52 protein-coding genes, 1 tRNA gene and 3 pseudogenes (1 of these 56 running past the window's edge) are annotated in these 55,416 nt (G+C 65.6%); 29 read left to right on the top strand and 27 right to left on the bottom strand.

The annotated features are described in order from the left end of the window. The 4 genes from bfr to pyrC all read right to left on the bottom strand — a co-directional run. Positions 1-294: the 5' portion of a bacterioferritin gene (bfr, locus tag PVZ72_RS20885; RefSeq protein ID WP_017640309.1), read on the bottom strand. 183 nt of this gene lie to the left of the window's left edge; 294 of the gene's 477 nt are visible here — the first part of the coding sequence; it begins with the start codon at positions 292-294; the stop codon falls past the left edge of the window. 192 nt (positions 295-486) lie between these two features. Beyond that, positions 487-702 carry a bacterioferritin-associated ferredoxin gene (locus PVZ72_RS20880; protein WP_007162750.1) on the bottom strand — a complete coding sequence of 72 codons (216 nt, stop codon included), beginning with the start codon at positions 700-702 and terminating at the stop codon, positions 487-489. Positions 703-812: 110 nt separating this feature from the next. Then, positions 813-1,484, bottom strand: coding sequence for a ribonuclease T (rnt, locus tag PVZ72_RS20875; RefSeq protein ID WP_273862925.1), 672 nt, complete (start codon positions 1,482-1,484; stop codon positions 813-815). 2 nt (positions 1,485-1,486) lie between these two features. Further along, entirely contained in the window at positions 1,487-2,530 is a 1,044-nt protein-coding gene (gene pyrC / locus PVZ72_RS20870) for a dihydroorotase (RefSeq protein WP_273862916.1), read from the bottom strand. Positions 2,531-2,671: 141 nt separating this feature from the next. On the opposite strand from pyrC, the gene PVZ72_RS20865 reads away from it, so the two are divergent. Together PVZ72_RS20865 and PVZ72_RS20860 are read left to right on the top strand one after the other, a co-directional pair. After that, complete coding sequence (locus PVZ72_RS20865) at positions 2,672-3,622, top strand: flagellar protein MotY (RefSeq protein ID WP_273862915.1); 951 nt, start codon at positions 2,672-2,674, stop codon at positions 3,620-3,622. Between the two features lie 117 nt (positions 3,623-3,739). Beyond that, the gene (locus tag PVZ72_RS20860; protein WP_133859418.1) at positions 3,740-4,957 is read left to right on the top strand and encodes an argininosuccinate synthase; all 1,218 of its coding nucleotides are present in this window, start codon (positions 3,740-3,742) and stop codon (positions 4,955-4,957) included. Positions 4,958-5,007: 50 nt separating this feature from the next. Here PVZ72_RS20860 and PVZ72_RS20855 read toward each other — a convergent pair whose 3' ends face one another. The 5 genes and pseudogenes from PVZ72_RS20855 to PVZ72_RS20835 form a co-directional block, all read right to left on the bottom strand. Next, a complete protein-coding gene (locus PVZ72_RS20855) occupies positions 5,008-5,190 on the bottom strand; it encodes a PA3496 family putative envelope integrity protein (RefSeq protein ID WP_064307213.1) in 183 nt (60 codons plus the stop codon). 141 nt (positions 5,191-5,331) lie between these two features. Next, positions 5,332-5,970 (bottom strand): endonuclease III, encoded by a 639-nt coding sequence (gene nth, locus PVZ72_RS20850; RefSeq protein WP_093249298.1) that lies wholly within the window; start codon positions 5,968-5,970, stop codon positions 5,332-5,334. Then, positions 5,967-6,962, bottom strand: a pseudogene (locus PVZ72_RS20845) (RnfABCDGE type electron transport complex subunit B); the annotation flags it as partial. The pseudogene PVZ72_RS20845 and the gene nth, both read right to left, overlap by 4 nt. 171 nt (positions 6,963-7,133) lie before the next feature. Then, a complete protein-coding gene (gene metG, locus PVZ72_RS20840) occupies positions 7,134-9,173 on the bottom strand; it encodes a methionine--tRNA ligase (protein WP_273862914.1) in 2,040 nt (679 codons plus the stop codon). Positions 9,174-9,271: 98 nt separating this feature from the next. Beyond that, positions 9,272-10,423: a M14 family metallopeptidase gene (locus PVZ72_RS20835; RefSeq protein ID WP_273862913.1), complete on the bottom strand. Its 1,152-nt coding sequence runs from the start codon at positions 10,421-10,423 to the stop codon at positions 9,272-9,274. A gap of 122 nt (positions 10,424-10,545) precedes the next feature. Between PVZ72_RS20835 and apbC the strand changes: the two genes are divergently transcribed. The 5 genes from apbC (at position 10,546) to PVZ72_RS20810 (ending at position 15,096) form a co-directional block, all read left to right on the top strand. Further along, the gene (apbC, locus tag PVZ72_RS20830) at positions 10,546-11,640 is read left to right on the top strand and encodes an iron-sulfur cluster carrier protein ApbC (RefSeq protein WP_273862912.1); all 1,095 of its coding nucleotides are present in this window, start codon (positions 10,546-10,548) and stop codon (positions 11,638-11,640) included. 80 nt (positions 11,641-11,720) lie between these two features. Beyond that, a complete protein-coding gene (gene dcd, locus PVZ72_RS20825; RefSeq protein WP_007162761.1) occupies positions 11,721-12,287 on the top strand; it encodes a dCTP deaminase in 567 nt (188 codons plus the stop codon). 116 nt (positions 12,288-12,403) lie between these two features. Beyond that, positions 12,404-13,333, top strand: a complete 930-nt coding sequence (locus PVZ72_RS20820; protein ID WP_273862911.1) for a chemotaxis protein CheV — start codon at positions 12,404-12,406, stop codon at positions 13,331-13,333. Between the two features lie 72 nt (positions 13,334-13,405). Next, positions 13,406-14,209 (top strand): MOSC domain-containing protein, encoded by an 804-nt coding sequence (locus PVZ72_RS20815; RefSeq protein WP_273862910.1) that lies wholly within the window; start codon positions 13,406-13,408, stop codon positions 14,207-14,209. Further along, a complete protein-coding gene (locus PVZ72_RS20810) occupies positions 14,206-15,096 on the top strand; it encodes a S66 peptidase family protein (protein ID WP_273862909.1) in 891 nt (296 codons plus the stop codon). Before PVZ72_RS20815 ends, PVZ72_RS20810 begins: the two co-directional genes overlap by 4 nt. A 22-nt stretch (positions 15,097-15,118) precedes the next feature. On the opposite strand, the gene PVZ72_RS20805 is transcribed toward PVZ72_RS20810, so the two are convergent. Then, on the bottom strand, positions 15,119-16,972 hold the full coding sequence (locus tag PVZ72_RS20805) for a pyruvate kinase (RefSeq protein ID WP_273862908.1): 1,854 nt from the start codon (positions 16,970-16,972) through the stop codon (positions 15,119-15,121). A 212-nt stretch (positions 16,973-17,184) separates the two neighbouring features. On the opposite strand from PVZ72_RS20805, the gene nadA reads away from it, so the two are divergent. Continuing rightward, on the top strand, positions 17,185-18,243 hold the full coding sequence (gene nadA / locus PVZ72_RS20800; RefSeq protein WP_158896537.1) for a quinolinate synthase NadA: 1,059 nt from the start codon (positions 17,185-17,187) through the stop codon (positions 18,241-18,243). Here nadA and PVZ72_RS20795 read toward each other — a convergent pair. Beyond that, complete coding sequence (locus tag PVZ72_RS20795; RefSeq protein ID WP_273862907.1) at positions 18,240-19,679, bottom strand: M48 family metalloprotease; 1,440 nt, start codon at positions 19,677-19,679, stop codon at positions 18,240-18,242. The genes nadA and PVZ72_RS20795 overlap by 4 nt on opposite strands. 96 nt (positions 19,680-19,775) lie before the next feature. Here PVZ72_RS20795 and PVZ72_RS20790 point away from each other — a divergent pair, with 96 nt between their 5' ends. Then, positions 19,776-20,030: a sulfurtransferase TusA family protein gene (locus tag PVZ72_RS20790; RefSeq protein ID WP_273862906.1), complete on the top strand. Its 255-nt coding sequence runs from the start codon at positions 19,776-19,778 to the stop codon at positions 20,028-20,030. Here the strand turns inward: PVZ72_RS20790 and PVZ72_RS20785 are convergent, their stop codons facing one another. Together PVZ72_RS20785 and PVZ72_RS20780 are read right to left on the bottom strand one after the other, a co-directional pair. Further along, positions 20,031-20,504: a redoxin domain-containing protein gene (locus PVZ72_RS20785; protein WP_133859407.1), complete on the bottom strand. Its 474-nt coding sequence runs from the start codon at positions 20,502-20,504 to the stop codon at positions 20,031-20,033. It lies immediately after the preceding gene. Between the two features lie 22 nt (positions 20,505-20,526). Then, a complete protein-coding gene (locus PVZ72_RS20780; protein ID WP_007162770.1) occupies positions 20,527-21,087 on the bottom strand; it encodes a glycine cleavage system protein R in 561 nt (186 codons plus the stop codon). A gap of 154 nt (positions 21,088-21,241) precedes the next feature. Here PVZ72_RS20780 and dapA point away from each other — a divergent pair, with 154 nt between their 5' ends. The 6 genes from dapA (at position 21,242) to PVZ72_RS20750 (ending at position 25,883) form a co-directional block, all read left to right on the top strand. Beyond that, positions 21,242-22,120, top strand: a complete 879-nt coding sequence (dapA, locus tag PVZ72_RS20775) for a 4-hydroxy-tetrahydrodipicolinate synthase (RefSeq protein ID WP_273862905.1) — start codon at positions 21,242-21,244, stop codon at positions 22,118-22,120. A gap of 14 nt (positions 22,121-22,134) precedes the next feature. Beyond that, positions 22,135-23,319: an outer membrane protein assembly factor BamC gene (bamC, locus tag PVZ72_RS20770; RefSeq protein WP_273862904.1), complete on the top strand. Its 1,185-nt coding sequence runs from the start codon at positions 22,135-22,137 to the stop codon at positions 23,317-23,319. Further along, positions 23,258-24,016, top strand: a complete 759-nt coding sequence (locus PVZ72_RS20765; RefSeq protein ID WP_187978990.1) for an MBL fold metallo-hydrolase — start codon at positions 23,258-23,260, stop codon at positions 24,014-24,016. The genes bamC and PVZ72_RS20765 overlap by 62 nt, the downstream gene beginning before the upstream one ends. Before the next feature lie 158 nt (positions 24,017-24,174). Beyond that, a complete protein-coding gene (purC, locus tag PVZ72_RS20760) occupies positions 24,175-24,885 on the top strand; it encodes a phosphoribosylaminoimidazolesuccinocarboxamide synthase (protein ID WP_007162774.1) in 711 nt (236 codons plus the stop codon). 80 nt (positions 24,886-24,965) lie between these two features. Further along, positions 24,966-25,055, top strand: a tRNA-Ser gene (locus PVZ72_RS20755). 357 nt (positions 25,056-25,412) lie between these two features. Continuing rightward, on the top strand, positions 25,413-25,883 hold the full coding sequence (locus PVZ72_RS20750; RefSeq protein ID WP_158896513.1) for a hypothetical protein: 471 nt from the start codon (positions 25,413-25,415) through the stop codon (positions 25,881-25,883). A 22-nt stretch (positions 25,884-25,905) separates the two neighbouring features. Here the strand turns inward: PVZ72_RS20750 and PVZ72_RS20745 are convergent, their stop codons facing one another. From PVZ72_RS20745 to PVZ72_RS20730, 4 genes are all read right to left on the bottom strand, one after another. After that, positions 25,906-26,112 (bottom strand): carbon storage regulator, encoded by a 207-nt coding sequence (locus PVZ72_RS20745; protein WP_178083868.1) that lies wholly within the window; start codon positions 26,110-26,112, stop codon positions 25,906-25,908. A 113-nt stretch (positions 26,113-26,225) separates the two neighbouring features. Then, positions 26,226-26,462, bottom strand: a complete 237-nt coding sequence (locus PVZ72_RS20740) for a hypothetical protein (RefSeq protein WP_187978992.1) — start codon at positions 26,460-26,462, stop codon at positions 26,226-26,228. Between the two features lie 439 nt (positions 26,463-26,901). Then, positions 26,902-27,837: a dTDP-4-dehydrorhamnose reductase gene (gene rfbD / locus PVZ72_RS20735; RefSeq protein WP_273862924.1), complete on the bottom strand. Its 936-nt coding sequence runs from the start codon at positions 27,835-27,837 to the stop codon at positions 26,902-26,904. Between the two features lie 202 nt (positions 27,838-28,039). Then, positions 28,040-28,885, bottom strand: a complete 846-nt coding sequence (locus PVZ72_RS20730) for a sigma-54-dependent transcriptional regulator (RefSeq protein ID WP_187978994.1) — start codon at positions 28,883-28,885, stop codon at positions 28,040-28,042. A gap of 224 nt (positions 28,886-29,109) precedes the next feature. Here PVZ72_RS20730 and PVZ72_RS20725 point away from each other — a divergent pair, with 224 nt between their 5' ends. After that, complete coding sequence (locus PVZ72_RS20725; protein WP_187978995.1) at positions 29,110-29,502, top strand: hypothetical protein; 393 nt, start codon at positions 29,110-29,112, stop codon at positions 29,500-29,502. A gap of 4 nt (positions 29,503-29,506) precedes the next feature. Here PVZ72_RS20725 and xth read toward each other — a convergent pair whose 3' ends face one another. Continuing rightward, entirely contained in the window at positions 29,507-30,295 is a 789-nt protein-coding gene (xth, locus tag PVZ72_RS20720) for an exodeoxyribonuclease III (protein WP_187978996.1), read from the bottom strand. A gap of 442 nt (positions 30,296-30,737) precedes the next feature. On the opposite strand from xth, the gene PVZ72_RS20715 reads away from it, so the two are divergent. After that, positions 30,738-33,416, top strand: a complete 2,679-nt coding sequence (locus PVZ72_RS20715; RefSeq protein ID WP_273862903.1) for a glycoside hydrolase family 5 protein — start codon at positions 30,738-30,740, stop codon at positions 33,414-33,416. A gap of 224 nt (positions 33,417-33,640) precedes the next feature. Then, positions 33,641-33,829 carry a hypothetical protein gene (locus PVZ72_RS20710; protein ID WP_187978998.1) on the top strand — a complete coding sequence of 63 codons (189 nt, stop codon included), beginning with the start codon at positions 33,641-33,643 and terminating at the stop codon, positions 33,827-33,829. Positions 33,830-33,842: 13 nt separating this feature from the next. Here the strand turns inward: PVZ72_RS20710 and PVZ72_RS20705 are convergent, their stop codons facing one another. The 4 genes and pseudogenes from PVZ72_RS20705 to PVZ72_RS20690 form a co-directional block, all read right to left on the bottom strand. Further along, on the bottom strand, positions 33,843-34,184 hold the full coding sequence (locus PVZ72_RS20705) for an FKBP-type peptidyl-prolyl cis-trans isomerase (RefSeq protein ID WP_273862902.1): 342 nt from the start codon (positions 34,182-34,184) through the stop codon (positions 33,843-33,845). A 55-nt stretch (positions 34,185-34,239) separates the two neighbouring features. Next, positions 34,240-35,100 (bottom strand): pirin family protein, encoded by an 861-nt coding sequence (locus PVZ72_RS20700; protein ID WP_187979000.1) that lies wholly within the window; start codon positions 35,098-35,100, stop codon positions 34,240-34,242. A 76-nt stretch (positions 35,101-35,176) separates the two neighbouring features. Next, a pseudogene (locus PVZ72_RS20695) lies at positions 35,177-36,261 on the bottom strand (sigma-54 interaction domain-containing protein). 10 nt (positions 36,262-36,271) lie between these two features. Next, positions 36,272-37,438: an acyl-CoA dehydrogenase family protein gene (locus PVZ72_RS20690; protein ID WP_273862901.1), complete on the bottom strand. Its 1,167-nt coding sequence runs from the start codon at positions 37,436-37,438 to the stop codon at positions 36,272-36,274. A 211-nt stretch (positions 37,439-37,649) separates the two neighbouring features. Between PVZ72_RS20690 and PVZ72_RS24390 the strand changes: the two are divergent. Together PVZ72_RS24390 and PVZ72_RS24385 are read left to right on the top strand one after the other, a co-directional pair. Further along, a pseudogene (locus PVZ72_RS24390) lies at positions 37,650-38,426 on the top strand (PAS domain-containing protein); the annotation flags it as partial. Between the two features lie 108 nt (positions 38,427-38,534). Further along, the gene (locus tag PVZ72_RS24385; protein WP_371099722.1) at positions 38,535-38,966 is read left to right on the top strand and encodes a methyl-accepting chemotaxis protein; all 432 of its coding nucleotides are present in this window, start codon (positions 38,535-38,537) and stop codon (positions 38,964-38,966) included. Between the two features lie 57 nt (positions 38,967-39,023). Here PVZ72_RS24385 and PVZ72_RS20680 read toward each other — a convergent pair whose 3' ends face one another. Next, positions 39,024-40,268 carry an acyl-CoA dehydrogenase family protein gene (locus PVZ72_RS20680; RefSeq protein ID WP_273862900.1) on the bottom strand — a complete coding sequence of 415 codons (1,245 nt, stop codon included), beginning with the start codon at positions 40,266-40,268 and terminating at the stop codon, positions 39,024-39,026. 186 nt (positions 40,269-40,454) lie between these two features. Here PVZ72_RS20680 and PVZ72_RS20675 point away from each other — a divergent pair, with 186 nt between their 5' ends. From PVZ72_RS20675 to PVZ72_RS20665, 3 genes are all read left to right on the top strand, one after another. Beyond that, complete coding sequence (locus tag PVZ72_RS20675; RefSeq protein ID WP_273862899.1) at positions 40,455-41,459, top strand: ribonuclease Z; 1,005 nt, start codon at positions 40,455-40,457, stop codon at positions 41,457-41,459. Between the two features lie 102 nt (positions 41,460-41,561). Beyond that, a complete protein-coding gene (locus PVZ72_RS20670; RefSeq protein ID WP_187979005.1) occupies positions 41,562-42,683 on the top strand; it encodes a YncE family protein in 1,122 nt (373 codons plus the stop codon). 108 nt (positions 42,684-42,791) lie between these two features. Next, a complete protein-coding gene (locus PVZ72_RS20665; RefSeq protein ID WP_187979006.1) occupies positions 42,792-43,262 on the top strand; it encodes an MEKHLA domain-containing protein in 471 nt (156 codons plus the stop codon). A gap of 168 nt (positions 43,263-43,430) precedes the next feature. On the opposite strand, the gene PVZ72_RS20660 is transcribed toward PVZ72_RS20665, so the two are convergent. From PVZ72_RS20660 to PVZ72_RS20645, 4 genes are all read right to left on the bottom strand, one after another. Further along, on the bottom strand, positions 43,431-44,099 hold the full coding sequence (locus PVZ72_RS20660; protein ID WP_273862898.1) for a LutC/YkgG family protein: 669 nt from the start codon (positions 44,097-44,099) through the stop codon (positions 43,431-43,433). Continuing rightward, positions 44,096-45,550, bottom strand: a complete 1,455-nt coding sequence (locus PVZ72_RS20655; RefSeq protein ID WP_187979008.1) for a LutB/LldF family L-lactate oxidation iron-sulfur protein — start codon at positions 45,548-45,550, stop codon at positions 44,096-44,098. Before PVZ72_RS20655 ends, PVZ72_RS20660 begins: the two co-directional genes overlap by 4 nt. After that, positions 45,547-46,371 (bottom strand): (Fe-S)-binding protein, encoded by an 825-nt coding sequence (locus tag PVZ72_RS20650; RefSeq protein WP_187979009.1) that lies wholly within the window; start codon positions 46,369-46,371, stop codon positions 45,547-45,549. Before PVZ72_RS20650 ends, PVZ72_RS20655 begins: the two co-directional genes overlap by 4 nt. Before the next feature lie 215 nt (positions 46,372-46,586). After that, the gene (locus PVZ72_RS20645; RefSeq protein ID WP_273862897.1) at positions 46,587-48,281 is read right to left on the bottom strand and encodes a lactate permease LctP family transporter; all 1,695 of its coding nucleotides are present in this window, start codon (positions 48,279-48,281) and stop codon (positions 46,587-46,589) included. 221 nt (positions 48,282-48,502) lie between these two features. Here PVZ72_RS20645 and PVZ72_RS20640 point away from each other — a divergent pair, with 221 nt between their 5' ends. The 6 genes from PVZ72_RS20640 to PVZ72_RS20615 form a co-directional block, all read left to right on the top strand. After that, a complete protein-coding gene (locus PVZ72_RS20640) occupies positions 48,503-49,270 on the top strand; it encodes an FCD domain-containing protein (RefSeq protein ID WP_187979011.1) in 768 nt (255 codons plus the stop codon). A gap of 565 nt (positions 49,271-49,835) precedes the next feature. Continuing rightward, positions 49,836-50,585 (top strand): methyl-accepting chemotaxis protein, encoded by a 750-nt coding sequence (locus tag PVZ72_RS24380; protein WP_252977305.1) that lies wholly within the window; start codon positions 49,836-49,838, stop codon positions 50,583-50,585. A gap of 11 nt (positions 50,586-50,596) precedes the next feature. Next, on the top strand, positions 50,597-50,968 hold the full coding sequence (locus PVZ72_RS20630; protein ID WP_133859381.1) for a response regulator: 372 nt from the start codon (positions 50,597-50,599) through the stop codon (positions 50,966-50,968). Positions 50,969-50,988: 20 nt separating this feature from the next. Continuing rightward, the gene (locus PVZ72_RS20625; RefSeq protein WP_187979012.1) at positions 50,989-51,294 is read left to right on the top strand and encodes an STAS domain-containing protein; all 306 of its coding nucleotides are present in this window, start codon (positions 50,989-50,991) and stop codon (positions 51,292-51,294) included. Next, entirely contained in the window at positions 51,291-53,462 is a 2,172-nt protein-coding gene (locus PVZ72_RS20620; RefSeq protein ID WP_273862895.1) for a chemotaxis protein CheA, read from the top strand. Before PVZ72_RS20625 ends, PVZ72_RS20620 begins: the two co-directional genes overlap by 4 nt. 44 nt (positions 53,463-53,506) lie before the next feature. Beyond that, positions 53,507-55,416, top strand: a 1,910-nt coding sequence (locus tag PVZ72_RS20615; protein ID WP_273862894.1) for an MCP four helix bundle domain-containing protein, incomplete at its 3' end; no start/stop codon positions are given.

Below are 55,416 nucleotides of genomic sequence, written 5' to 3'. Positions count from 1 at the left end.
CACGGCGCTGATTTCCAGGCGCAGGTCGCACTGGATCATCTCCTGGGTGTTCTCGCCGATCATCAGCTTGCCCAGGTCCTGCAGGTTGGGCAGGCCTTCCAGGAACAGGATGCGCTCGATCAGGCGATCGGCGTGCTTCATCTCGTCGATGGATTCCTTGTACTCGTGATGACCCAGCTTGCGGATACCCCAGTCGTTGTACATCCGCGAGTGCAGGAAATACTGGTTGATGGCCACCAGTTCGTTGCCGAGGATCTTGTTCAAATGCTGGATGACGGTGATATCGCCTTTCATGGCCGGACCTGCAAATCGGGTGGGATTGCCGGCAGTCTGAGCGTGGGAGGGCCCTTTGTCAAAAGCTTAAGTTGTTGAAAAATCGACGAAAATCGAACGGTAATCGAAAGCTTTTCCATCCTTTCCGTAAGCGTTTGATTAGACAATAAAAAAGCCGGACGCAAGGTCCGGCTTTTTTTGCAGGGGTATCGCTCAGGCGCGTGGGACGTCCAGCGCATAGGCGAGCTGCTGGGCGCCGTGCAGCTCACCGAGGGTTTCCTTGACCACCTGCTTGGCGAGGCAGGCGCACTTGCCGCACTGGGTGGCGCAACCCGTGCTTTCCCGGACTTCCCGATAACTGCAGCAGCCCTCATAGATGGCTTCGCGAATCTGCTTGTCGGTCACGCCACGGCAAAGACACACGTACATGGATCGCCTGCTGTATGAGTGGAGGTGCCGCCAAAGCTAATGACAATGAGAATGATTGTCAAAGTTGTAGGCGGCAAAATCTCATTAACGGCAGGGCGGGCGACGGACGGTCAGTCGAGATCGACCCAGCCGCCCATCTCCCGCCAGCGATTGACGATGCCGCAGAACAGCTCGGCGGTCTTCTCGGTGTCGTAGCGGGCCGAGTGGGCTTCGCGGTTATCGAACTCGATACCGGCGGCCTGGCAGGCCTTGGCCAGCACCGTCTGACCATAGGCCAGGCCGGCCAGGGTGGCGGTATCGAAGCTGGAGAAGGGGTGGAAGGGATTGCGCTTCAGGCCGCAGCGCAGCACAGCGGCATTGAGAAAGCCCAGGTCAAAGCTGCTGTTGTGACCGACCAGGATGGCTCTCTTGCAGCCGTTGGCCTTGAGCGACTTGCGCACGCCCTTGAAGATCTCGCTGAGCGCCTGCTCCTCGCCCACCGCCATGCGCAGCGGATGGTCGAGCTTGATGCCGGTGAACTCCAGCGCCGCCGGCTCGATATTGGCGCCGGCGAAGGGTTCGACGCGGAAGAAGTAGGTGTGATCCGGATAGAGCACTCCGTCCTCGTCCATGGCCACCGTAGTGGCGGCGATTTCCAGCAGGGCATCGGTGGCGGCATTGAAGCCACCGGTCTCGACATCCACCACCACCGGCAGGTAGCCACGGAAGCGGCGCGCCATGGGGATGCGCGAGTCGGACATCGGCTGGCTGGCGTCCAGTTCCTCGCTGAAGGTCTCGTCCATGCTCATGCGCCCACCTCCAGACGCCAGCGCAGGGTCTCGCCGGCGCGCAGCGGAATCACCTCGTGGTCACCGAAGGGCAGGGAGGTGGGGGCCTGCCAGTCCTCGCGGACCAGGGTGACGGTCTCGGTATTCCGCGGCAGGCCGTAGAAGTCGGCGCCGAAATGGCTGGCGAAGCCTTCCAGACGGTCGAGGGCATTGCGGCTCTCGAAGGCCTCGGCATAGAGCTCCAGGGCGCCGTAGGCGGTGTAGCAGCCGGCGCAGCCGCAGGCCGCTTCCTTGGCGTGACGGGCATGGGGTGCCGAATCGGTGCCGAGGAAGAACTTGGGATTGCCACTGGTGGCGGCGTCCAGCAGGGCGCTCTGGTGGGTGTTGCGCTTGAGGATCGGCAGGCAATAGAAGTGCGGCCGGATCCCGCCCACCAGCATGTGGTTGCGGTTGTACAGCAGGTGGTGGACGGTGATGGTGGCACCGACGTTGGCCGGGGCCTCGCGCACGAAGGCAGCGGCATCACCGGTGGTGATGTGCTCGAACACCACCTTCAGCGTCGGGAAGCGCTGGACGATACGCACCAGGTGCTCGTCGATGAATTTCTTCTCGCGGTCGAAGACGTCCACCTCGGCATGGGTGACCTCGCCGTGCACCAGCAGCGGCAGGCCGATCTCGGCCATGGCTTCCAGGGTGGGAAAGAGGTTGTCCAGCGAGGTCACGCCGGAATCGGAATTGGTGGTGGCGCCGGCCGGATAGAGCTTGGCGGCGTGCACGAAGCCGCTGGCCTTGGCGCTGCGTACCTCTTCCGGGCTGGTGCGGTCGGTGAGATAGAGCACCATCAGCGGTTCGAAGCGGCTGCCGGCCGGGCGCGCGGCCAGGATACGCGCGCGGTAGGCGGCGGCCTGCTCGGCATTGCGCACCGGTGGCACCAGGTTGGGCATGACGATGGCGCGACCGAATTCCCGGGCAGCGTCGGCGACGGTCTGCGGCAGGGCGGCGCCGTCGCGCAGGTGAATGTGCCAGTCATCGGGACGGGCAAGGGTGATCCGGTCGGTCATGCGGGATTCCAGGCTGCGGGAAAGTGGGGAAATGCTACCGGAAAAGGGGGTAGCCGGCATCCGTGCGGCGGGACCGTACTCAAGTTTTCCGCGCCTCCGACCGATAAGAAGCCCAGGTACTTTTTCTTTCCGGAGTCCGACGTGCGCCCGCGTTACCTCGTCCTTTCCTCTCTGCTGCTTGCCGTGCCGGCCTGGGGGATGACCTTCCAGAGCCGGCTCGAGAGCGTGGAATGGAAGGTCGAGGGCGACATCTTCGCCTGTCGCCTGCTGCAGCCCATTCCTCGTTTCGGCAGCGGCGGCTTCCTGCGTCGCGCGGGCGAGTCCACGGTGTTCGAGCTACGGCCCAATGGTCAGTGGCTGCCGGCGGGCAGTGCCAGCCTGAAGGCGGCGGCGGTGCCCTGGAAGCCGGGGCTGGGCGATATCAGCCTCGGCTCGGTCAAGGTCGTCGAGGGCGAGCAGGCGCTGGCCACCAGCGCGCAGCAGGCGCAGCGGCTGCTGGCGGGGTTGATGGAAGGGCGCATGCCCCAGGTCAGTCGCGCGGGCGCCCTGGACGACCGGGTCGAGGTCCGGCTGCTGCCGGTGCGCTTCGAGCCGGCCTACCAGCAGTTCCAGGCCTGTACCCAGAAGCTGCTGGCGGTCAATTTCGAGCAGATCCGCCATTCCCAGGTCAATTTTCCGGGCGGCGGGGATACCCTGGACGATCTGGCCAAGGCCAAGCTCGATCTCATCGATGAGTACCTGAAGGCCGATCCGACGGTCAATCACGTCATCGTCTCGGGCTACAGCGACAACCAGGGCACGCGCCTGGATAACCGCCAGGAGTCCCGGCTGCGCGCCATCGCGGTGATGGAGTACCTCAAGAGCAAGGGCTTCGCCGCGGAGCAGATCGAATTGCGCTTCTTTGGCGAGCAGTACCCCGTGGCGCCCAACAGCAGCAGGGCCAATCGCGCGCTCAATCGCCGGGTGACCCTGGTGTTCTCGCGGGTGCCGCCAAGCGCCGAGCCTCCAGCTGCGGCAACCACCAGCACCGCGGCCAATCCGGCCGAACCGCCGGCGCCCACCCCGGCACCGCCGGCCAAGCCCAAGGGCTGATCCGCCCCGACCGCATGTCGCCCAGACATCAGAGTGCGTCGCGCCCCTGTAAAAGCAGCGAGGCGACCAGTAGAATTGTCGCTTTCCGACTCAACGCAACACACGGGAGCGAACGGCATGGCGGATGTGAAGAAGGTAGTCCTGGCGTATTCCGGCGGCCTGGACACCTCGGTGATCCTCAAGTGGCTGCAGGATACCTATAACTGCGAAGTGGTGACCTTCACCGCTGACCTCGGCCAGGGCGAGGAAGTCGAACCGGCACGCGCCAAGGCCAAGGCCATGGGCGTCAAGGAAATCTACATCGACGACCTGCGCGAAGAGTTCGTCCGCGACTTCGTCTACCCGATGTTCCGTGCCAACACCGTCTACGAAGGCGAGTACCTGCTGGGTACCTCCATTGCCCGTCCGCTGATCGCCAAGCGCCTGATCGAGATCGCCAACGAGACCGGCGCCGACGCCATCTCCCACGGCGCCACCGGCAAGGGCAACGACCAGGTGCGTTTCGAGCTGGGCGCCTATGCGCTCAAGCCGGGCGTCAAGGTGATCGCACCCTGGCGCGAGTGGGACCTGCTGTCCCGCGAGAAGCTGATGGACTACGCCGAAAAGCACCAGATCCCGATTGAGCGCCACGGCAAGAAGAAGTCGCCGTACTCCATGGACGCCAACCTGCTGCACATCTCCTACGAGGGCGGCGTGCTGGAAGACACCTGGACCGAGCACGAAGAAGACATGTGGCGCTGGACCAAGTCTCCGGAAGCCGCGCCGGACACCCCGACCTACCTCGAGCTGACCTACCGCAATGGTGACATCGTCGCCATCGACGGCCAGGAGCTGAGCCCGGCCACCGTGCTGGCCGAACTGAACCGCATCGGCGGCGAGAACGGCATCGGTCGCCTGGACATTGTCGAGAACCGCTACGTCGGCATGAAGTCCCGTGGCTGCTACGAGACGCCTGGCGGCACCATCATGCTCAAGGCCCACCGCGCCATCGAGTCCATCACCCTCGACCGCGAGGTGGCTCACCTCAAGGACGAGCTGATGCCCAAGTACGCCAGCCTGATCTACACCGGCTACTGGTGGAGCCCCGAGCGGCTGATGCTGCAGAAGATGATCGACGCCTCCCAGGCCAGCGTGAACGGCGTGGTACGCCTGAAGCTGTACAAGGGCAACGTCATCGTTGTCGGCCGCAAGTCCGACGAGTCGCTGTTCGATGCCAACATCGCCACCTTCGAAGAAGACGGCGGCGCCTACAACCAGGCCGACGCGGCGGGCTTCATCAAGCTCAACGCCCTGCGCATGCGCATCGCTGCTGGCAAGGGTCGTACCCTGCTGTAAGGGTCGCCGCGCAACGCAAAACCCCAGCCTCGGCTGGGGTTTTTCATGGGCTACAGATCGAAGTCGTACTCGGAGATCTGCCGCTTCAGGCGACGCTCTTCGAGCATGTCGTCGATCAGACGCCGCTTGGTCAGATTGGTCTTGCTGATGACGATGGGCTCGACGGTTTCAGGCGTCTCGCCATCGGTCTCGAAATCTTCGTCTACATCGATGTCGCTTTTGTCTTCGGCCATGGGTAACTCCGGCAAGGCTGGACAGGGTCACACGCCAGTCATCGACGGGGCTGCGGACCTTTTCGCGCACCTTATAGCGACAAAGCAAGGGCCGGTAAAAAAGATTTTTTCAATCGCCAAAGGGCTTTGGTGCGCCCTTTTTCAATCGTCAGAGGTTTTTGCCTTGTATTCGCAGAGATCCTCGATGCGGCAGCTGCCGCAGCGGGGCTTGCGCGCCTGGCAGACATAGCGGCCGTGCAGGATCAGCCAGTGGTGGGCATCCAGCAGGAAATCCTTCGGCACCACCTTGAGCAGCTTGAGCTCGACCTCCACCACGTTCTTGCCCGGGGCGAGATTGGTTCTGTTGCTGACGCGGAAGATATGGGTATCCACCGCCATGGCGAGCTGACGGAAAGCGGTGTTGAGCACTACGTTGGCGGTCTTGCGCCCCACGCCGGGCAGGGCCTCCAGTTCCTCGCGGGTCTCGGGCACCGCACCGCCATGGCGTTCCAGCAGCAGCCGGCAGGTCTCGATGACGTTCTTGGCCTTGCTGTTGTAGAGCCCGATGGTCTTGATGTACTCCGACAATCCCGCCACGCCCAGGTCCAGGATGGCCTGGGGCGTGTTGGCCACCGGATAGAGGCGGGCGGTGGCCTTGTTGACGCTGACGTCGGTGGCCTGGGCCGAGAGGATCACCGCGATCAGCAGCTCGAACGGCGAGGCGTAGGCCAATTCCGTCTTGGGATCGGGGTTGTCCTCGTGCAGCCGGCGAAAGATCTCCAGGCGTTTGGCGGCATTCATCGGTCGGTTCGCTCTTCCAAGGCCGTGAGGTGGTGAGCCGCCTGCTGAGCGGCGCTGCGCAGGGTTTCCAGCTGGGCGCTCTGCGGGGGTGTGGGCTCGCTACCGAAGGCCCGCTCGGCCTTGGTCAGCTGGGCGCGTGCCAGGGTGGCAGCGATCCGCGCCTGCCTGAGCGCAGCGGGGTCGGCGGACGGCTGCGCCAGGGCCGGCGCACTGGCGCTGGCGGGCCCCTGCTGCGCCCTGTCGAGGGCCGTCTGCGCCTGCTGGGCCGCTTCACGCAACTGCTGCACCTGGGTTTCCAACGCGGGCGTACCGTACTGGACCAATTGCCGCTCGGCCTTCTGCAGGGCGACACGCGCCATGGCGGCAGCGATCTTCAGCGGCTTGAGTGAGGATTCCGCCGTGGCGAGGGGCTCTGCAGCCGTGGCGGTCGCAGGTGGCACCTGACGGCGCTGGCGCTCGGCGTCCAGTCGTTCGCGGTCCCGTTGCAGGCGGGACTGGCGGGCGTCGAAGCGGCGCCGATAGTAGTGCGCGCGCTGACGCTCCGCCGTGCGGTCGACCGGTGCCGGGACCGCCACCAGATCGATGCAGTCCACCGGGCAGGGTGCCAGGCACAGCTCGCAACCGCTGCATTCGTTCTCGATCACCGTGTGCATCAGCTTGGCCGCGCCCAGGATGGCATCGGTGGGGCAGACCTGGATGCACTTGGTGCAGCCGATGCATTCATCCTCGCGGATCACCGCGCGCTGGCTGGGTGTGACCGGATAAGGCGAGTCCAGGGGCAGCGTCGGGCGCTGGAGCAGGGTCGAGAGTTCCAGGATGGTGGCCGCGCCACCGGGCGGGCACTTGTTGTGCGCCTCACCCGCGGCGATGCCCGCCGCATAGGGCTGGCAACCGGGGTGGCCGCATTTGCCGCACTGGGTCTGCGGCAGCAGGGCGTCGATGGCGGTGATGAGGGTGGCGTGAGCGTTCATGATCAGGGTCGGGGCTGGAGGAAGAACGGCGCCCTGAGAGCCTGCTCAAAGTCGGCTGCGCGTCGGCCAAACTGCGTTGAAAATGGCTTCGGAATGCTCATTTACGCTTTGTAAACTCCGCTTCCTCAGCCATGTTCGCCTTGTTTGTCGCTAGCTCGCTCGCCTTTGAGCAGGCTCTCGGCGCCGTTGCTGTCACATCACCCGCTGGCCGGGCTTGGCGCCGCTGTCGGGACTGAGCAGGTGGATCTCGCTGCCGCCGGGGCCGGCGGCCAGGACCATGCCTTCGGAGACGCCGAACTTCATCTTGCGAGGCGCGAGGTTGGCGACGTACAGGGTCAGGCGGCCTTCGAGCTGGCTCGGCTCCGGGTAGGCGCTCTTGATGCCGGAGAAGACGTTTCGCTTGGCATCGCCGATGTCCAGGGTCAGGCGCAGGAGCTTGTCGGCGCCTTCGACGAATTCGGCTTTCTCGATCAGGGCGATGCGCAGGTCGACCTTGGAAAAGGTATCGAAGTCGATGGTCTCGGCCAGCGGGGCCTTGCTCAGTTCGCCATTGCCGGCGGGCTGGGGAGCGGCCTGGGCAGCCAGGTCTTCCTTGGAAGCGTCGATCATGGTCTGCACCTTGGCGGGTTCGATGCGGGTGAGCAGGGGCTGGAAGGCGTTGAGCTGATGATTGGCCAGGCGGGTGTCGAGGTCGGCCCAGGTCAGGGGGGCGACGTTGAGGAAGGCCTCGGCGGCGGCGGTCAGGTTGGGCAGTACCGGCTTGAGCAGGATCGCCAGCTGGCGGAACAGCTCGATGCCCTGGGCGCAGATGGCCTGCACTTCGTCGGCCTTGCCGTCCTGCTTGGCCAGGCTCCAGGGCGCCTGGTCGGCGATCCAGGCGTTGGCGCGGTCGGCCAGGGCCATGATCTCGCGCATGGCGCGGCCGAAGTCACGGGTCTCGTAGGCCTCGGCGATGCTGGGCGTGGCGGCGCGGAAGGCGGCTTCCAGCTCGGGCGCGGCCTGGGCGTCCACCAGCAGGCCGGCATTGCCCTTGTGGATGAAGCCGGCGCAGCGGCTGGCGATGTTGACCACCTTGCCCACCAGGTCGGAATTGACCTTCTGCACGAAGTCCTCGAGGTTCAGGTCGATGTCCTCGACGTGGCGAGAGAGCTTGGCGGCGAAGTAGTAGCGCAGGTATTCGGGATTCAGGTGATCCAGGTAGGTGCGCGCCTTGATGAAGGTACCGCGGGACTTGGACATCTTCTGGCCGTCGACGGTGAGGAAACCGTGGACGCTCAGCGCGGTCGGCTTGCGGTAGCCGGCGCCTTCGAGCATGGCCGGCCAGAACAGCGCATGGAAGTTGACGATGTCCTTGCCGATGAAGTGGTACAGCTCGGCGGTGCTGTCCTTGTTCCAGTAGGCGTCGAAGTCCAGGTCGTCGCGACGATCGCAGAGATTCTTGAAGCTGGCCATGTAGCCGATGGGCGCGTCCAGCCAGACATAGAAGTACTTGCCCGGAGCGTCGGGGATCTCGAAGCCGAAGTAGGGCGCATCCCGGGAGATGTCCCATTCCTGCAGCCCGGCGTCCAGCCATTCGGCGATCTTGTTGGCCACCGATTCCTGCAGGGCACCGCTGCGGGTCCAGCCCTTGAGCATCTCGGCGAAGTCGGGAAGCTTGAAGAAGAAGTGCTCGGATTCACGCAGCACCGGGGTCGCGCCGGAGATGGCCGACTTGGGATCCTTCAGTTCGGTGGGCGCATAGGTGGCGCCGCACTTCTCGCAGTTGTCGCCGTACTGGTCGGCGCTGCCGCACTTGGGGCAGGTGCCCTTGATGAAGCGGTCGGCCAGGAACATCTGCTTGTCCGGGTCGAAATACTGGGTGACCGGCCGGGTGGCGATATGGCCCTTCTCGCGCAGCTTCAGGTAGATGGCGCGCGACAGCTCGCGATTCTCTTCCGCGTGGGTAGAGTGGAAGTTGTCGAAGGCCACGCCGAAGTCGGCAAAGTCGGCGCTGTGCTCGCGCTTGACGTTGTCGATCAGCTGCTCGGGCGTGATGCCCTCGCGCTCGGCGCGCAGCATGATGGCCGAACCGTGGGCGTCGTCGGCGCAGACATAGATGCACTGGTTGCCGCGCAGCCGCTGGAAGCGGGCCCAGATGTCGGTCTGGATGTACTCGACCATGTGGCCGAGATGGATGGAGCCGTTGGCATAGGGCAGGGCGCTGGTGACGAGAATCTTGCGGGGCTCGGTCATGGTCTTGGCTGGATCGCGGCGCTGATAAATTGACCGACCATCATAGCGAAATGGCCGGTCGGTTTCATCCGTGGGGATGGGCGATGACTGGAGCTGGCCTAGAGATCGGCCAGTTGCCAGTAAAGAGCGCTGACCATGGCCGCGCCCAGGGCGGCGCTGCGGGCACCGTTCCAGCCGACGTCCGGGCGGGGATCGTTGGCGTTGTCCTTGAATGGCAGCTCCAGGGTCAGGGCCAGGCAGCCATGGGTATAGCCGACGTACTTGGTGGCGAGCTTGAGGGTCTCGCTGCCGAAATGACCGCGGGGATAGCCGTACCGGGTCTGGAAATCCGGGCTGGCGCGCTGGAAGCGCTGCAGGAAGGCCTGCTGCTCGGCTTCCTCGCGCTCGCCGAAGGTGGGCAGACCGTTGCAGCCGTCGACGAAGACATAGGGCAGGGCCTCGTCGCCGTGGATGTCGAGGAACAGGTCGCAGCCGCTCGCGGCGATGGCGCGGCGTACCGCCAGCACCTCGGGACTGCGTCCTTCGTCCGGCTCCAGCCATTCGCGGTTGAGGTTGGCGCCGGCGGCGTTGGTGCGCAGATTGCCCAGCGCCGAGCCGTCGGGATTCATGTTGGGCACCACGTGCAGTACCGCATGCTCCAGCAGCTTGGCACCGACCGGGTCGCCCTGGTGTTCGCCCAGGCCGAGCAGGCGGCGCAGCAGGCCTTCGACGAACCACTCGGCCATGGGCTCACCGGGGTGCTGGCGGGCGATGATCCAGATGTTCTTCTTGCCAGCGCCTGGGGTGCCGATGCGCAGCAGGTCCAGCGAACGTCCCAGCAGCGAACGGCCGACGGTTTCCAGACGGACGGCGGGATGGCGTTGCGCCTCGCCCATGAAGGCCAGGTGACGGCTCTCCGGATAGGGTTCGAAATAGGCGAAGAACAGGCTGTCGTGTTCCGGGGTGACGGTCCAGCTCAGGGTCTTGCCGTCATAGCGGCTGGGAATGCGGAACCACTCCTGGCCGCAATAGCTGGCGACCACGCCATAGTCGCGCCAGCCCTCTGGGTAGGCGCACTCGCCGGCGTTGTCGAAGCTCAGCTGGCAGGGCAGGCCGCGGGCGCCTTCGAGACGGAAATGGAACCACTGGGTGAAGGGCGAGGCGGTGTCCGGGCGGATGCGCAGGCGGATGTCCGCGTGATCGGCCAGGGACAGCACCTCGACGGCGCCGCTGTCGAAGGTGGAACTGATGTGCAGGGAAGAGGCGTTCACGCAGGACTCCACGGGCGAGGGGAAAGCCGGGAGTGTAGCGCCGCGTGGATAGGCTTTAGCAAGGACAGTGGGTAGCATAGGCCGCAGCTTCTCTTTCCTATCCGCTGTTTCCGGGAGTCCGCATGACCGCTCCGACTCGCGAGGCCATCGAGGCCGCGCTGCGCCAGTATCACGATCCCTATCTCGAACAGGACCTGCTCAGCGCCGGCGCCCTGCGCGACCTCGCGCTGGACGGTGGCAGGGTGCGCGCCCGCTTCGAGCTGGGCTATGCCGCCGGACTGTTCAAGGGTGGCCTGGCCCAGGTGCTCAAGACCGCGTTGGAGAACGTGCCCGGGGTCGAGACCGCCGAGATCCAGGTCGATTGCCTCATCGCGCCTCACGCCGCCCAGCCGCAGCTGGAGGCCATGGGCAACGTCAAGAACATCATTGCCGTGGCCTCGGGCAAGGGCGGGGTGGGCAAGTCCACCACCGCCGCCAACCTGGCCCTGGCGCTGGCCCGCGAAGGGGCCCGGGTCGGCGTGCTGGACGCCGACATCTATGGCCCCAGCCAGGGCATCATGTTCGGTTTCGCCGAGGGCACCCGGCCCGAGGTGCGCGACGAGAAGTGGTTCATCCCGCTGCAGGCCCATGGTGTCGAGGTCATGTCCATGGCCTTCCTGACCAATGACAAGACCCCGGTGGCCTGGCGTGGCCCGATGGTCTCCGGCGCCCTGATCCAACTGATCACCCAGACCGCCTGGAACGACCTTGACTACCTGGTGATTGACATGCCGCCGGGCACCGGCGATATCCAGCTGACCCTGGCGCAGAAGGTGCCAGTGGCCGGCGCGGTGATCGTCACCACGCCCCAGGACCTGGCCCTGCTGGACGCCAGGAAGGGTGTGGAGATGTTCCAGAAGGTCAACATCCCGGTGCTCGGGGTGGTGGAGAACATGGCGGTGCACATCTGCTCCAACTGCGGCCACGCCGAGCACCTGTTCGGCGAAGGCGGCGGTAGCAAGCTGGCCGAGCAGTACGGCGTGGATCTCCTGGCTTCCTTGCCGCTCGCCATGGCCATCCGCGAGCAGGCCGACGCCGGACGTCCCACCGCCATCGCCGATCCCGACAGCCAGATCGCGCTGATCTACCAGGAACTGGCGCGCAAGGTCGGCGCCCGCATCGCCCAGGGCGGCCAGGCCGGCGGCGGCATGCCGACCATCACCGTCAGCGACGACTGATTTCGTGCGTTCGCCTTTGAGACCGCGCCGCTATCCAATACAATGCGCGGTCAATTTTTCGCCCCGGAGCTAGACCTGCCATGAGCATCAAATCGGACAAGTGGATTCGCCGCATGGCCCAGGAGCACGGCATGATCGAGCCCTTCGTCGAGCGCCAGATGCGCGGTGCGGACGACAGCCGGGTGATCTCCTACGGGGTGTCCAGCTACGGCTACGACGTGCGCTGCGCCAACGAATTCAAGGTGTTCACCAACATCCATTCGGCGGTGGTGGACCCGAAGAACTTCGACGACAAGAGCTTCGTCGACGTGGTCAGCGACGTCTGCATCATTCCGCCGAACTCCTTCGCCCTGGCCCGCACCGTGGAATACTTCCGCATCCCGCGCGACGTCCTGACCATCTGCCTGGGCAAGAGCACCTATGCCCGCTGCGGCATCATCGTCAACGTCACCCCGCTGGAGCCCGAGTGGGAAGGCCACGTGACCCTGGAGTTCTCCAACACCACGACCCTGCCGGCCAAGATCTACGCCAACGAGGGCGTGGCCCAGATGCTGTTCCTGCAGTCCGACGAGGCCTGCGAGGTCTCCTACAAGGATCGCGGCGGCAAGTACCAGGGCCAGCGCGGCGTGACCCTGCCACGCGCCTGATCCGCAGCTGTTCGAGCGAAGCCGCCTGTTGGGCGGCTTCGCTGTTTCCGGGCCTCAAGAATCGACCGCTGCCGCCGATAGCCTGTGACCTGACTTATCTTTGGAGTGGACTTTCCATGGCCGGCATTCTCGACACCGTCGATCAACGCACCCAGCTGGTTGGCGAGAATCGTCTGGAAATTCTCATGTTTCAGCTGTCCAGCCGGCAGATGTTCGCCATCAACGTGTTCAAGGTGCAGGAAGTCCTCAAGCTGCCGCGCCTGACCCAGATGCCCAAGCGCCATCCGATGATCTGCGGCGTCGTCCACCTGCGGGGTCAGACCCTGCCGGTGATCGATCTGGCCGCCGCCATCGGCATGCGACCCATCACGCCCGACGAGAACAGCACCATCATCGTTACCGAGTACAACCGCTCGGTGCAGGCCTTCCTGGTCGGCAGCGTCGATCGCATCATCAACCTCAACTGGGACAGCATCCAGGCTCCGCCCGGCGGCGCTGGACGCCAGCACTACCTGACCGCCATCACCCGCATCGAAGACCGTCTGGTGGAGGTGATCGACGTGGAAAAGGTGCTGGCCGAGATCGCCCCCTACAACGTCAAGGTCTCCCAGGAGCGCCTGGCCGATCCGCTGCTGGCCAAGGCTCGCGGTCGCGAGGTGCTGCTGGTGGACGACTCCAGCACCGCCATCGGCCAGCTGCGCGACACCCTGGTGCAGCTGGATCTGAAATTCCACGTCGCCACCGATGGCCTGCAGGCCCTGCGCAAGCTCAAGGCCTGGGCCGACGAGGGCGTGGTGCTGACCGAGAAGCTGCTGATGGTCCTGACCGATGCCGAGATGCCGGAAATGGACGGCTATCGCCTGACCACCGAGATCCGCCAGGATTCGCGGCTCGCCGACCTCTATGTGGTGCTGCACACCTCGCTGTCGGGCAGCTTCAACGAAGCCATGGTGAAAAAGGTGGGCTGCAACGCCTTCCTCTCCAAGTTCCAGCCCGATCAACTGGTCGAGGAAGTACGCCGGCGCCTGGCGCTGGCCGAGGAGTAATCCTCGCGGTTTCGCCGCTCCGGCGCCTCCCTTACACTGGCGGCCTTTGTCCGCCGCCAGGAAGCCGCGCCCATGTCGCACCTCAGTGCCCTCTATCGTTATCCCGTCAAGTCGACGGCCGTGGAATCCCTCGTCCAGGCCGAGGTGGATGCCCTGGGCCTGGTGGGTGACCGCCGCTGGATGGTGGTGGATGCCGACACCGGCCGCTTCCTGACGCTGCGCCAGCTGGCGCAGATGAATCACATCGAGGCGCGCTGGCTGGCTGCCGACCGGCTGCGCCTGAGCGCGCCCGGCCGGACGCCGCTCGAGGTGGCGGTGCCGGATACCACCGGCGAACAACTGGGCGTGACCATCTGGCGCGACACCCTGCAGGCGCCGGTCGCCGCGGCGGCAGATGCCTGGTTGAGCGACTTCCTCGGTCGCCGCTGCCGCCTGGTGCACATCGCCGAAAGCCATGCCCGGCAGATCAATACCGATTTCGCCGAGCCGGGGCAGAAGGTGCATTTCGCCGACGGCTTCCCCTTGCTGCTGACCAGCGAGGCCTCCCTGGCCGATCTGGTGGCGCGGGTAGGCAAGCCGCTGGACATGCTGCGCTTCCGGCCAAATCTGGTGGTGGAGGGTACGCCCGCATACGCCGAAGATGGCTGGAAGCGCCTGCGCATCGGCGCGGTGGACTTCGCCGTCGCCTGTCCCTGCTCGCGCTGCATCGTCATCACCCAGGATCCGCTGACCGGTGAAAAGGATCCGGATCGACAGCCGCTCACGGCCTTGCGCGAATACCGCTTCCAGGACAATCGCATGCTGTTCGGCATGAACGTCATCCCCCTGGGGCGCGGCACCATCGAAGCCGGCATGCCGGTGGAGGTGCTGGAATGAATCCCGTGCGGCGTGTGGCGCTGGTCAGTCCGGCGGGTGCGGTCAAGGAAGAGCTGGTCACGGTGGCGATCGAGCAACTGCAGGCCGCCGGCATCGAAGCGGTGCTGGGCGAACAGGCGCTCAAGCGCCATCGCTATCTCGCCGGTACCGCCGAGGAGCGCGCCGCCGATCTGCACTGGGCTTTCAGCCAGGCGGACGTGGATGCGGTCTGGTGCCTGCGCGGCGGTTACGGATCCGCGCAACTGCTGCCCTGGCTGGACTGGTCGCGGCTGTCCAGCAGCAAGGGCCGGCCGCTGATCGGCTATTCCGACCTGACGGTGCTGCTGGAGGCCTTTCACCGCCGCGGTCTCACCGCCATCCACGGCCCGGGCGCCCTGGATTGGGGGCGTCGTGACGAGGATCCGGCTACCCAGGCGGCCCGTACCCGCTCGCTGGAATCGGTCCTGGAACTGTGCGCGGGCAGCCGTCCGGCCTGGCAGCTGGAGCGCCTGGCCGGCCCGACCCAGGTGCCTGCCGGCGAACTGATCGGCGGCAACCTGACTACCCTGGCCAGCGTGGTCGGGACCGCCGCTGCCCTGCGCCCCCACGACGGCGCCATCCTCATGCTGGAAGACGTCGGCGAGCCCTACTATCGACTGGAGCGCAGCCTCTGCCAGTTGCTCGGCAACCTCACCGAGCACCGCATCGGCGCGGTCTGCCTGGGCACCTTCACCGACTGCCCGCCGCGTAACGTCGAGCAGTCGCTGGAAGAGATCTTCGTCGAATGGCTGGCGCCGCGCGGCATCGCCCTCTATCGCGGCCTGCCCAGCGGCCATGGGCCGGAAAACCAGGCCTGGCCCTATGGCGCCCGCGTGCGTCTGGAAGCGGGTCGCCTGCAGGTGCTTTAAGCCTGACCAGCCCCTGGGCGGATCAGTCCGCCCAGGGCGAAGCCAGTTCCAGCTTGCGCAGCAGCTGGCGCTTCTTGCTGTTGTAGCCCTGCATCCGCACCAGCAGTTCATCCAGGGTGGCGACCGCCTTGAGGATGTGCGGGCCCTTGTTGAGCATCACGCATTCGGCGCGGACCCCGGTGGCGGCATCGGTGATCTCGGCGCGCGAAGGCGAACCCTTCTTGGCCAGGTTTTCCAGCACCTGGGTCGCCCAGATCACCGGCACGTGGGCCGCTTCGCACAGGCAGAGAATGTCCTCTTGCAGCGCCGCCAGGCGCTCGAAGCCGCCTTCCACCGCCAGGTCGCCGCGGGCGATCATCACGCCGAAGCCGCCGCGCTGCATGCCCGCCAGCAGCAGTGCGGGAAGGTTGTCGAAGCCCCGACGGGTTTCTATCTTCAGCACCACACCCAGGTGCTCGGCCTGCAGGCGCTCCAGTTCCGCGAGCAGCGCGCGGACGTCGTCCGCGCTGTTGACGAAGGACATCTCGATGCCGTCCGCATGCTCGGCGGCAAAGGCCAAGGCCGCGAGGTCCTGTTCGCCCAGCGCTGCCAGCCGCAGGGTACTCTGGGGAAAGTTGATGCCCTTGTCGCCCTTGAGCTTGGCGCCGCCCGGCGCCTGGGTGATGCGGATCTGCAGCGCGTCCTGATCGGCGCGTTCGATCAGCCCGCCGATCTTGCCATCGTCGAACCAGACCGGCTCGCCGCTACGGACGTCGGCGAACACCTGGGGCAGGGTGCAGCCCAGGGTGGCGGGTGTCAGCAGGCACCCGCCGCTGTCCTGGCTGGCGGGCCGACCGGGCGTCTGGTCGGCGGTCAGGATCAGCAGATCGTCCTCGGCCAGCCGCAGGGCGCCCGGCTGCGGGGCGAAGTCGCCGATGCGGCTGTGCCGCCTGCGTCCATCGCGATCGACGCTCAGGCGCAGGCCGGGCGTGAGGTAGGTGGTCTTGGTCGCCTCCGCCCAGCAGCCGCGATCGCCGACCTCGACCACCGTCCAGCGCCGCCGCGCCTGCCGGGTGTCCACCAGGCGGATGCAGTCGCCCGCCTGCAGATTCTTCAGCCAGCGTTCGCCCACCTGGAGGCTGGCAGTCGCCGGGGAGGGCGCTGGTCGCGGTCGGCGGCGGCCGGTCAGCCAGATCCGCGCCGGCTGGCGGACGCGGCCCTGGGCGTCGCGCTCGGGCTTGACCTTCTTTACCGCCACGCCCGTGGCGATGGGCCCGGTGCGCAGCTTGGGGCCCGGCAGGTCCATGAATACCTTGCAGGGCTGGTCCAGCTCCGCGCTGGCCCGCCGCACGTGTTCGATCATGCGCGTCCAGCTGGCCGGTTCGTCGTGGGCGCAGTTGATGCGCGCGCAATCCATATGGCCCGCCAGCAGGTCGCGTACCAGCGCATAATCGTCTGCGGCCTCGCTGGGCAAGGTGACCATGATGCGTACCTCCCGCGCGGCGGCGGGCGTGCCGAACAATGCCCGCGCATGGTCTGCCAGGGGATTGGCGGCCATGGTCGTCGGCCGCGTCGCCGGGCGGCCACCGAGCAGGCGCTCCAGGGTGTTGATGAGGGTCGCCACGGTCGGCAGCACGGCGGCTTCGGAGCGCCCCAGGGACGATAGCCCCAGGGCGGAGAGTTGCAGTTGCAGGTCATGCAGATCGTTGTCGCGCAGTGTCAGATAGGCGAGCAGATTCTGGGCACTGGCGCGGTAGGCGGGATTGAGCGCCTGCCGATCCAGCCGCGGCTCGGCGGCGGCCTGCTCCAGGGCACCTTGCAGGGCGCGTAGCTTATCCAGCAGGGTGGCGAGAGCCTGATCGGAGGTTCGGGAACGCGAGGTCGAACGGGACGGCACGCTAGATCTCCAGCAGAGGGCCCAGGCGAGACGCTCACCGGGCGTTCCTGTCTCGGACCCATGGCCGCCGCAGAAGTGAAAAGCCAAGTGTTGCCAGACATTAGCGGCAGATGGCCACTGCTCGCGGAGGCTGCCGCTGGCGCCCATAGGGAGTCGGCGAGGATGCTGCTATGATGCGCGGCCTTGACGACCCCCGTTTTCAGGTACCCGCCATGGTGCAGATTTCCGAACGTCTCCTGGTCCAGGCCCATCTGGCCGCCAAGCAGCCCAAGGCGCTCGGGCCGGACGAGATCGCGGCCTACAAGACCGCCATCGCCCGCGAGCTCAAGGCGCAGAACGCGGTGCTGCTCGCCCATTACTACACCGATCCGCTGATCCAGGCGCTGGCCGAGGAGACCGGCGGTTGCGTCGCCGATTCCCTGGAGATGGCCCGCTTCGGCAATCGCCACCCGGCGTCCACCGTGGTGGTGGCCGGGGTCAAGTTCATGGGCGAGACGGCCAAGATCCTCAATCCGGAAAAGCGCGTGCTGATGCCGACCCTGGAGGCCACCTGCTCCCTGGACCTGGGTTGCCCGGTGGAGGAATTCTCCGCCTTCTGCGACCAGCATCCCGAGCGCACCGTGGTGGTCTACGCCAACACCTCGGCCGCGGTGAAGGCCCGCGCGGACTGGGTGGTCACCTCCGGCTGCGCGCTGGACATCGTCGAGCATCTGATGGACAACGACGAGACCATCCTCTGGGCGCCCGATCGCCACCTGGGTCGCTATATCCAGCGCGAAACCGGTGCCGACATGCTGCTGTGGGAAGGCTCCTGCATCGTCCACGAGGAGTTCAAGGCCAGCCAGCTGGAAGACCTCAAGCGGCTCTATCCGGAAGCGGCCATCCTGGTGCATCCCGAGTCGCCCGAGGCGGTGATCGAGCTGGCCGACCATGTCGGCTCCACCAGCCAGATGATCAAGGCGGCCCAGACACTGCCCAATCGCCAGTTCATCGTCGCCACCGATCGCGGCATCTTCTACAAGATGCAGCAGGCCTGCCCCGACAAGACCTTCATCGAGGCGCCCACCGCCGGCAACGGCGCCGCCTGTCGCAGCTGCGCCCACTGTCCCTGGATGGCGATGAACACCCTGGAGCGCACCCTCAACTGCCTGCTCGACGGCTCCGGCGAGGTGCTGGTCGATCCGGCGCTCATCCCCCGGGCGGTCAAGCCGCTCAAGCGCATGCTCGACTTCACCCAGGCGCTGCAGCTGCAGACCAAGGGTAACGCCTAGCGCAGGATCTCTTCGCTCAGCTTGCGCTGGGCGATCATTTCCTGCTGGCGGGCGTCGATCCGCGCGGCCAGCTGATAGTTGCTGGCGGCGCGCTGCTTGGCGAACCCCAATTGCTGGATCGCCTGGTTGTAGTCCCCGGTCAGGGCGAAGTACTCGGCTCGTGCCTGATGCACCCCGACCAGATCCCCGGCCTGGCCGCGAACGTCCGCCGCCTGATTCCACAGGTCCGGATCGATCGGCCGCTGCTTGATCAGTTTGTCGAGCAACTGGCTGGCGGCCTTGGCCTGCTTGGTGCGGCCGAGCATGTCTACCTGGGCCAGACTCACGGCCAGATCGTCCGGATAGAGGTCCATCAGCCGCTGCACGCGTTTCTGAGCGTCAGGCAGGCGATTGGCGGTAATGTCCAGATCGACCTGGGCGAGGTTGTAGCTGATGTCGTCCGGGGCCTTGCGCAGCAGCGGCGCGAGGGTGTCGCGCGCCTCGTTTAGCTGGCCCTGCTTGGTCAGTCCCATGGCCAGGCCATAGCGCACCGGATCGTTGTCCGGAGCCTCCTGCAGCTGGGCGCGATAGCGCTTCACCAGCAGGCCGGCGGTCTCCTCGAAGTACATCTGGGTGCGCACCTTCATCAGCTGGAAGCGCGTGCTGTCCTCGACGCCGCCCTTGGGAAAACGCTCGGCTCGCGCCTGGGTATCGGCGATCCGGCTGTCGGTGACCGGGTGAGTCAGCAGGAACTCCGGTGGGGTACGGTCATAGCGATACTGGCGGGCGAGCCGACCGAACATCTCCGGCATGGCACGCGGATCGTAGCCGGCGCGCTCAAGATTGACGATGCCGACGCGGTCAGCCTCCTGCTCGTTAAGGCGGGAAAAGCGCAACTGGCTCTGGATCGCCGCCGCCTGGGTCGAGGCGATGGCGGCGATTCCCACGTCGCCACCGCCGGCCGCGGCCGCAACGATTCCGGCGAGCAGGGCCGCCATCAGCGGCAGCTGCATGCGTTGCTGGTTTTCCACCCCGCGGGCGAAGTGGCGCTGGATCAGGTGACCCAGTTCGTGGGCCATGACCGCCGCGTACTCGGCTTCGGTTTCCGATTTGAGGAACAGCCCACCATTCACCCCGATCACCCCGCCGGGCGCGGCGAAGGCGTTGATCTCGGGGTCCTTGATCAGGATGAAGACCAGGCGGTGATCCTGCAGGTCGCTGGTCTCGGCCAGCTTGTAGACGGTCTGTTCGACGAATTGCTTGAGCTGCGGATCGTTGATGGTCGGGACCTGGCCGCGGAGCATGCTCAGCCAGGCGCGGCCCATCTGAAACTCCTGCTCGGGCGAGACGATCGAAGAGCTGGCATCGCCCAGCGACGGCAGATCGTTCGCCCCCTGCGCCAGAAAGGGCGCGGCGAGCAGCGCCAGGGACAGCAGGGCGGGGCGCAGGACGTTCATGGCAAGACTCGTGGCCGCAAAAGCGCTACTTTAGCGGCCCGTCGTCTGGGTGCCTAGCAACCCCGGGCACTGACGCAGCCCCCAATGGAGAATCCCATGGCCGATCTGAGCCAACCCTACACCGGCGCCGTGACCGCCCAGCTGGACGCCAGCGGCCTGAGTTGCCCCATGCCGCTGCTCAAGGCCAAGCTGGAACTCAATCGGCTGGCTTCCGGCGAGGTACTGGCCGTGGTCGCGACCGATGCCGGTTCGCAACGCGACTTCCGCACGTTCGCCAAGCTGTCGGGGCATGCCCTGGTGGGCGAAGAGGTGGCAGGGGAGACGTTTCGCTACTGGCTGCGCAAGGCCTGATCAGGCCTGGTTGAGTGCCTGCGCGGCGGCCAGCACCTCGGCGACATGCCCGGGGACCTTCACGCCGCGCCAGATCTGGCGTACCACGCCTTCCCGGTCGATGAGGAAGGTACTGCGATCCACGCCGATGTAGTCCTTGCCATAGAGCTTCTTCTGCCGCATCACGTCGAACAGCTGGCAGAGGGTCTCGTCCTTGTCGCTGATCAGCTCGAAGGGAAAGCCCTGCTTGGTGCGGAAATTCTCGTGGGTGCGCAGGCTGTCACGGCTGACGCCCAGGATCAGGGTATCGGCCGCCTGGAACTGCTCGTGCAGATCGCGAAAGCCCTGGCCCTGAGTGGTGCAGCCGGGGGTGTTGTCCTTGGGGTAGAAGTACAGCACCGCCTGGCGACCGCGCAGGCTGGCGGGCGAGACCTCGAGGCCGCTGGTGGCCTGGGCCTGAAAATCCGGAAGCGGTTGGTCGAGGGTCACGCTCATGGGCAGCTCCTTGCGGGTTCGGTCAGTTGCTCTGCGGCCGCCAGGGCTCGATCAGGGCATCCAGATTGAGGGCGTCGGCGAAATCCAGGAACTGATCGCGCAGCCAGCTGATCTGGGTGCCGGCGGGCAGGGTTACGGTGATGGTGGCGTTGAGCATGGTGCCGCCGGTCTGGGGCGCCTGGTAGGAATCGCAGACCAGATTCTCCACTTCGATCTTGTGGTCGGCGAAGAACTGGCAGAGTTCGTTGAGGATGTCCGGGCGGTAGGCAGCGCTGACATAGACGACGTACGGCAGCGCCTGGGGACGATTCTCCAGGGCGGCGCTGCGGGTGACGCCGACGGTGAAGCCGTGGCGCTTGCCAAGGCCGGCGAGGCCGCCTTCGAGGCGCGCCAGGCCGTCCCAGTTGCCGGAGACCTGCAGGATCAGCGCGCTGTATTCCCCGTGCCGGCTCAGCCGGCTGCTGACTACCGCACAGCGATTGTCCATGCAGCTGCGGTAGAGCACGTTGGTCAGCTCCATGGGATTGGCGCCCAGCGCACTGATGACGAGAAATTGTTCGCGAATCGGGGGGGTAGCGGACATTAGGGTTCCTGGCAGGAGGGAGATACAGACTGGCAAAGGCGAAAGGGTAGCGAAAAGCGCTCGCGGGGGGAATGCCCGTTGGGGGCACGTTGCTTGTGCTGGCGCAGAGGCGTCAGTACCATTACCGCTCTCTTTTTCCGGCAGGAGCGGTTGCATGATTGCGGGGAGCATGGTGGCGCTGGTCACCCCTATGGACGCCCAGGGGCGTATCGACTGGGACAACCTGACCAAGCTGGTGGACTTCCATCTCGCCGAAGGCACCGACGCCATCGTCGCGGTGGGCACCTCGGGTGAATCCGCCACGGTCGACGTGGACGAGCACGTAGCTGTGATCCGTCATGTGGTCGAGCAGGTCAAGGGCCGCATCCCGGTGATCGCCGGTACCGGTGGCAATTCCACCCGGGAGGCCATCGACCTGACCCGCGCCGCCAAGGACGCGGGCGCCGACGCCTGTCTGCTGGTCGTGCCCTACTACAACAAGCCGACCCAGGAAGGGCTGTATCAGCACTTCCGCATGATCGCCGAAACCGTCGCCATCCCGCAGATTCTCTACAACGTGCCGGGCCGCACCGCCTGCGACATGCTGGCCGAGACCGTCGAGCGGCTGGCCAAGGTGCCGAACATCATCGGCGTCAAGGAAGCCACCGGCGACCTGGCGCGCGCACGCGACATTCTCTCCCGGGTCAGCAAGGACTTTCTGGTCTACTCGGGCGATGACGCCACCGCCGCCGAACTCATGCTGCTGGGTGGCAAGGGCAACATCTCGGTGACCGCCAATGTCGCGCCGCGCGCCATGAGTGAACTCTGCGCCGCCGCCATGCGCGGCGATGCCGACACCGCACGCGCGCTCAACGAACAGCTGATGCCGCTGCACAAGAATCTGTTCATCGAATCGAATCCGATCCCGGTGAAGTGGGCCCTGCATGAAATGGGCATGATCGACGCCGGTATCCGTCTGCCGCTGACCTGGCTCAGCTCGCGCTGCCACGAAGTGGTACGTCAGGCCCTGCGTCAGGCGGGAGTGCTGGCGTGATTAGGAAGCAGTCGATGAAACGTGTTCTGGGTTTGACGACGCTGGGTCTGGCCGTGGCCGCCGCCAGTGGCTGCAGCTGGGTGTGGGGCGAGCATGGCTATTTCCGCGATCGCGGCAATGACTATCTCGAATCCCGCGAGACCGGCCCTATGCAGGTGCCGACGGATGTCCAGGCCAAGCCAATGGATCCGCTGTTGCCGATTCCGGCCAATGTGGCCGATACCCAGAATCGCTCCTATGGCTTCGAAGTGCCGAAACCCCAGGCGCTGGCCGTCCAGGGCAGTGGCAACGAACAGTTCAGCGTGCAGCGTAGCGGCAATGCCCGCTGGCTGGCCGCCCAGAAGGTCCCGGCCAACGTCTGGCCGGTGGCTCGTCAGTACCTGACCGACAATGGCTTCCGCATTGCCGAAGAGCGCCCGCAGACCGGTGAGATCATCACCGCCTGGCAGGCGCCCACCGAGCTGTCGACGCCGCTGGCGCGCAGCCTGAGCACCAACGGCCGCCTGCAACCGGGCAACGAGCTGCGCACCCGCCTGCGCATCGAGCCGGGCGTGCAGTCGGGCAGCAGCGAGATCTTCATCCAGACCCAGACCCGCAGCCAGGGCAGCTCCAGCGAGCCGTCCTGGTCCAGCAGCCAGAACAGCTCGGCGCTCGATGACGCCCTGCTGAATCAGGTGCTGGCCGGCCTGGACCGCAGCGAGCAGGGCAGTGGCTCGGTCTCGCTGCTGGCCGCCGGTGGCTACGACACCCCGGAGCGCGTGACCTACGAGGTCGACGGCAGCGGTGTGCCCATGCTGGTGCTGGAAAGCGATCTGAATCGCGCCTGGTCCAGCGTGGGTCGCGCCATCGAAGGCGCCGACATCCGCGTCGACGACATGGATCGCAGCCTGGGCGTCTACTACGTGAATATCGCCGAAGGCGCGCAGAAGCCTGAAGAACGCAAGCCGGGCTTCTTCGGCCGCCTGTTCGGCAAGGGCGAGACCAAGGAAGAGGAAGACGCCCGCGCACGGCGCTTCCAGGTGCGCCTCACCTCGGTGGGCAACACCGTCCAGGTCACACTGGACAAGACCATCAACACCGCAGCACCCCAGGACATCGCCGAAGGCGTGCTGAAAAAGCTTCAGACGAGCATGCAATATGCGCTTCGCAATCCTGGGCAGCGGCAGTCGGGGCAACTCGACCCTGGTGCACAGCCATAACAGCTATGTGCTGATCGACTGCGGCTTCTCCCTGCGGGAAGCCGAACGTCGCCTGGCCCGGCTGGGTGTGGTACCTGCCCAGCTGGACGCCGTCCTGGTCACCCACGAACACTCCGATCACGTGCAGGGCGTCGAGCTGCTGGCGCGCAAGCACGGGGTGCCGGTCTATTACAGTGCCGGTACCGGGCGTGGCCTGCGCAAGCCGGTGGCGGCCCAGGGGCTGCTGGTGGACGGCGAACGGCTGGTACTGGATGCGCTGGAAGTGACGGTGGTGCAGGTGTCCCATGACGCCCTGGAGCCGACCCAGTTCGTCTTCGACGACGGCCGCAAGCGCCTGGGCGTGCTCACCGATCTCGGCGAGGCGACCCCAGGGGTGCTGGCGCATTACCGCGGCCTGGATGCCCTGGTGATCGAAGCCAACCACGACAGCAACATGCTCGCCGCGGGACCCTATCCCTATCACCTCAAGGCACGGGTCGGCGGGGTGCGCGGGCATCTCAACAACCGGCAATCGGCTGACCTGGTGATGGAGCTGGCCTGTCCGCGCCTGCAGCATCTGGTGCTCGCCCACCTGAGCGAGAAGAACAACAACCCCTGGCTTGCCCGCGCCTGCTTCACCAACGCGCTGGGCTGCGACGCGGACTGGCTGCAGATCGCCGATCAGCAGCAGGGTCTGGACTGGCAGGCCATCGCCTGAGGCGCTGACCAGGTTTTTCTTTGGCGGCCGGGTGCTGCTGCACGGCCAAAAGATCCACGATCCTATGTAAACTGCGCTTCCCGGCTGTACTCGGTCCGAACCGGTCGTCTCACCTGCGTTCGTCCACAGCCTGCAAGCCATTCGAACCGGAGTCCAAGATGGAAAAACGCGCAGAACTCTACCGTGGCAAGGCCAAGTCGGTATTCACTACCGACGATCCCGACCGCCTGGTCCTGTTGTTCCGCAACGACACCTCTGCCTTCGATGGCGAGCGCATCGAGCAACTCGAGCGCAAGGGCATGGTGAACAACAAGTTCAATGCCTTCGTCATGCAGAAGCTCGAAGCCGCCGGCATCCCCACCCAGTTCGAGCAACTGCTGGGCGACAACGAATGCCTGGTCAAGAAGCTGGAGATGATTCCGGTGGAGTGCGTGGTGCGCAACTTCGCCGCCGGCAGCCTGGTGCGCCGTCTGGGCGTGGAAGAGGGCCTGGAGCTGACGCCGCCGACCTTCGAACTCTTCCTGAAGAACGATGCGCTGCACGATCCGATGGTCAACGAAAGCCACGTCCAGGCCTTTGGCTGGGCGACCCTCGACCAGCTGGCCGAGATGAAGGCGCTGACCTTCCGCATCAACGACATCCTCAAGCAGCTGTTCGACGACGCCGGCCTGCTGCTGGTGGACTTCAAGCTGGAATTCGGCCTGTTCCATGGCAAGGTCGTGCTGGGCGACGAATTCAGCCCGGACGGCAGCCGCCTGTGGGACAAGGAAACCCGCAAGAAGATGGACAAGGATCGCTTCCGCCAGGGTCTGGGTGGGGTGATCGAGGCCTACGAGGAGGTCGCCCAGCGCCTGGGCGTCCCACTCTAAACGCAAGCCGCTGATACCAGAGCTTTTTTTGCAATTGCTTGTTCGCTTTTGCCCGCATCGCTGGTATCATGCGCCGCGTTGGAGAGATGCCGGAGTGGTCGAACGGGACGGATTCGAAATCCGTTGAGTCAGCAATGGCTCCTAGGGTTCAAATCCCTATCTCTCCGCCAATTACGAAAAACCCCGAGTGTGCCAGGCACCTCGGGGTTTTTTTATTGGCCGGATTTCGGCTCTGGATCGGAAGTTTGTCCCGGTCTGATGCGGATTATTTACGAAGTGGGACCGCCGGCATCTGGTATCGACGCTGGACGAAGCTGCGGCTGGTTCGGCAGCCAACGCACCGCTGTCCATGGTCGCTGCATGCCGTCGGGCGGTAGTGATCGGCGTCTGGGAATGGCTGGACGCCTCGGGCAAATGGAGCGATGCTGGAAATGTACGCCACAGAGCGTGCGATCTCCGATGGCCGAGCAGCAGGCGGCAGCCGTTGGACGATGGCTTCGGCGCATAACAATAAGAGGAGTCGAGCGATGTTCTACAAGGTCAGCGTGTACTCACGGCCTGAAGATCGTGGGCTGCTGGTGTGGCGGTGGAAGAAGCAGTTTCTCGGTGAGTGGGTGGAGTCGCGGCAGGAATTCGAGGATTGCGACCACTGCGTTCATCACGCCTTGCAGGATGCCAAGGGGCAGAGCGTTCACCTCGAAACCGATCGCTGCACCCTCTATCGTTACCGCTTCGAAAGCATGCTGCACCAATATGGCAGCTGCTATTGCCTGAGCGGCGGACGCTCGTCCGAAGCCGTTCTGGACCTCATCGCCCAGATCGAGGAGCGCCACAACGTGATCGTGCTGCGCAATGGCCAGCCGTTCTTCCCCCACTATCGTGCGGATCTGCAGGCCGAAGGGACGCTGGCTCCCGAACTCTGGCAGGGTGTGGAATGGCGGGGACTGGAGGGGCGCTTCGAGTACGTACGCAATCGCCACTCGCCTTGGTCCAGGTAGCGCCTGGCGGTTACCGGCCGACCTAGAAGGGCAGCAACTCCTGACGCATGATGCTGATGTCGGCAGGCGCCTGGACGCCTACCTGCACGCGGTCGCCCTGCACCTTGAGGATGCGGATGTTGATGCCGCCATTGAACAGCAGATCCAGCAGCTGTTCTTCATCAGCTCCCGGCTTGAGGGATAGATTGATGATTTCGTCGGTGCGACGGGTCAAGACCAGATAAGACATGAGCATCCCTGCCATGATTTCAGGGCGCCGATGATAAACAGTTCCGCCCTTTGTGAGAATCAGTAGGCAGATTGTTGGTGCTGCTCCAGGGGCTTGGCGCAGGTCCTAGACCGCTATCGACGTCCCAGTTGCCAGCGGCGTCCAACGAATCCCAGACCTCCCGAGACCATCACCAGCAGGTTGATGGTGTTGGTCGCCCCACTGCCGTGATAGCCCGCGATGACGGCGATCAGGGTGGCCAGGGCCCAGACGGAGATGGCGGCGGCCACGGCGGCGGCCATTTCATTGAAATCGGATTTCCGCGCCGGTCTCGCATAGGGACGGATATCGCTTTCGTATTCTTCTGGCATGGGAGGCTCCGGCTGCTGTTCTTGTTGGAGAGTATCGCCATGGATCTTATCGACTGCTGATGAACAGTCTGGATGGGATCGATAGCGCGATCAGCTTTTTTTTCCGCTGAACGGACAAGAGGTATTGGCTGAAGCCCTGGGTGGTCGGCGGGCGCGGTAGGGGGCGCCTTCTGATCTCAGGCCGGATCGTTCGACGGCCGACAACTGTCGCGGCCAGGGTCGGTCGCCTTCGTATCCGACATGACCAGCCTGGAGACCATCACGAACGACGACGGGATCACCCTCACGATCTGCCAGGATCATCCGGGAAGGGACAGGCGACGACATGGCTGAGCTTACCCGCGAGAGTGACGAGCGGGAGCTACAGTGAGGGAAGACACCCCTCCTGACCTTCGATCTGGGGCGACCCGGCGGACAGATCCGCCGGGGTCCTGCACGCTCAGTTCAGCTGTCTGTCGCGCTCGAACAACGCCCAGCAGCGGTCGAAGTCGGCCTGCCAGTGTGGCAAGGCGGCCGGCAGGACCGCCTCGATCTTGCGGCAATCCAGGCAGGAATAGAGCGGTCGCGTGGCCGGCGTTGGGTAGTGTTCGGTTGTTGTCGGGTAGAGGCGGGCACGCAGCTCGCCGCGTTGCGCCAGGCGCTCGGCGATGGCGGCAGCGAAGCCGTACCAGGAGGTCTGGCCGGCATTGGTCAGGTGATAGAGGCCGCCGACATCGCCCTGCTCCAGCAGGCGTTCGACCAGCTGGCGCGTGGTGGTGGCGATGGTGGGTGCCCAGGTGGGGGCGCCGAGCTGATCCTCGACTACATGGAGTTCGTCGCGCTCGGCCAGCAGCTGGCGCATGGTATTGAAGAAGCACTGGCCGTCATGGGAGTAGACCCAGGAGGTGCGCAGCACCAGTGCGCGACCTCCAGCTGCCAGCACCGCCTCTTCACCCGCCAGCTTGGAGCGACCATAGACGCTCAGGGGCGCCGGGTTGCAGGTCTCGGTATAGGGGTGGCGACGGCTGCCGTCGAAGACGTAATCGGACGAGTAGTGCACGAAGGGAATATCCCGTTCGCGTGCCAGCTCGGCCAGGATCTGCGGCGCGCGGGCGTTGATGGCCTCGGCGCGCTCGCTGTCCTCTTCAGCCTGATCCACGGCGGTATAGGCGGCGGCGTTGAGGATGAGGTCGGGTTCCAGGCGGTCGAAAGCTGCCCGCAGTCGTCCGGTCTGGGCGAGGTCCAGATCCGCTTGACCGAGCACGGTCAATTGATGGGTGCTACCGAACTCGCGCTGCAAGGCGCGCGAAACCTGGCCGGAGCGGCCAGTGATCACAATATTCATGAAACCATGCCTGAACGCCTTCCGCTGAAGGCGTAATCCAAAGTAGTCGATTGCTGAAAAGCCGCGGGCTTTTCCTGCACGAACCGAAACCTGCCGCGCGAGGCGACAAATCGAGGTTTCTGGTCACCTTTACGAAGAAAGGTGGCAGCCGCTGGCTATGGCGGAGTGAGCATCGACGGATTGGATAGGGCGGTCATGATAGGACTCGGGCAAAGTGGTATACGCGGCTAGGACTGCCGTCTGTCGGCGGAGTTCAGCGCGTCTTGGAAGACCAGGGCAGCAGCTTGCCAAGCTGGAGCCCTGACGTCGAGGCAGTCAGCAGGGCGGTATGGAGAACCTGTTCAAGTTCGCGGACGTTTCCTGGCCAGGGATAGGCGAGTAGCGCCGTTTCGTCCTCGGTGGTCAGCTCAGGCGCCCTGCGATCGAGGCGGTCGGCATGCTGCTGGATGAAATGCCGGGCCAGGGGTAGCAGGTCGGCCGGGCGCTCGCGCAGCGGCGGCACCGGCACCAGACCTGGCGCGAGGAGCGCCCAGAGACGCGCAGAGAAATTGCCAGCCCCGACCGCCTGTGCCAGGTCCACGCTGGAACCGGCAATCAGGCGGACATCCACGGGCGTGCGTACGCTACTGCCCAGACGCAGGATGCTGCCATCCAGTAGTACGGCCAGCAGCTCTTCCTGCAATTCGCCAGGCAGGTCGGCGATCTCGTCGAGATAGAGGCTGCCTCCATGGGCGGTACCGAACCAGCCCACGCGGCTGCCAGAGGTGCCGGCATAGGCTCGGGGAACATAGCCGAACAGTTCGGCAGCCCCATGGCGACGACTGAGCGAGGCGCAATTCAGGCTGCTGAACAGCCCGGTCCTGCCGCTGCGCTCGTGTAGCCGACGTGCCAGCAGCTCACGACCGGTTCCCCATTCGCCCACCAGCACTACGGGATGGGGTTGCGGCGCCCGCTCATCTAGGTGTTCGAGCAGCTCTCGGGAGCGCGGATCGGCGAAGGCCAGTGCCTTGGCGCGGATGGTCAGGGCGCTTTGCTGATCTGCAGGAACGATAAGAAGGTCGGGTGAGAGCGTGGGCATGGCGAAGTCATAGGCAGTCAAAGCACGATCCTATCCTCTGACCCGTTATGCCAAAAAATAAGCTTTCGCTATGCATCTAGAGTTTTTGGTTATTTTAAGTCGATTGATTTGGTTGTCGGCGGTAAGCCGAGGAATCAGGGCGTTGGTCCGAGGGTCTGCCAAAAGACTGGGCACAGCTGCCACTATCGCCGGCATGAAGCGGCCGGAACGTCTCGGTCGCCCTGAAGAAGAGGAATCGAATTCAAATGCCTTCCCTGCGTGCGCCTTGTCCCGCTGGCGTCTGCACCTGCGAGCGTGAAGCCGTGCTGGCGGATCCCGCCGCTGATGCGCGGGCGCTCCTGCTCAATCGCAAGGAAGAGCAGCGGCTGCTGGAGCGACTGGAAAACGTCGCCAGCGTTGCCGATCTGCAGCGGCTGCAGCAGCGCCTGCAGGAGCAGCTCGGCATCCGGCTGAACATCGAGCCGGGACCCGGAGAGGTGCGCAGCGCGCGTGGCATGCTCATTGAGCTGCAGTCACGACCGGGACTGTGTCGCAAGCTCCAGCAGTCGATACCGGCGGCCGTGCGCCGCGGCCTCAACCAGCGTCCGGAAGTGCTCTTCGCGCTGCTCAATGCCAACGACCTGCTGCGTGACGCCTGAACGCTTAGCGAGGTGCCTTGAAGCGGATCCAGGTGGGGGCATGGTCGCTGGTCTTTTCCAGGTCGCGTACCCAGCGATGCACCCCGGCTTCCTGCAAGGCGTCCTGCAGCGTCGGACTCAACAACAGATGGTCGATGCGCAGACCTGAATTGCGCTGCCAGCGTTGGCGGAAGTAGTCCCAGTAGGTGTAGATCGCCTCGTCCGGATGGCAGGCCCGCAGGGCATCCAACCATCCCTGACCCAGCAGGCGTTCGAAACAGGCACGACTCTCGGGTTGCAGCAGGGCGTCCTTGCGCCAGGACTTGGGATCGTAGATGTCCCTATCGGTCGGCACCACGTTGTAGTCACCCGCCAGCACTACGGGATGGCCACTTTCGCTCAGCCCCTGGGCATGCTGGATGAAGCGCTCGAACCAGGTCAGCTTGTAGTCGAACTTGGGGCCCGGCCAGGGATTGCCGTTGGGTAGATAGAGGCTGGCCACCACCACGCCTTTCACCGCCGCCTCCAGGTAGCGGCGTTGCGGGTCGTCGGCCATTCCCGGCAGGCCCCGGCGAATCTCCAGTGGCTGGTCGTCGCGCGCCAGGATGGCGACCCCATTCCAGGAAGGCTGACCATCCCACAGCGCACCATACCCCGCAGCTTCCAGTTCCGCCCGCGGAAAGTCGACACACTTCGCCTTCAGTTCCTGCAGGCAGACGATGTCGGGCTGCTCCCGCTCCAGCCATTGCAGGAGGACGGGCAGCCGGGCACGAATGCCGTTGACGTTATAGGTCGCAAGGGTAAGGGAGGTCATGGAGTGCTCCGGAAGAGGTTATAGCCATGACTCGGGCAAGAGATGAGCAGTTCCTCAGTAATGAGTATGTGATCTGTTTCACGTTAATTTGCGACTTACTTTTTTTGGCACCTTCGGGAACTTTTGGGCGGTTGTCTGATAGATGGAGAAATGAATTTGACGGCGGACTGGAGTTGAAGCGCTGACAACTCTAGGTGAAAGGATTCATCTGTCGGCGGCGATGAGCGGTTATTTGAAAAAATCATTAAGAATCAATTGTTTGTATTTGTTATTGATGATGTCTAAATAGTGGCCATAGTCATTGGCTATGAAGTTGGCATGTGGCTTGTATAGGTCAGGGTGCCTGGAGGCAACGTCGCGTCAGGCATGACTGCGCGACTCTTCTCTCACTTCATATCGGCCAGTGTTCAGGGAGCGCGCTGTCGATTTAGCGCAGTTGGTGATGATGAATCCATCCTTCCTGAAGTTTTCCCTCAGGGCCGCCCAGATGCTGCCCTTCGTTGCCGCCCTGACCCTGGCTACCGGTGCCAAGGCCGAGCAGGTCAATCTGGTCGGCCTCAATCTGTCCGGGGCCGGGTTCGCGGGCCAGGTACTGCCGGGCGTCAATGGCACCCACTACATCTTTCCCGTCGAGGCCTACTTCAAGCAGTGGAGTGGCAAGGGCATCAAGCTGATCCGCTTCCCGATCATCTGGGAGCGCCTGCAGCCGGTGCTGGGCGGTCCGCTGGACCCGACCTATGCGGCGCTGGTGGACCAGACCTTCGCCAATGCGCAGAAGTACGGCATGCGCATCATCCTCGACCTGCACAACTACACCTTCTATCGCGGGTCGGTGATCGGCAGCGCGGCGGTGCCCTATGACCGCTACCAGGAGATCATGACCCGGATCGCGCAGCGCTGGAGCAGTCAGCCGTCGCTGTACGCCTACGACATCATGAACGAGCCCCACGACTCCATGGCCCAATGGCCGATCGCCGCCCAGTACGGCATCAACGGGGTTCGCGCGGTGGACAAGACCAAGCCCATCATGATCGAGGGCAATGGCTGGTCGGAGGCAACCCGTTGGCCGCTGTGGAACGACTCCCTGCTGGCGCTCAAGGATCCGTCCGATAACCTGATCTTCCAGGCGCATTCCTATTTCGACGAGAGCGCCGGCGGCAACTACACCGGCATCGATGTCGGCAAGCTGAGCCAAGACTACGGTGTGGAGCGTGTGCGCCCCTTCGTCGAGTGGCTGAAGAAGAACAGGAAGAAGGGCATGATCGGCGAATTCGGCGTGCCGGATAACGATCCCCGCTGGTTGCCGCTGATGGACCGGATGCTGGCCTATCTCAAACAGAACTGCATTCCTTCGACCTACTGGGCGGCGGGTCCGGGCTGGGGCAACTACTTCCTGTCGGTGGAGCCCGTCAACGGTGCCGACCGACCGCAGTGGCCGACCCTGAAGAAATACATCGATGACAGCAGCTGCACCGCCATCGGCCCGCTTGCCAGTGGCACCGGCAGTACGCCGGCCAGTGGCTCCGGAGCCACGGGCGGCTCCAGCGGCTCCACGGGCAGCAGCGGTGGCTCCAGCAGCGGCAGCGGCGGTTCGAGCAGCGGTAGCAGCACGGGCACCGGTACCCCTGTGGGCACCGGCAATACTGGCGCCTCGACCACGACCGGGGTGACCACTTCGATCAACGATTTCACCAACGAAGACTGGCTGCATGGCGTCTATCGCAAGTCGGCCGGCTTCTCCATTCCGGCGTCGGCCGCCAACGTGGGCGCCTTCAAGGTGGGCGCGCAGCTCACGCCAGCCGATGGCAAGAGCTACAAGGTGACCTATGCCCAGGTCGTCGGCAGCAACATGAGCGTCTTCATCGAGAGCCCGCAGCTCGACGGCAATGCCTATGGCTATCCCAAGACCCTGAAGACCGGCACCACCACCTCCGGCACGCCGGCGACGGTGCCCGGGACCACGACGGGCAGTACGGGCAGCTCCAGCTCGGGCAGCAACTCCAGCAATAACTCCGGCAGCGCGACGCCGGCCGCGACGGCGCCGGTGGTCGAGGTGAAGCCTGCCACCGGAACCGGCAGCTCGGGATCCACAGGCTCTACCACGCCGGCAGCCGGTTCCGCGGCCGCGCCGACGGGATCGAGCGGTACGCCTGCCAACAGCGCCAAGCTCAATCTGCTGGGGCTGAACTTCTCGGGTGCCGCCTTTGCGCCTCAGACGCTTCCCGGGGTCCTCAACGTCAACTACATCATGCCGGGCGAGGCCAACTTTCAGCAGTGGAGCGCCAAGGGCGTGCGGCTGATCCGCTTTCCGGTGATCTGGGAACGTCTGCAGACACGTTTCTTCGGGAGCCTGGAAGGGGCGTACACCCAGCAGGTCACCCAGGTGCTGGAGCTGGCCAAGAAGTACAACATGAAGGTGATCCTGGCGCTGGATAACGGCGGGCGCTACAAGGGCACCCTGATCGGCACCGGTACCGTCACCAACTTCAACTACTGGGATCTGATGTACCGTCTGGCCTACCAGTGGGGCAACCATGCCGCGCTCTATGGCTATGACATCATGGGCAAGCCCAATGGCGCCGACAGCAGCTGGCCGGTGACGGCGCAGTCCGGCATCGACGGGGTGCGCACCATGGACCGCACCCACCCGGTGATCGTCCAGGGCAATGCCTGGGGTAGCGCGGCCAACTGGCCGAGCGCGAGCAATGCCTTGCTCAATCTGAAGGATCCGGCCAACAACATCATCTACGCAGCCAACGTCTACCTCGATGAGGATGGCAGTGGCAGCTACGCCGCGCAGAACATGAACAACTTCGATCCGCAGGTAGGGGTCAACCGCGTCAAGCCCTTCGTCGAATGGCTCAAGCGCAACGGCAAGCGAGGCATGATCGCCGAGTTCGGCGTACCGGCTGGCGACAGCCGCTGGCTGACCGCCACCGACAATCTGCTGGCCTATCTGCAGCAGAACTGCATGCCGCTAACCTACTGGGCGGCGGGTCCGGGTTGGGGAGCTGCCCCGCTGGCGGTGGAGCCGGTCAATGGCGTGGAGCGGCCGCAGTGGCCGACCCTGAAGAAGTATGTCGATGCCAGCAACGCCTGCACGGCGGTAGGCCCGCGCTAGCTTTTCGCTGAGCCTGTCCTGAAGGCGACGAACCTCTCGAGGTTCGTTGCCTTTTTTCTTGACCGATCGGTAAGGAAAAACGCGCCTTTCACGCAGCACGGAAGCGCATCAACGATACGAAACGGCTCTGTGGCGGTAGTTTAGCGACGACGAACGGCTCTAGCTCGATTTGTCAGGGCACGGTTAGAGTCCGATTGACACCCCAAGCACAAGGAGTAGGTGCCATGACGCAAACCACCCAGCAGCGGCTGCAGACGCTCGAAGAGCAGATTCGCAGTCATCGACAGGATCTCGCCCGGAGCCGGCAGAGCTTTCAGGAGCAATTCGTCATCTACACCCGTGAGTTTGCCCGGCTGAGCGTGCTCGAAGCCCAGCTCGAGCTGGTACGCCGGAATACCAAGGCACCGAACTGAAGTTGGCCAGGCCTCAATCGTCCCGCGTCAAGACTTCCAGCAATTCGATTTCAAAAGTCAGGCTGGAGTGCGGCTTGATCAGCGCACCGACCTGACGTTCGCCATAGGCGAGCGCCGCCGGTACCTCCAGGCGCCGCTTGCCGCCCACCCGCATGCCCATCAACCCCTGGTCCCAGCCCTTGATCACTCGGCCGGTGCCGATCACGCACTGGAAGGGCCGGCCCTTGGCGCGGGATGAATCGAACAGGGTGCCTTCGTCCAGCCAGCCCTCGTAGTGGGTGGTGATCAGGGCGCCCTTGACCACCGCCTTGCCGTCACCCACTACCAGATCCTCGATCCGCAATTCGTCACTCATGGCTATGCTCCCGGCAAAAGCCGGATTCTAGCTTGAGCGCGATCCTGTGGCGGGCTCACTCCGGCACGTCGCCGAACAGGCCCGCCTGGTAGTCGCGGATCGCCTGGCGGATCTCCTCGGCGCTGTTCATGACGAAGGGGCCGTGGGCGACGATGGGTTCGGCAAAGGGCACCGCATGCCCATAGAGCAGTACCGCGCCGTCGCGACTGGCGACTTCGAGGTGGTCGCCGTCATCGGCGAATTCGAACAGCTGCCAGGGGGCTTCGTCATGACCAGCGATCTGCAGGGTGCCGCGGACGCCGTAGCAGAACACCATGGCACCCGCGGGAGCGGGCAGGGTGGCGCGGCCGCCGGGGGCGATCTCGACGGTCATCAGGGTGATGGGCGTCGGCGTTTGCACGGCGCCCTGGACACCCTGGTGAGTGCCGGAGGTGAGTCGGATACGCACCCGGCCTTCATCCTCTTCGATCAGCGGCATGGCCTCGGCAGTGACGCCCTGGTAGGCCGGAGGCGTGAACTTCAGACGGGCGGGCAGATTGACCCACAGCTGCAGGATCTCCAGGTCACCGCCATCGCGCTTGAAGGCGGCGGGAGAGAGTTCGGCATGCACCAGCCCGCTGCCCGCGGTCATCCACTGGATGCCCCCGGCTTCGATGACGTTTTCGTGGCCGCCGCTGTCGCGGTGGGCCAGCGCACCGGCGAGGATGAAGGTCACCGTCTCGAAGCCGCGATGGGGATGAGGACCAAAGGGCAGGCCGGCATTGTGCGGCGGATAGACCTGGGGACCGTGGTGGTTGAGGAACAGGAAGGGATCCAGATGCGGCAGGCCGGGGCCCGGCAGCGGGCGGCGGGTCTGGAGGTCACCGATGTCGTCACGCCGGGCGGGATGGCGGTGCAGCAGGGTACGGGCGGTCATGCGGGGCCTCGCGGGGCAAAACCCCAGTGTAAGGGGCACCTCGGCAGGCGGGTACCCCAGGCGTGAAGAGCGCCCTTCAGATGGAGAAGCGCACCTCGCGTTCCGGCCGGACCGCGAGCGGGCGACGGTGATTGACCACCAGTTCGCCGATGCGGATCAGGTGGGCGCGGTGACGTTGCGACTCAGCCCCAGCAGGCGCGCGGTGTGGACCTGGTTGCGATGGCAGAAGCGATAGGCCGCGCGTACCAGGGCCTCTTCGACGCGCTCGTGCAGGGCCTCCGGTTGCTCTTCGAACAACTGGGCGAATGCCTCGGCCAGCAGGCTGTCCACTGGCGCCGTGTCGACCGGACGTGGCGCTGGCGGAACGAGGCTGGGCCGCTGGACGAAGGTCAGGTCGCTGGCTTCCAGCTGGCCCTGGGGCTTGAGCAGCAGGGCGTGCTGCAGGGTGTTTTCCAGTTCGCGGATATTGCCCGGCCAGGGGTGTTCCAGCAGGCGTCGCTCCGCCGCCGGTGTCAGGGCGACCGGCGCCTGGGCATAGGCGTGAAGGAAGTGCCGGGCCAGCGGCAGGATATCGCCCTGGCGCTGGCGCAGCGGCAACAGCGGCAGGCTGACCACATTGAGGCGGTACCAGAGGTCTTCGCGAAAGGAGCCTTCGGCCACCGCCCGCTCCAGCGGGACGTTGGTGGCGGCGACGATCCTTACGTTCAGCGGCAGGCTGCGGCGAGAGCCGAGCCGCACCACCTCGCGCTCCTGCAGGACGCGCAGCAGCTTGACCTGCACCGACAGCGGCAGGTCGCCGATCTCGTCGAGAAACAGGGTGCCGCCGTTGGCCTCCTCGAACCAGCCGGCGCGCGCGGTGAGGGCGCCGGTGAAGGCGCCTTTCTCATGGCCGAACAACTCAGCCTCGACCAGGCTCTCGGCAAAGGCGCCGCAATTGACGGCGACGAAGGGGCCGGCATGGCGGTGGCTCAGCGCATGGATATGCCGGGCGATCAGTTCCTTGCCGGTACCGGTCTCGCCGATCACCAGCACACTGGCGTCGCTCGGGGCGATCTTTTCCAGGTGGGCGAGCAGGTCGCGCGATTTGGGATCGGCGAACACCTGGGCGGTCGCGCGGTAGCGGGGCACCTCGGGCGTGCGCGTCAGGGTCAGCAGGGTCATCGCGGATTCCTCAGGAGTAGAAGCTGGGGGTGGGAAGGGTGTCGTTGAGGGCCCACTCGCCCAGCTCGTGCAACTTGTAGTCGACCGGATCGTGCAGGGTCTGGGTGCGCAGGTTGCGCCAGTAGCGATCCAGGCGCAGCGCACCGGCGGTGGCCCGGGCGCCGCCGACCTCGAACAGGCGGCTGGCGAGATCGAGGCCGTGCCGGCTGGCGGCGACCTTGGCCGTGGCGATGGCGACGGCCAGTTCGCCGCGTGCCGCTGGGGTGAGGGCCGTACCCTGTTGCCACGCCTGGGCGAAGGCGCCGTTGGCGCGCTCCACCAGCAGCCGACTGCTCTCCAGGGCGACCCAGAACTCGCCGTAGTGGCGTAGGATGTAGGGGTCTTCGCTGGCGCTGGCGGCCGTTGACTTGAACCAGGGGCGCGCCTGGGTGGTGGTGTAGCGGCGCGCCTCGGCGAAGGCGCCTTCGGCCAGGCCGAGAAAGATGTTGGCGAAGATCAGCTGGGCCAGCAGCGGCCGCAGGCAGGCGAAAGGCGTGCTTAGCGGGCCGGGGTCGAGCAGCCATTCCTGCTGTTCGACGCGTACGCCGTCGAAGCGCGCGCTGCCGCTGTCGGTCTGGCGCTGGCCGTTGTTGTCCCAGTCGTCGAACAACTGGATGCCGGCGCGCCCGGTAGGCACCACGGCAATCAGCAGGCGTCCGCTGTCATCGTTCTCCAGCGCCGAGAGCAGCAACAGATCGGAGTCCAGGGCACCGCTGCAAAAGCTCTTCTGGCCATCCACCTGCCAGGCATCGCCGTGGCGGCGGGCGAGGGTACGGCGATCCAGGGGGTTGAGCGCGTTCCCCCAGAACAGGGCATCGCGCGCGGTGCTCTCCAGCCAGGGTCGCCATTGCGCAGGCTGGCCGAACAGCTGGGTGGTGGCGAGCAACAGATGATGGAAGCCGAAGACGTGGGCCAGGGAGCTGTCGACCCGGGCCAGCCGCCGCACTGCCTCCAGCGTCTGGTCCCAGGTGGCGCCGAGGCCGCCCAGTTCCGGGGGAATGCTCAGGGCCAGGAGACCGCTCTGGCGCAGGGCGTCACGCTCGGTCTTGGGCGTTCCGCCCTGACGATCGCGTTCGGCCGCGGTGGCGGCGAAGCGTTCCAGCAGGGGCGTGAGGGGATCCAGCAGGGCATCGGACATGAGGGACTCGTGCGGTGGAGGGGGTCGCAGGTGTTAGAACGTAATGCGAGCCAAACCCTTAGTTGAAATATTTTTTTGTTATTAGTTAATGGCGTGGCGCCACCCATCTTGCATTCCGACCGCCTGGTCATCTTTTTTTGCTATCTCATTTAAGCCCTGACTGTTGGCTGCCGACACTGAATTAACTCAATCTCCCGACCAGGGGCGTGTCATGTTCAACAAAGGATTAAAACAAGAACTGCAGCGTCTCCGCGAGCAGGTGGATTCCTTCAAGCGACTGAAGGCCGAGCTCGACGTCGAGATGATTGGCCTGGAGCTGGACGGCCAGGGCCGCGTGACCGCGGTGAACGCCAATTTCGAACAGGAAATGGGCCTGCGCGCCGCGGATTTGCTGGGTCGTCCGCTCCTGGATCTGGTGCCGGCGCATGTCAGAAACCAGGAGTACAACCGTCGCCTGCAGCAGTGCCTGAGCCGCGGCGAGCCCTATAGCGGGGCGCTGCATCTCCTGCGTGGCGATGGCCGGGAAGCCTGGCTGAGAGGCATCCTGCACCCGTTCCACGACAGCCAGGGCCAGGTGACGCGCTTCCGACTGTTCTGCAACAACCTGACGAGAACCATCGAGACCTCGCGCGAGCACGAAAGCCTGCTCAAGGCGCTGCGCCGTTCCACGGCGGTCATTGAATTCAACCTCGACGGCGAGGTGCTCGACGCCAACGACAGATTCCTGCAGGCCATGGGCTATTCCCTGGCGCAGATCAAGGGCAAGCACCACCGGCTGTTCTGCGAGCCGGCCGAGGCCAACTCCGAGGCCTATCAGCAATTCTGGGCGCGCCTGCGTCGCGGCGAATTCGTCGTGGATCGCTTCAAGCGCCTGGATGCCCATGGCCGCGATGTCTGGCTGGAAGCCTCCTACAACCCGGTGATCGACGCCCATGATCGCCTGTACAAGGTGGTCAAGTTCGCCACCGTGATCACCGATCAGGTCCAGCAGGAACAGGCGGTGTCCGAGGCCGCCAGCGTAGCCTTCGAGACCTCCCGGCATACCGACGACACCGCCCGCAAGGGTGCGGCGGTGGCGCAGCAGACGGTGGAGGTGATGCGCGCCCTGGCCACCCAGATGCAGGAGGCGGTGAAGGGCATCGAGGCGCTGGACAACCAGTCCCAGGTGATCGGCACCATCATCAAGACCATCAGCGGCATCGCCGAACAGACCAACCTGCTGGCGCTCAATGCCGCCATCGAGGCGGCTCGGGCCGGCGAGCAGGGCCGCGGCTTCGCCGTGGTGGCCGACGAGGTCAGGCAACTGGCCTCGCGCACCAGCAAGGCGACCGAGGAGATCGTCGGGGTGGTGCAGCAGAACCAGCAACTGGCCGGCGAAGCCGTGACGGTGATCGAGAACGGCCGGCGTCAGGCCGAGCAGGGCCTGGAGCTGGCGGGGCAGGCCGGGCAGGTGATCGTGGAGATCCAGGATGGCGCCCAGCGGGTGGTCGGCGCCGTGGGGCGCTTCGCCCGCCAGCTGTCGAACTGATCCCGCACGCTGAATGCACAACGGCAACCCCAGGGTTGCCGTTGTGCATTCAGGCGGTCAGCCCTGCTTGCTGCCGCCACCGATCTGCCAGACGAAGGGCGGTTCGCTGCCGTCGATCTCCCGGGTGCCGACGATGCGTTCCTTGTAGATCAGCGGATTGTGCGAGGCCGCGGTGCGGGCATTGCGCCAGTGGCGATCCAGGCCCTTGCGGCTGCTAGTGGCCGACGCGCCCAAGGCATTGAAGAGGTCACTGGTGGCCCGCAGCACCAGCTCGGCGACCGCCGATTGCGCCTGGGCCGATTCCAGTTCCGCCGCCACGTTGGCGGCGTGCTCGGCGGCGGCATCCCCGGCATAGCGGGCCTCGAAAGCGACCTGGGCCGCGGCGGCGGCTGCCAGGGTCGCGGCTTCGGCGGCATAGACGAAGGCCGAGGCCCTGCCCACCACCTGCTGCACCTGGGGATCGGCACTGGCCGCACTGGCGTTGCCATGGCTGTAGACCCGGGTGCGCCTCCGTACTTCGGCAGCGAATTCGCGCACGGCCGCCTGGCCGCTGCCGGTGATCACGGCCAGTAGCACCAGCTGGTAGAAGGCGGTCTGGTATTTGAAGCGGGTGGCGAAGTCGATGACATTTTCCGGCGCCACGCGCACGTTTTCGAACACCGAGGTGCCACTGGCGGTGGTGCGCTGGCCGAAGCCGTCCCAGTCGTCGGACTGGCGCACGCCGGGCTGGTCGGTGCGGATGGCGGCGATGACGTCGCCGCCGGTGTCGTCGCGCTGGGCGTAGACGTCGATCCAGTCGGCAAACAGGCTGCCGGTGCTGTAGTACTTGGTGCCGTTGAGACGCCACTCACCGTCCTGCTGGCTGACCCGGGTGATGACCTCGCCTAGCTTGACGGTACCGATCTCGGTCCAGGCGTTGCCCACCAGGTCACCGGCGACGAAGCGCTCGAACCAGACCTGTTGGGAAGCGCTGGCATGGGCGTTGAGGCGATCCTCGACAAAGGCGAAGTGGCCGCGCAGCGCCTGGGGCAGATTGCTGTCGGCGGCTGCCAGTTCGATCAGCAGCCGTACCAGTTGCGGCAGGCTGGCACCGCTGCCGCCGAACTCCACGGGCACCCGCACGGCGCCGAAGCCGGCGTCCTTGAGCCAGGCGACGGGCGCATAGGGCAGGGTGCGCTGGCGTTCGCGTTCCAGGGCGCCTTCGGCGATCCGGGCAAAAAGCGGCCGAAAGCGCGCGGCCAGCTGTTCGTAGTCGGGGCTGGGCGCAGGGGTGGGCGGCAGGTGGCGAGCGCGCAGGTTCATGGTGATCCTCAGCGTTTGGAAGGTCGACGCCAGAGGCTTTGCAAGAGCGTTGCCAGGACCTGAAAGGCCGCTTTTTCGGGGTTTGCCGGGCATGGACTGCCTGGCCGGCAGCAGGAGTGCCTGGCCGCTGTTGCCCGGGCGACAGCGAGTCGGCCACGCTAGACTGGCGTTTTGTCTGGAGTCCCCATGGACCTCTTGTTTCTCGGCACCTCGGCCGGGGTGCCGACCCGGCGGCGCAACGTCTCGGCCCTTGCCCTGATCGAGGACCAGGGCAAGGGCTGGTTTCTCGTCGATTGCGGCGAGGCCACCCAGCACCAGCTGCTGCGCACCCCGCTGTCGGCGGCGGATCTGCGCGCCATCTGCATCACCCATGTCCACGGCGACCACTGCTATGGTTTGCCAGGGCTGCTGGCCAGTGCCGCCATGACCGGACGCCGCCAGCCACTGCTGCTGATCGCACCCCAGGCGGTCCATGACTGGCTCGCCGCCACCCGGATGCTGACCGCGCTGCACCTGCCTTTCGAGCTGCGCTTCCATGCCCTGGAGGGTTTTACCGGCGTTGCCGTGGGCGCCTGGGATATCGACGCCTTCGCGCTCTCCCACCGGGTGCCCAGCCATGCCTTTCGCTTCCGCGAGACCCGTCGGCCGCAGCGCCTCGATCCTGCGGCCCTGGCGGCGGCCCAGGTGCCGCGGGGGCCGCTGTGGGGGCGGCTGCATGGCGGCGAGGACGTGCTGCACGAAGGCCGCCTGCTGCGCAGCGCCGACTTCCTGCAGGCGGCCCATGGCGAGCGGCGGTTGGTGGTGGCGGGAGACAACGACGATCCCGCCTTGCTGACGGAGGCCTGCCGGGGCGCTCAGCTGCTGGTCCATGAAGCCACCTACGCCCAGGCGCAGATCGACAAGACCGGGCAGAGCTGGGGCCACAGCAGCGCGGCCGGCGTCGCTCGTTTCGCCGAGGCGCAGGCGCTGCCGGCGCTGTTGCTCACCCATTTCAGTCCGCGCTATCAGGCCGAGGCGGGGCGTTCGCCGTGCATCGACGAGCTGCGCCGGGAGGCCGCGGCCTGCTATGGCGGCCACCTGCAGCTGGCCGAGGATTTCGCGCGCTTTCGCCTGGATCGTCAGGGCCGGCTGAAAGCCCTGGACCAGAGCGGCGGGGCAGGGGATGGCGACCCGCAGCAGGAAAGAGGCTGAAACGCTTCGGTCTTGTCTGACCTGTTCTCCTTGGGCATAGTGCGAACGTTTATCATTTCAGGATCCTTTCGATCCCTCGCACCTCGTCCCTAGGAGAAGCAAATGGCGGTGTCTTTCAACAAGGTCTCGACGCTGGGCGCCATGGCGCTACTGTCCCTGGCAGTGGCAGCCTGTTCCAGCCGCCCGGAGGCACCGATGCCACCGCCGCCCGCGCCGGCGCCTGTCGCCGCGCAGCCCGCCGCGCCCCAGGCGCCGGCCGAACTCAAGCGCATCGAGCTGGGCTACGGCGTCTACGAGCTGGCCTACAGCCCGGCCAAGCAGTCGGTCTATGCGGCGACTGCCCAGTTGACCAAGGGCGTCACCGGCGGGGTGATCTACCAGCTGGATCCGGCCACCCTGGCCATCACTGGCCAGATCCACACCGACCTGAAGAACTTCGCCCTGACCACCGATGCCAGCGGCGAGACGCTATTCGTCACCAACTCCCTGGACGGCGGCCTCAGCCGCATCGACCTGCGTACCGGCAAGGTGGAGAAACGGCTGAAATTCAACGAGATGGGTCGTGACGGCCATCCGGTCAATCCGCGCCAGGTCATCCTGCATGACGGCCTGCTGTATGTCGGCGGTGTCGGCGATCCGGGGGTGATCTGGGTGGTGGACGCCAAGACGCTGACCCTCAAGGCGCGCATTCCCAATGCCGGCAAGTGGGTGACCGGCCTGCTGTATTCCGAGGACACCGGGCGCCTCTATGCGGCCAACGGCAGTGGGGAAGTGCTGGTGATCAATCCGCGCACCCGCAAGATCGAACACCGCTGGACCCCGGGTGACGGTGGCAAGTACCTGCTGCTGAACCTGGCCGAGGATCGCGCGAACCACCAGCTGTTCGTCACCGACAATTCCGAGGCCAAGACCGTGCTGGTCTTCGATATCCGCAGCGGCAAGGTAATCAAGCGCCTGCCGGTGGGTGACGCCCTGGCCATCAAGCTCAATACCAAACGCAATGAGCTGTACATCACCCAGCGCGAGACCGGTCGGCTGCTGATCCTCGACGCCACCACCTACGCCGAGAAAAAGGCCTACGACCTCAAGCCCAATCCCAACAGCCTGCTGGTCAGCCCGGATGGCCAGACGCTGTATGCGACGGTGAAGACGCCCTTCGACAAGGAATACATGAACACCGCACCGGAAAGCGTGGTGCGCATCGACCTCTCCGCGGTGAAGTAAACCACGCCGCCCTGGCTGCTGCAGCGTCCTGCTGCGGTGGCCCCGGGCTTCCCAAGCCCGCCGGCTTGCTCTTGAATGCGTGGGTACCACCACCCAGGAGCCGCCACCTTGTCCGCGACCGATCTCAGCCTGCTTCCGCTGCTGGAAGCCTCTTATCGTCACTGGCTCGGCCAGCCGCTGCCGCGTCCTGCGGGATTACTTGCGGCCGACGTTCCTGCCTGGCTGCATGAGCGGGCACCCTATGCCCTGCTGGCGCACGGTACCGAAGCCGATCCGCTGTTCTGCTATGCCAACCGGCAGGCCTTAAGCTGCTTCGGCTATCCCCGCGCCGAATTCATCGGCATGCCCTCCAGGTTCAGCGCCTCACCCAAGGACCGGGACGAGCGCCAGCGCCTGATGGAAGCGGTGGGGCGCCAGGGTTATGCCTGTGGCTATGAGGGCTGGCGGGTCGATCGAGACGGTGAGGCCTTCCAGATCCATGCCGGCGTGGTGTGGAATCTGCTTGATGTCGACGGACAGCGATTGGGGCAGGCGGCGTTGTTCTGGCCGGACCCGCAGCGGATTGGGCAACTGGAGTGAGGCAAAGATCGTTGGGCTCGGCTGCGCTCGGAAGATCGGCGAATTCGGGGACAAGGCTGCGCCGTTGTCCACCCTACGCCTAGCCTGACGGCGTAGGGTGGAAAACCGCGCAGCGTTTTCCACGCGAGGGTAATGCCAGGCTATCCCGACTCATCCCGGTCGGATGCTTCACTTGTCCTCGACGATCAGCACCACCAGATCCTTGGGCCCGTGGGCGCCATAGGCCAGTACCTGCTCGATGTCGGCGGTCTTGGACGGCCCGGAGATCAGCAGGGTATTGGTCGGCATGCCGTCCTGCCAGCGGTGCTGTTGCTGCAACTCGTAGAAGTTGTCCACCACGGTGCTGGCCCTGAGCAGGGCGATATGCAGCGGGGGCACCAGGCTCATCAGGCGCGGTTCCTGACGATCCGGCCAGAGCACCAGGCTGCCAGTGGAGGCCAGGGCGCCAAGGGTGCCGGTGAGGCTGGCCGGGGTGTCGTTGAACAGTTCGGCCTTCCACTCTTCCACGGGGCGATCGTAGGCCTTCCAGCGCGGTGAGCCGTCGCCCTGCCAGCGCTCCACCAGGCGCGCACCGTGGGGCGTGCCGGGAGCGATCAATAGCTGATCCAGACCCCGTTCGGCGAGGACGCGCTCGACCAGCGCCGGCCAGTCCGCCGCGGTGGTCAGGTGGGTTTCGGTATGCACCGTCTCCATCAGGGTGCGCAGGCGGGCGACGCGCTCCGCAGGTGGATAGCGCCAGGGTTCGGTCACCAGGGCTTCATCGAAGGTGTCCGCCAGCGGCTGAGTGCCCTGCAGACTGCCGCGCAGCTTGGCGAGGATGTTGTCGCGGGCGCTCATGGGCGTTTCTCCAGGTGGTCGCGGGCCAGTTCGTGCAGCGAGCGCGATGCCGGCCTGGGCGCGCTGTGGTGCTCCGTCCAGGGGCCGAGCTGGCCGGGGGCGAAGCGGCCGAAGCGGGTGGCCAGGTAGCTGAAGCCGCGATAGAGCAGCGGCGAGGTGTAGAGATTCTGCCAGGCATGCCAGGTCCAGCGCTCCCGGGCGGAGAACTTGCTGCCCTGGCCGCGCAGCAGGTGCGGCTCGGCATTGGGCGCCTTGACGTTCTCTTCGCGCAGGCGCCGCAAGAGCGCCGGAATCGGGATCTTGACCGGGCAGACTTCACCACAGGCGCCACACAGCGAGGAGGCGCTGGGGTGGTCGGGCGCCTGCTCCAGGCCGACCAGGTGGGGGGTGATGATGGCGCCGATGGGGCCGGGATAGACCTCACCATAGGCATGGCCGCCGATGCGGGTATAGACCGGGCAGTGATTCATGCAGGCGCCGCAGCGGATGCAGTTGAGGGTCTGGCGCAATTCGCTGTCGGCGAAGGCCTGGCTGCGGCCGTTGTCCAGCAGCACCAGGTGCACCTCGCGCGGTCCGTCCAGCTCCTCGGCCTTGCGCGGCCCGGAGATCATGTTGACGTAGGTGGTGATCGGCTGGCCCAGGGCCGAACGGGTCAGCAGCGATAGCAGCGGTACCACGTCGCGCAGGTTCTCCACCACCTTTTCGATACCGGTCACGGCGATGTGCACCGGCGGTACCGTGGTGGACATCCGCCCGTTGCCCTCGTTTTCCACCAGCAGCAGGGTACCGGTCTCGGCCACGGCGAAGTTGACCCCGGAGATGCCGATGTCGGCCTCGAAGAATTTCTGCCGCAGCACCCGCCGACCGGTCTGGATGAGTTCGTCGACGTCGGTGGTGTAGGGCTCGGCGAGGTGCTCGTGGAAGAGGGTACCCACCTGCTGCCGGTTGAGGTGGATGGCCGGCATGATGATGTGCGAGGGCTTCTCGCCGGCGAGCTGGATGATGTACTCGCCCATGTCCGATTCCAGGCAGTCGATGCCCTGGGCGCCGAGCACGTGGTTCATGTCCATTTCTTCGCTGACCATGGACTTGCCCTTGATCAGCAGTTTGGCCGCATGGCGCTCGGCGATCTGCTGGACGATGGCGTTGGCCTCGGCCGTGGTCTCGGCCCAGTGCACCTGGACGCCATTGCGCTTGAGGTTGGCTTCCAGGCGCTCCAGCAGCTCCGGCAGCTTGGACAGCGCCCGGGCGCGGGTGCGATTGCCCAGTTCGCGCAGGCGCTCGCGCTCGTCGGCATCGCTCATGCTGGCCAGGCGCTTGGTCATCAGCGAATCCATGGCCGTGCGGAAGTTGCGTCTGAGCTGGTCGTCGCCCAGGGCCTGGCGGGCGCGCGTCTTGAAGGGGGGCGCCGCGCTGATGTCGGTGAGGGGGATCTTCAGCATCTCGTTCATACGGCACCTCCGATACGGCGCCAGAGAAAGCTCGCCAGGTGTTCGCCACGCAGGGCGGCGCGCTGTTTTTCCAGGGCGCCGTTGATGTTCATCAGGCAACCGCAGTCGGCGGTGAGCACCTGGGCCGCACCGCTGTCCTGCAGGGCACGGGTCTTGTCCGCCACCATGGCGCCGGAGATGTCCGGCATGCGTACCGAGAAGGTGCCGCCAAAACCGCAGCATTCGCTCTCGTGGTCATGGTCGACGCGCTCCACGGCCTGCAGCTGGCCGAGCAGGGCGCGGCCGTGCAGGTGGGTCTGCATCTCGCGGCGGGCGCTGCAGGAGGTGTGCAGCGCCACCTTGGTCGGGGCGCCGCGATCCTGGTAGTCGACCTGGCAGACGTGCAGCAGGAATTCCGCCAGTTCGTAGGTGCGCTCGGCCAGATCCCTTACCTGCCGCAGGGTGTCAGGCTCGTCGGCGAACAGCTCGGCGTAGTGATGGCGCAGCATCCCGGCGCAGGAGCCGGAGGGCACCACCACCGGCCAGGGCTCGGCGAACAGCGCCAGCTGGGTGCGGGCCACGGCACGGGCTTCCTCGGTGTAGCCCGAGGTGTAGGCGGGCTGACCACAGCAGCTCTGCGCCTGGGGGAAATGCACGCGGATGCCTTCGCGCTCCAGCAGGCGGATGCTGTCCATGCCGGCTTCGGGATAGAAGAGGTCCACCACGCAGGTGCCGAACAGATAGACCTGGGTCGGTTTCTGCGGCGGATAGGTCCGCGGCGGCGCCAGCGGTGGCGCGGTGCGGGTGGCGTTGGGGGCGGCGTTGTGGAAGAGGTCGTTCATTAGGCTACTCCGGGTTGGCCCGGTTAAAAGAGAGCCTTTTCATGATCTGCTGCGCGTCGGCCAAACCGCGTTGAAAAGGCCTTCGGAATGCTCATTTACCACTCGTAAACTCCGCTTCCTCAGGCCTTTTCGCCTTGTTTGTCTCTAGCTCGCGAGATCATGAAAAGGCTCCAGAAGACCGGCGGCGACCTGGGTCGCCGCCGGGAAACGCACGATCAGTGCACCAGCATGCCGGTGAACACATAGGCCTGCGCCAGGGTGATCAAGCCGACCAGCACGGCGAAGCCGATGCTGTGCCGTACGGTGAAACGGAACAGGTCGGACTCCTTGCCCACCATGCCGGTGGCGGCGCAGGCCACGGCGATGGATTGCGGCGAGATCATCTTGCCGGTCACGCCGCCGGAGCTGTTGGCCGCCACCAGCAGGGTGTCGGAAACGCCGATCTGGTGCGCGGTGGTCGCCTGCAGCGAGCCGAACAGGGCATTGGACGAGGTATCCGAACCGGTCAGGAATACCCCTAGCCAGCCCAGCAGCGGCGAGAAGAAGGGGAACAGCGCGCCGGTACCGGCCAGCAGCAGGGCCAGGGTGGTGGACATGCCCGAGTAGTTGACGACGAAGGCGAAGGCCAGCACCAGGCCGATCGACAGGATCGGCTTGCGCAACTCCACCAGGGTTTCCCTGAACACGCCCAGGGCGGTCGAGGGCTTGATGCGGAAGATGGCCATGGAGATCAGCGCCGAGATCAGGATGGCGGTGCCCGACGCCGACAGCAGGTCGAGCTTGTAGACCGCCGGCATTGGCGTCGGCGTGGCTACGATCGGCAGCGTCTTGAGCACCAGCTTGTCCAGGTAGGGCACCGGTACGTTGATCACGAGGGCATAGAGGGCGCCGCCGGTGGCGAACAGCGCCTTGAAGGCCTTGGTGGTCCAGATCGTGACGACCACGGTCAGGATCAGGAACGGCGACCAGGCCTTGATCACGGTACCCAGGGGATGCTCCGGCGGCAGGCGACCGCCCTGGCCGAAGCCGGCACCACCGCCCCCCAGCATGGCCGCACCGCCGCCCGTCACGGTCGTGGCACCGGCGGTGGCGTGCTGCGGCTGGCGCAGCTTGAGGTAGGCGGTGAGGGCGATCATGGCGGCCAGGGACGAAGTGATGTCGGGCAGCTCCGGACCGATGAAGTTGGAGGTCAGGTACTGGAACACGGCGAAGGTGCCGCCGCAGATCAGCGCCGGCTTCCAGGTTTCCCGCAGCCCGCGCATGCCGTCCATCATGAACATCAGCCACAGCGGCACCAGCAGCGACAGCAGCGGCAGCTGGCGACCGGTCATGGCGCCGATCTTGAAGGCGTCGATACCGGTCACCTGCCCGGCGACGATGGTCGGGATGCCCAGGGCGCCAAAGGCCACCGGCGCAGTGTTGGCGATCAGGCAGAGCCCGGCCGCCTTCAGCGGATTGTGGCCGAGGCCCACCAGCAGGGCGGCGGTGATGGCCACCGGTGCGCCGAAGCCGGCCGCACCCTCCAGGAAGGCGCCAAAGCAGAAGCCGATCAGCAGCACCTGCAGGCGCTGGTCGTCGGTGATGGACAGCACCGAGCTGCGGATGATGTCGAACTGCCCGCACTTGACCGTCAGCTTGTAGAGGAACACCGCCGTGACGATGATCCAGGCGATGGGCCAGAGGCCATAGAGGAAACCGTAGCCGGCCGAGGCCAGCGCCTTGTCCACCGGCATGCGATAGACGAACAGCGCGATGAGCAGGGCGATCGCCAGGGTGATGGCGCCCGCCACATGGCCCTTGAGCCTCAGACCGGCGAGCGCGACGAAGAAGAACAGAATGGGCAGGGCGGCGACGAAGGCCGAAAGGCCCAGGCTGCCCAGGGGGAGATAGATCTGTTGCCAGGTATCCATCGGGTGCTCCTTGATTGTTTTTGTAGGGAGGCGGCAGGACGGGGTTGCACAAGATCGCGACCTGTGGCAAAAATTGGTAATACCAATTTACAAGAGCGACTTCACGCACGTTAAGCGGGGTCTTTGCCTCTGTCAAACCCCTTGATGTGCGACTTTCGTCGGCCAGTACCGCCCGGCTGGCGGACGTCCGCCATCGTCCGCGGCATTTTTCGAGGTTTTTCATGGGGTTCGAACCGGTCAAGCAACGTCGTCTGTCGGACGACATCGTCAAGCACCTGGAGGCGCTGATCGCCGAAGGCTCTCTGCGACCTGGCGAGCGCCTGCCGGCCGAGCGGGTGCTGGCCGAGCGCTTCGGGGTATCGCGACCCTCGCTGCGCGAAGCCATCCAGAAGCTGATCGCGCGCGGCCTGCTGCTCAGCCGGCAGGGCGGTGGCACCTATGTCACCGAGGCGCTCAACAGTGCCTTCACCGATCCCCTGCTACCGTTGCTGGAAAGCCGCGAGGAAACCCGCCGCGATCTGCTGGAGTTTCGCCACACCCTGGAAAGCGCCTGTGCCTATTACGCCGCCCAGCGCGCCACCGAGCCGGACCTGGCGCGGCTGACCCTGGCCTGGGAACGCCTGGAAGACTGCTACCGGCGGCGCGAGACCCTGACCCGGGAAGAGGAAGGCGAGGCCGATGCGGCCTTTCACCTGGCCATCGCCGAGGCCAGTCACAACGCCGTCTACCTGCACAGCATCCGCAGCCTGTTCGAATTGCTGCGCCATCACATGGTGACCAATATCGGCGGCATGCAGGCGCAGCGGGGCGAAACCCGCGAGCGCCTGCTGGAACAGCACCGGTCGCTCTACCAGGCGATTGTCGCGGGTGAAGCGGAAACGGCGCGCGAGGCCGCGAGTCGTCATCTGGGCTATGTGCGGGAGGTTCTGGAGGAGGCCGGCGCCATGGCAGGCCGTCTAGCACGGGCCAAACGGCGAGATGAGCTCTAGAAAAATCTGGCGGAAAACATCATGATGTCATTATGCTAGTAGCATAAGTTGAGCGTCCGCGGCTAAAGTTTAGCGTTCCAGAGCTGATAACCCGGTCACACCTTCCCGCCTTCGCTGGCGTCTAGACCGGTACCCTCCTGTGGAACACGCCTCTTCTTCGCCCTCGCTCGTCGACTTTACCTTCACCCCTGCATTGCTCGGTGCCTGCGGTACCGGCGCGATCCTGTTCGTGGGCGGCGTGACGCCGACCACCCTGGCGCTGAGTGCCACCCAGGTGGTGCTTGCCGCCGGTCTGGGCTTCTGGCAGCTGCGTCGCGCCCAGGCGCGCCACGCCGAGCGCGCCGCCGACCAGGCCGTGAGCCAGAGCCCGGCCAGCGGTCGGGACGAGGCACTCGAAGCCCTCTGCGTGGCGGTACTGCCGGTATGGTCCGAGCAGATCGAAGCGGCGCGGGCCCACACCGAGCAGGAAATCGTCAGCCTGACCAGTCGCTTCGCCGAACTGGCCGACCGCATCCACAGCGTCGCCGGCGCCGATCATGGCGGTGGCGATCGCCTGGTCAATCTCATGGCCAGCAGCCAGAACCAGCTCGACGGCATCCTGCACTCGCTGCGCGAGGCGCTGTCGAGCAAGGGCGCGCTGCTGGACGAGGTCAACGGCCTGGCCGGTCTGACCGAACAACTCAAGAGCATGGCCAAGGACGTCGGCGACGTGGCGCGCCAGACCAACCTGCTGGCCCTCAACGCCGCCATCGAAGCCGCCCGGGCCGGCGAAGCCGGGCGCGGTTTCGCGGTGGTCGCCGACGAGGTGCGCAAGCTCTCCACCCTGTCCGGCGATACCGGACAGAAGATCGGCGAAACCGTGGAAACGGTGAATGGCGCCATTGCCCGCACCCTGGAACTGTCGCAGCTCCACGCCGAACGCGACACTGGCACCCTGAACCAGTCCGGCGAGACCATCGAGCAGGTCATCGGCGCCTTTGGCGGCACCACCCGTGACGTGGTCGAGCGCAGCGATGCCCTGGCCGACAACGCCGCGGCCGTGGGCGGCGCCATTGCCGAGGTGCTGGTCGCCCTGCAATTCCAGGATCGCGTCAGCCAGATGCTCGGCCACATCCGTGACGACCAGGCGCGCCTCGAGCGCCTGGTGATCGACCGTCGCACCCTGGCTGCCAGCGGTCAGCCGCTGCCGACCCTCGACACCCGTGGCTGGCTCGCCGAGCTGGCCCGCACCTACACCATGGCCGAGCAGGTCGCCGTGCACCACGGCAAGCGACCGGCCGCCGCCGCTGCCGAATCCGATATCACGTTCTTTTAAGGAAAGCTGTCATGAGCAACAAGACCATTCTGATCGTCGACGACTCCATCTCCATCCGCCAGGTGGTGTCCATGACCCTGAAAAGCGCGGGCTATGACGTCATCGAAGGCTGCGACGGCCGCGATGCCCTGACCAAGCTGGACGGTCGCAAGGTGCACCTGATCATCAGCGACGTGAACATGCCCAACATGGACGGCATCACCTTCGTCACCGCGGCCAAGAAGCTGCCGGCCTACCGGTTCACCCCGGTGATCATGCTCACCACCGAATCCGATGCCGCCAAGAAGGCCGCCGGCCAGGCCGCCGGTGCCAAGGCCTGGATGGTCAAGCCGTTCCAGCCGGCGCAGATGCTGGCGGCGGTTTCCAAGCTGATCATGCCCTGATGGCCCTGGAGGCTGCCCCTATGAACGATGCCGTTCGTACCCGCTTGCCCATTACCGGGCCGCTGACCATCTACACCGCGGCCGACAGCAAGCCGCTGCTGATGGAGCCCCTGACCGCCGGGGTCACCGTGGCGCTGGAACTGGCCGAGGTCGATGAATTCGATTCGGCCGGGCTGCAGTTGCTGCTGCTGGCCCACCGGGAGGCGCAGCGTTTGGGCGGCAGCCTGGAGCTGGTCGATCCCAGCCCCGCCGTCACCGAACTGCTGGAGCTGGCAGGTCTTGCCGACTTCTTTACCGCGGCCGCCGCGGAAGGTGTTGCCGCATGAACATGGACGAGATTCTCAAGACCTTCATCGCCGAGAGCGAGGAATTGCTGCAGCAGATGGAAGCCGCGCTGCTGCAGATCGAGCAGGCACCGGATGATGTCGAGCTGATCAATGCCATCTTCCGCGCCGCCCACACCATCAAGGGTTCGGCCGGTCTGTTCGGTCTGGACCATGTGGTGGCCTTCACCCATGTCGCCGAAAGCGTGCTCGACCGGATCCGCAGCAACGAGCTGGCCTTCGACGAGACCCTGTCGGCGCTGTTCCTTGAGGTCTGCGACCACCTCAACGGCCTGATCGCCCGGGTGTCGTCCGGCAGCGAGCCGGAGCCCGACTTCCAGGCCGCCGGCGCCGTGCTGGTGCAGCGCCTGGAGCACTATCTGCAGCCGAGCGCCAAGGCGGCCCAGCCGGTCGCTGCCGCCCGTACCCTGGCGGCACCGGTCGATGGCGTGGCCGCCGGCCACTGGCACCTGTCGCTGCGCTTCGGTCCGGACATGCTGCGCAACGGCATGGATCCGCTGGCCTTCGTCCGCTACCTCAACAGCTTTGGCCGCATCGTCAACATCGTCACCCTGACCGATGCCATCCCGGCCGCAGCGGACATGGATCCGGAGACCTGCTACCTGGGCTTCGAGGTCGCCTTCGACAGCGACGCCGACAAGGCGACCATCGAGGCGGCCTTCGAATTCGTCCGCGAAGACAGCCAGATCCGCATCCTGCCGCCGCACAGCCGCAGCAGCGACTACTGCCAGCTGATCGACGACCTGGCCGAGGAAGACCTGCGCCTGGGCGAGATCCTGGTGCGCTGCGGCACCCTGACCGCCACCGAGCTGGACGAGGTGCTGCGCCGCCAGGCCGATCCGGCCACCCCGCGCCAGCCTATTGGCGAAGCCCTGGTGGAAGCCCAGCTGGTCAATCCGCCGGTGGTGGATGCGGCCCTGAACAAGCAGCGCAAGATCAAGGAGCAGCGCGCGCCGGCGGGCGAAGGCCAGTTGATCCGCATCGACGCCACCAAACTCGACCAACTGATCGACCTCATCGGTGAGCTGATCATCGCCGGTGCCGGGACCCAGCTGATCGCCCAGCAGAGCGGCCTGGCGGCCCTGGTGGAATCCACCGGGGTGCTGTCGCGCCTGGTGGAAGAGGTGCGGGACACCGCCCTGACCCTGCGCATGGTGCAGATCGGTACCACCTTCAACCGCTTCCAGCGGGTGGTCCGCGACGTCTCCAAGGAAATCGGCAAGGACATTGCCCTGCGCATCAGCGGTGGCGAGACCGAACTGGACAAGACCGTGGTGGAAAAGATCGGTGATCCGCTGACCCACCTGATCCGCAACGCCATGGACCACGGCATCGAATCCGCCGAGCTGCGCCTGGCGCGTGGCAAGCCGGCCCAGGGCACCGTGGGGCTGAACGCCTATCACGAGGCCAGCAGCATCGTCATCCAGGTCACCGACGACGGTGGCGGTCTGTCGCGCGAGCGCATCCTGCGCAAGGCGACCGAGCGCGGCCTGATCGCCGAAGGCCAGGTGCTGGCCGACAAGGACGTGTTCAACCTGATCTTCGAACCGGGTTTCTCCACCGCCGAGCAGATCAGCAACCTGTCCGGTCGCGGCGTCGGCATGGACGTGGTGAAAAAGAACATCACCGCCCTGCGCGGCAGCGTCGACCTCACCAGCGAGGAGGACCGCGGCACCACGGTGACCATCCGCCTGCCGCTGACCCTGGCGATCATCGACGGCTTCCTCATCGGCGTCGGCAAGGCCACCTACGTGGTGCCCCTGGAAGCGGTGGAGGAGTGCATCGAGCTGACCGAGGCGGCCAGTGTCCAGGCCAACGGCAACGACTACCTCGACCTGCGCGGCGAGGTGCTGCCGGTGCTGCGCCTGCGCCAGCTGTTCACCATCGAGGAAGCCCCGCCGCGGCGGCAGAACGTGGTGGTGGTGCGCTATGCCGGCCAGCGCGCCGGCCTGGTGGTCGATCAGCTGCTCGGCGAATTCCAGACCGTGATCAAGCCGCTCGGTCCGCTGTTCGGCCACAACCGCAGCCTCGGTGGTTTCACCATCCTGGGTACCGGTGCCGTGGCGCTGATCCTCAACGTGCCCGGCCTGATTGGCGAAGCCGCGTCCACCGGCACCGCTGCTCCAGTCCTCGCACCCGTGCTGGCCTAACTGAACCGACCCGACTTGACCTGACCGACAAGGATTTAGAGTCCATGACCGTTACCAAACGCATGTCCCTGCTGGTCCTCTCTGCGCTGCTGGGGATCATTCTCCTGGCAGGGCTGGCCTACTACCAATTGCACCAGGTCTTCGAACGGGCCAATTTCGGCAACAACGATACCGTGCCGGCCATTCTGGGCATCGACGCCGTCGACGCCCATTCCGCCGATGTCATCACCAACATCTATCGCCATCTCGCCGCCGACGGTGATGCCGCCACCCAGAAGGCCGAAAAGGAACTCAGCGAATCGCAGCGGCTGACCGATGAGGCGCTCAAGGCTTACGAGGGGCAGATCTCCGACGACACCGACAAGCGTCTATGGGAAGACGACAGGCAGGCGATCGCCGCGCTCAACCAGCTCGCGGCCAAGGTGATCCCGCTGTCGCGCGCCAGCCAGGATGACGAGGTCAAGCGGCTGCTGGGCGAAAACCAGGAGATCATCACCCACGTGGGTGATGTTCTCGACGCCCATCGCCTCTATAACCAGAAGCTGGGAACCGAGCAGTCCAACCTGGCGGAGGGCACGCTCAATCAGGCCACGCTGCTGTCGGTCGGCATCTCCGTGGCCACCCTGCTACTGATCGGCCTGCTCGGCTTCTTCATCACCCGCAACCTGCTGCGTCAGCTCGGCGGCGAGCCGGCCGAGGTGGCCAAGGTCGCCAACCGCACCGCCGCGGGCGACCTGCCCGACGATCTGCAGCTGCGCGCCGGCGACGATTCCAGCCTGATGGCCGCCATGCAGCGCATGGTGGTGACCCTGCGCGGTCTGGTGCAGGAGATGAGCACCATGGCCAGCGAGCATGATCGCGGCGAGACCGACAAACGCATCCCGCTGGAGCGCTTCCAGGGCACCTTCCGCAACGTCGCCGAAGGCGTCAACGCCATGGTCGCCGGTCACCTGAGCGATTCGGCCAAGGCCATGGCCTGCGTCAAAAGCTTCGGCGAAGGCGATCTGGCCGCGCCGCTGGAGCGTTTCCCCGGCAGGAAGGCGGTGATCAACGACAACCTTGAGCAGGTGCGCGACAACATCCAGCTGCTGGTCGCGGAGATGGTGCAGCTGTCCGCCGCCCATGATCGCGGCGAGACCGATGCCCGCATTCCCGTCGAGCGCTTCCAGGGCACCTTCCGCGGCATGGCCGAAGGCGTCAACGCCATGGTCGCCGGCCACCTGAGCGATTCGGCAAAGGCCATGGCCTGCGTCAAGCGCTTCGGCGAAGGCGATCTGTCGGTGGCGCTGGAACGCTTCCCCGGCCAGAAGGCGGTGATCAACGACAACCTCGAACAGGTCCGCGGCAACATCCAGCGCCTGGTCGAAGACGCCAATCTGCTGAGCCAGGCGGCCATGGCCGGTCGTCTCGACACCCGCGCCGATGCCAGTGCCCACCAGGGCGATTTCCGCCGCATCGTCGCCGGCATCAATGGCACCCTCGACGCCATCGTGGCGCCGGTCAACGAAGCCATGGGCGTGATGGCCGGGCTCTCCCAGGGCGACCTGAGCCGCACTGTACGCGGTGACTACCAGGGGCAGTTGCTGGAGCTCAAGGAGTCGATCAACGGCACCGTGGGCAAGCTGAACCAGATCATCGGCGACGTGCGCCTGTCGGCCGACTCCCTGGCCAGCGCCTCGGAAGAGATCTCCGCCACCGCCCAGAGCATGAGCCAGGCCAGCACCGAACAGGCGGCCTCGGTCGAGGAGACCAGCGCCAGCGTCGAGCAGATGTCGGCCTCCATCACCCAGAACACGGAGAACGCCAAGGTCACCGACGGCATGGCCGGCAAGGCCGCGCGGGAAGCCGGGGAGGGCGGTCAGGCGGTCGGCGAGACCCTGGTGGCCATGAAGACCATCGCCGACAAGATCGGCATCGTCGACGACATCGCCTACCAGACCAACCTGCTGGCGCT

It is taken from the genome of Pseudomonas sp. LA5 (assembly GCF_028640825.1).
GTDB lineage: Bacteria > Pseudomonadota > Gammaproteobacteria > Pseudomonadales > Pseudomonadaceae > Chryseomonas > Chryseomonas aestiva.
This window is presented reverse-complemented; position numbering and strand designations above follow the sequence as displayed.

Excerpts from the sequence above, each read along its gene's own strand:
- PVZ72_RS20790 (WP_273862906.1), top strand. The coding sequence starts at position 19,776 with ATGGCCGATCTGAGCCAACCCTACACCGGCGCCGTGACCGCCCAGCTG.
- PVZ72_RS20680 (WP_273862900.1), bottom strand. The coding sequence starts at position 40,268 with ATGAACCTGCGCGCTCGCCACCTGCCGCCCACCCCTGCGCCCAGCCCC.
- pyrC (WP_273862916.1), bottom strand. The coding sequence starts at position 2,530 with ATGACCGACCGGATCACCCTTGCCCGTCCCGATGACTGGCACATTCAC.
- PVZ72_RS20725 (WP_187978995.1), top strand. The coding sequence starts at position 29,110 with ATGCCTTCCCTGCGTGCGCCTTGTCCCGCTGGCGTCTGCACCTGCGAG.
- PVZ72_RS24385 (WP_371099722.1), top strand. The coding sequence starts at position 38,535 with ATGCGCGCCCTGGCCACCCAGATGCAGGAGGCGGTGAAGGGCATCGAG.
- PVZ72_RS20710 (WP_187978998.1), top strand. The coding sequence starts at position 33,641 with ATGACGCAAACCACCCAGCAGCGGCTGCAGACGCTCGAAGAGCAGATT.
- PVZ72_RS20655 (WP_187979008.1), bottom strand. The coding sequence starts at position 45,550 with ATGAACGAGATGCTGAAGATCCCCCTCACCGACATCAGCGCGGCGCCC.
- PVZ72_RS20795 (WP_273862907.1), bottom strand. The coding sequence starts at position 19,679 with ATGAACGTCCTGCGCCCCGCCCTGCTGTCCCTGGCGCTGCTCGCCGCG.
- PVZ72_RS20630 (WP_133859381.1), top strand. The coding sequence starts at position 50,597 with ATGAGCAACAAGACCATTCTGATCGTCGACGACTCCATCTCCATCCGC.
- PVZ72_RS20700 (WP_187979000.1), bottom strand. The coding sequence starts at position 35,100 with ATGACCGCCCGTACCCTGCTGCACCGCCATCCCGCCCGGCGTGACGAC.
- nth (WP_093249298.1), bottom strand. The coding sequence starts at position 5,970 with ATGAATGCCGCCAAACGCCTGGAGATCTTTCGCCGGCTGCACGAGGAC.
- rnt (WP_273862925.1), bottom strand. The coding sequence starts at position 1,484 with ATGGACGAGACCTTCAGCGAGGAACTGGACGCCAGCCAGCCGATGTCC.
- PVZ72_RS20750 (WP_158896513.1), top strand. The coding sequence starts at position 25,413 with ATGTTCTACAAGGTCAGCGTGTACTCACGGCCTGAAGATCGTGGGCTG.
- PVZ72_RS20740 (WP_187978992.1), bottom strand. The coding sequence starts at position 26,462 with ATGCCAGAAGAATACGAAAGCGATATCCGTCCCTATGCGAGACCGGCG.
- bamC (WP_273862904.1), top strand. The coding sequence starts at position 22,135 with ATGAAACGTGTTCTGGGTTTGACGACGCTGGGTCTGGCCGTGGCCGCC.
- PVZ72_RS20620 (WP_273862895.1), top strand. The coding sequence starts at position 51,291 with ATGAACATGGACGAGATTCTCAAGACCTTCATCGCCGAGAGCGAGGAA.
- metG (WP_273862914.1), bottom strand. The coding sequence starts at position 9,173 with ATGACCGAGCCCCGCAAGATTCTCGTCACCAGCGCCCTGCCCTATGCC.
- PVZ72_RS20745 (WP_178083868.1), bottom strand. The coding sequence starts at position 26,112 with ATGTCTTATCTGGTCTTGACCCGTCGCACCGACGAAATCATCAATCTA.
- PVZ72_RS20625 (WP_187979012.1), top strand. The coding sequence starts at position 50,989 with ATGAACGATGCCGTTCGTACCCGCTTGCCCATTACCGGGCCGCTGACC.
- PVZ72_RS20640 (WP_187979011.1), top strand. The coding sequence starts at position 48,503 with ATGGGGTTCGAACCGGTCAAGCAACGTCGTCTGTCGGACGACATCGTC.
- PVZ72_RS20815 (WP_273862910.1), top strand. The coding sequence starts at position 13,406 with ATGTCGCACCTCAGTGCCCTCTATCGTTATCCCGTCAAGTCGACGGCC.
- PVZ72_RS20820 (WP_273862911.1), top strand. The coding sequence starts at position 12,404 with ATGGCCGGCATTCTCGACACCGTCGATCAACGCACCCAGCTGGTTGGC.
- PVZ72_RS20715 (WP_273862903.1), top strand. The coding sequence starts at position 30,738 with ATGATGAATCCATCCTTCCTGAAGTTTTCCCTCAGGGCCGCCCAGATG.
- xth (WP_187978996.1), bottom strand. The coding sequence starts at position 30,295 with ATGACCTCCCTTACCCTTGCGACCTATAACGTCAACGGCATTCGTGCC.
- dcd (WP_007162761.1), top strand. The coding sequence starts at position 11,721 with ATGAGCATCAAATCGGACAAGTGGATTCGCCGCATGGCCCAGGAGCAC.
- purC (WP_007162774.1), top strand. The coding sequence starts at position 24,175 with ATGGAAAAACGCGCAGAACTCTACCGTGGCAAGGCCAAGTCGGTATTC.
- PVZ72_RS20705 (WP_273862902.1), bottom strand. The coding sequence starts at position 34,184 with ATGAGTGACGAATTGCGGATCGAGGATCTGGTAGTGGGTGACGGCAAG.
- PVZ72_RS20765 (WP_187978990.1), top strand. The coding sequence starts at position 23,258 with ATGCGCTTCGCAATCCTGGGCAGCGGCAGTCGGGGCAACTCGACCCTG.
- PVZ72_RS20860 (WP_133859418.1), top strand. The coding sequence starts at position 3,740 with ATGGCGGATGTGAAGAAGGTAGTCCTGGCGTATTCCGGCGGCCTGGAC.
- PVZ72_RS20670 (WP_187979005.1), top strand. The coding sequence starts at position 41,562 with ATGGCGGTGTCTTTCAACAAGGTCTCGACGCTGGGCGCCATGGCGCTA.
- PVZ72_RS20810 (WP_273862909.1), top strand. The coding sequence starts at position 14,206 with ATGAATCCCGTGCGGCGTGTGGCGCTGGTCAGTCCGGCGGGTGCGGTC.
- PVZ72_RS20880 (WP_007162750.1), bottom strand. The coding sequence starts at position 702 with ATGTACGTGTGTCTTTGCCGTGGCGTGACCGACAAGCAGATTCGCGAA.
- PVZ72_RS24380 (WP_252977305.1), top strand. The coding sequence starts at position 49,836 with ATGGCCAGCAGCCAGAACCAGCTCGACGGCATCCTGCACTCGCTGCGC.
- PVZ72_RS20855 (WP_064307213.1), bottom strand. The coding sequence starts at position 5,190 with ATGGCCGAAGACAAAAGCGACATCGATGTAGACGAAGATTTCGAGACC.
- PVZ72_RS20650 (WP_187979009.1), bottom strand. The coding sequence starts at position 46,371 with ATGAACGACCTCTTCCACAACGCCGCCCCCAACGCCACCCGCACCGCG.
- PVZ72_RS20780 (WP_007162770.1), bottom strand. The coding sequence starts at position 21,087 with ATGTCCGCTACCCCCCCGATTCGCGAACAATTTCTCGTCATCAGTGCG.
- nadA (WP_158896537.1), top strand. The coding sequence starts at position 17,185 with ATGGTGCAGATTTCCGAACGTCTCCTGGTCCAGGCCCATCTGGCCGCC.
- apbC (WP_273862912.1), top strand. The coding sequence starts at position 10,546 with ATGACCGCTCCGACTCGCGAGGCCATCGAGGCCGCGCTGCGCCAGTAT.
- PVZ72_RS20785 (WP_133859407.1), bottom strand. The coding sequence starts at position 20,504 with ATGAGCGTGACCCTCGACCAACCGCTTCCGGATTTTCAGGCCCAGGCC.
- PVZ72_RS20660 (WP_273862898.1), bottom strand. The coding sequence starts at position 44,099 with ATGAGCGCCCGCGACAACATCCTCGCCAAGCTGCGCGGCAGTCTGCAG.
- PVZ72_RS20690 (WP_273862901.1), bottom strand. The coding sequence starts at position 37,438 with ATGTCCGATGCCCTGCTGGATCCCCTCACGCCCCTGCTGGAACGCTTC.
- dapA (WP_273862905.1), top strand. The coding sequence starts at position 21,242 with ATGATTGCGGGGAGCATGGTGGCGCTGGTCACCCCTATGGACGCCCAG.
- PVZ72_RS20675 (WP_273862899.1), top strand. The coding sequence starts at position 40,455 with ATGGACCTCTTGTTTCTCGGCACCTCGGCCGGGGTGCCGACCCGGCGG.
- PVZ72_RS20645 (WP_273862897.1), bottom strand. The coding sequence starts at position 48,281 with ATGGATACCTGGCAACAGATCTATCTCCCCCTGGGCAGCCTGGGCCTT.